This window comes from Bacillus sp. IT-79MI2 (genome assembly GCF_949768135.1).
In the GTDB taxonomy this organism is placed as follows: domain Bacteria; phylum Bacillota; class Bacilli; order Bacillales; family Bacillaceae_G; genus Bacillus_A; species Bacillus_A pseudomycoides.
Genome location: NZ_CATKPV010000062.1, coordinates 461,371 through 515,970 on the forward strand (window position 1 = coordinate 461,371; position 54,600 = coordinate 515,970).

62 protein-coding genes, 1 pseudogene, 1 riboswitch and 1 other annotated feature (1 of these 65 only partly in view) are annotated in these 54,600 nt (G+C 37.2%); of the genes and pseudogenes, 49 read left to right on the top strand and 14 right to left on the bottom strand.

Annotated elements, in window-relative coordinates:
* Positions 1-263, bottom strand: partial view of a MazG nucleotide pyrophosphohydrolase domain-containing protein gene (locus ACM6HU_RS15915; protein ID WP_016112448.1) — the 5' portion only. Its footprint begins 58 nt before the window's first position; 263 of the gene's 321 nt are visible here — the first part of the coding sequence; its start codon is at positions 261-263; its stop codon lies off the left edge, out of view.
* A gap of 73 nt (positions 264-336) precedes the next feature.
* On the opposite strand from ACM6HU_RS15915, the gene ACM6HU_RS15920 reads away from it, so the two are divergent.
* On the top strand, positions 337-915 hold the full coding sequence (locus tag ACM6HU_RS15920; protein ID WP_044880770.1) for a TIGR00730 family Rossman fold protein: 579 nt from the start codon (positions 337-339) through the stop codon (positions 913-915).
* Positions 916-942: 27 nt separating this feature from the next.
* Here ACM6HU_RS15920 and ACM6HU_RS15925 read toward each other — a convergent pair whose 3' ends face one another.
* Both ACM6HU_RS15925 and ACM6HU_RS15930 read right to left on the bottom strand, forming a co-directional pair.
* A complete protein-coding gene (locus ACM6HU_RS15925; RefSeq protein ID WP_033670863.1) occupies positions 943-1,140 on the bottom strand; it encodes a hypothetical protein in 198 nt (65 codons plus the stop codon).
* Between the two features lie 206 nt (positions 1,141-1,346).
* A complete protein-coding gene (locus ACM6HU_RS15930) occupies positions 1,347-1,787 on the bottom strand; it encodes a Dps family protein (protein WP_016112446.1) in 441 nt (146 codons plus the stop codon).
* Between the two features lie 212 nt (positions 1,788-1,999).
* On the opposite strand from ACM6HU_RS15930, the gene ACM6HU_RS15935 reads away from it, so the two are divergent.
* The 4 genes from ACM6HU_RS15935 to ACM6HU_RS15950 all read left to right on the top strand — a co-directional run bounded on the left by ACM6HU_RS15935 (position 2,000) and on the right by ACM6HU_RS15950 (position 5,510).
* A complete protein-coding gene (locus tag ACM6HU_RS15935; protein ID WP_077294557.1) occupies positions 2,000-2,434 on the top strand; it encodes a DUF3920 family protein in 435 nt (144 codons plus the stop codon).
* Positions 2,435-2,547: 113 nt separating this feature from the next.
* A complete protein-coding gene (locus ACM6HU_RS15940; RefSeq protein ID WP_016112444.1) occupies positions 2,548-2,958 on the top strand; it encodes a MarR family winged helix-turn-helix transcriptional regulator in 411 nt (136 codons plus the stop codon).
* A 49-nt stretch (positions 2,959-3,007) separates the two neighbouring features.
* Complete coding sequence (locus tag ACM6HU_RS15945; RefSeq protein ID WP_016132390.1) at positions 3,008-3,706, top strand: pirin family protein; 699 nt, start codon at positions 3,008-3,010, stop codon at positions 3,704-3,706.
* Positions 3,707-3,860: 154 nt separating this feature from the next.
* The gene (locus ACM6HU_RS15950; protein ID WP_414848254.1) at positions 3,861-5,510 is read left to right on the top strand and encodes a M4 family metallopeptidase; all 1,650 of its coding nucleotides are present in this window, start codon (positions 3,861-3,863) and stop codon (positions 5,508-5,510) included.
* Positions 5,511-5,554: 44 nt separating this feature from the next.
* On the opposite strand, the gene ACM6HU_RS15955 is transcribed toward ACM6HU_RS15950, so the two are convergent.
* On the bottom strand, positions 5,555-5,869 hold the full coding sequence (locus tag ACM6HU_RS15955; protein WP_000076465.1) for a metal-sulfur cluster assembly factor: 315 nt from the start codon (positions 5,867-5,869) through the stop codon (positions 5,555-5,557).
* A gap of 139 nt (positions 5,870-6,008) precedes the next feature.
* Here ACM6HU_RS15955 and ACM6HU_RS15960 point away from each other — a divergent pair, with 139 nt between their 5' ends.
* Positions 6,009-7,103 (top strand): TIGR04053 family radical SAM/SPASM domain-containing protein, encoded by a 1,095-nt coding sequence (locus tag ACM6HU_RS15960; protein ID WP_016131086.1) that lies wholly within the window; start codon positions 6,009-6,011, stop codon positions 7,101-7,103.
* Between the two features lie 231 nt (positions 7,104-7,334).
* Here ACM6HU_RS15960 and ACM6HU_RS15965 read toward each other — a convergent pair whose 3' ends face one another.
* Complete coding sequence (locus tag ACM6HU_RS15965) at positions 7,335-8,156, bottom strand: class I SAM-dependent methyltransferase (RefSeq protein WP_016131085.1); 822 nt, start codon at positions 8,154-8,156, stop codon at positions 7,335-7,337.
* Between the two features lie 116 nt (positions 8,157-8,272).
* Positions 8,273-8,546, top strand: a binding site (T-box leader).
* A gap of 51 nt (positions 8,547-8,597) precedes the next feature.
* Between ACM6HU_RS15965 and metG the strand changes: the two genes are divergently transcribed.
* Complete coding sequence (gene metG / locus ACM6HU_RS15970) at positions 8,598-10,226, top strand: methionine--tRNA ligase (protein WP_016132388.1); 1,629 nt, start codon at positions 8,598-8,600, stop codon at positions 10,224-10,226.
* Positions 10,227-10,257: 31 nt separating this feature from the next.
* Here metG and ACM6HU_RS15975 read toward each other — a convergent pair whose 3' ends face one another.
* A complete protein-coding gene (locus ACM6HU_RS15975; protein WP_016131083.1) occupies positions 10,258-11,160 on the bottom strand; it encodes an EamA family transporter in 903 nt (300 codons plus the stop codon).
* 538 nt (positions 11,161-11,698) lie between these two features.
* Between ACM6HU_RS15975 and ACM6HU_RS15980 the strand changes: the two genes are divergently transcribed.
* From ACM6HU_RS15980 to ACM6HU_RS16005, 6 genes are all read left to right on the top strand, one after another.
* Positions 11,699-12,313: a DedA family protein gene (locus ACM6HU_RS15980; RefSeq protein WP_016112437.1), complete on the top strand. Its 615-nt coding sequence runs from the start codon at positions 11,699-11,701 to the stop codon at positions 12,311-12,313.
* 404 nt (positions 12,314-12,717) lie between these two features.
* Positions 12,718-13,446, top strand: a complete 729-nt coding sequence (locus tag ACM6HU_RS15985; protein ID WP_016112435.1) for an ABC transporter ATP-binding protein — start codon at positions 12,718-12,720, stop codon at positions 13,444-13,446.
* The gene (locus tag ACM6HU_RS15990; protein WP_414848255.1) at positions 13,446-14,264 is read left to right on the top strand and encodes an ABC transporter permease; all 819 of its coding nucleotides are present in this window, start codon (positions 13,446-13,448) and stop codon (positions 14,262-14,264) included. The genes ACM6HU_RS15985 and ACM6HU_RS15990 overlap by 1 nt, the downstream gene beginning before the upstream one ends.
* Positions 14,265-14,274: 10 nt before the next feature.
* Positions 14,275-15,045 (top strand): ABC transporter permease, encoded by a 771-nt coding sequence (locus tag ACM6HU_RS15995; RefSeq protein ID WP_077294554.1) that lies wholly within the window; start codon positions 14,275-14,277, stop codon positions 15,043-15,045.
* Positions 15,046-15,059: 14 nt separating this feature from the next.
* On the top strand, positions 15,060-15,752 hold the full coding sequence (locus ACM6HU_RS16000) for a response regulator transcription factor (RefSeq protein WP_016112432.1): 693 nt from the start codon (positions 15,060-15,062) through the stop codon (positions 15,750-15,752).
* Positions 15,746-17,182: a sensor histidine kinase gene (locus tag ACM6HU_RS16005; protein WP_016112431.1), complete on the top strand. Its 1,437-nt coding sequence runs from the start codon at positions 15,746-15,748 to the stop codon at positions 17,180-17,182. The genes ACM6HU_RS16000 and ACM6HU_RS16005 overlap by 7 nt, the downstream gene beginning before the upstream one ends.
* A 66-nt stretch (positions 17,183-17,248) precedes the next feature.
* Here ACM6HU_RS16005 and ACM6HU_RS16010 read toward each other — a convergent pair whose 3' ends face one another.
* Complete coding sequence (locus ACM6HU_RS16010) at positions 17,249-17,635, bottom strand: DUF3938 domain-containing protein (protein WP_016112430.1); 387 nt, start codon at positions 17,633-17,635, stop codon at positions 17,249-17,251.
* A gap of 419 nt (positions 17,636-18,054) precedes the next feature.
* On the opposite strand from ACM6HU_RS16010, the gene ACM6HU_RS16015 reads away from it, so the two are divergent.
* Positions 18,055-18,324, top strand: a complete 270-nt coding sequence (locus ACM6HU_RS16015; protein WP_016112429.1) for a hypothetical protein — start codon at positions 18,055-18,057, stop codon at positions 18,322-18,324.
* A gap of 247 nt (positions 18,325-18,571) precedes the next feature.
* On the opposite strand, the gene ACM6HU_RS16020 is transcribed toward ACM6HU_RS16015, so the two are convergent.
* Positions 18,572-19,465 (bottom strand): YitT family protein, encoded by an 894-nt coding sequence (locus tag ACM6HU_RS16020; protein ID WP_016112428.1) that lies wholly within the window; start codon positions 19,463-19,465, stop codon positions 18,572-18,574.
* Positions 19,466-19,740: 275 nt separating this feature from the next.
* Between ACM6HU_RS16020 and ACM6HU_RS16025 the strand changes: the two genes are divergently transcribed.
* The 6 genes from ACM6HU_RS16025 (at position 19,741) to ACM6HU_RS16050 (ending at position 25,533) form a co-directional block, all read left to right on the top strand.
* Positions 19,741-20,025 (top strand): hypothetical protein, encoded by a 285-nt coding sequence (locus ACM6HU_RS16025; RefSeq protein WP_016112427.1) that lies wholly within the window; start codon positions 19,741-19,743, stop codon positions 20,023-20,025.
* Between the two features lie 28 nt (positions 20,026-20,053).
* On the top strand, positions 20,054-20,836 hold the full coding sequence (locus ACM6HU_RS16030) for a membrane protein insertase YidC (protein WP_016112426.1): 783 nt from the start codon (positions 20,054-20,056) through the stop codon (positions 20,834-20,836).
* 309 nt (positions 20,837-21,145) lie between these two features.
* The gene (locus ACM6HU_RS16035) at positions 21,146-21,952 is read left to right on the top strand and encodes a hypothetical protein (protein WP_016112425.1); all 807 of its coding nucleotides are present in this window, start codon (positions 21,146-21,148) and stop codon (positions 21,950-21,952) included.
* Between the two features lie 686 nt (positions 21,953-22,638).
* A complete protein-coding gene (locus ACM6HU_RS16040) occupies positions 22,639-23,952 on the top strand; it encodes an APC family permease (RefSeq protein WP_016112424.1) in 1,314 nt (437 codons plus the stop codon).
* Positions 23,953-24,116: 164 nt separating this feature from the next.
* On the top strand, positions 24,117-25,289 hold the full coding sequence (locus tag ACM6HU_RS16045; protein WP_033670897.1) for an MFS transporter: 1,173 nt from the start codon (positions 24,117-24,119) through the stop codon (positions 25,287-25,289).
* Positions 25,290-25,368: 79 nt separating this feature from the next.
* Complete coding sequence (locus ACM6HU_RS16050) at positions 25,369-25,533, top strand: hypothetical protein (RefSeq protein WP_016112422.1); 165 nt, start codon at positions 25,369-25,371, stop codon at positions 25,531-25,533.
* A gap of 29 nt (positions 25,534-25,562) precedes the next feature.
* On the opposite strand, the gene ACM6HU_RS16055 is transcribed toward ACM6HU_RS16050, so the two are convergent.
* Together ACM6HU_RS16055 and ACM6HU_RS16060 are read right to left on the bottom strand one after the other, a co-directional pair.
* On the bottom strand, positions 25,563-26,321 hold the full coding sequence (locus tag ACM6HU_RS16055; protein WP_016112421.1) for a TrmB family transcriptional regulator: 759 nt from the start codon (positions 26,319-26,321) through the stop codon (positions 25,563-25,565).
* Positions 26,322-26,450: 129 nt separating this feature from the next.
* On the bottom strand, positions 26,451-27,098 hold the full coding sequence (locus ACM6HU_RS16060) for an adhesin (RefSeq protein WP_414848256.1): 648 nt from the start codon (positions 27,096-27,098) through the stop codon (positions 26,451-26,453).
* A gap of 168 nt (positions 27,099-27,266) precedes the next feature.
* Between ACM6HU_RS16060 and ACM6HU_RS16065 the strand changes: the two genes are divergently transcribed.
* Positions 27,267-27,569 (top strand): MTH1187 family thiamine-binding protein, encoded by a 303-nt coding sequence (locus ACM6HU_RS16065; RefSeq protein ID WP_001018864.1) that lies wholly within the window; start codon positions 27,267-27,269, stop codon positions 27,567-27,569.
* Positions 27,570-27,679: 110 nt separating this feature from the next.
* Positions 27,680-27,925: a YusU family protein gene (locus ACM6HU_RS16070; protein ID WP_006096491.1), complete on the top strand. Its 246-nt coding sequence runs from the start codon at positions 27,680-27,682 to the stop codon at positions 27,923-27,925.
* 68 nt (positions 27,926-27,993) lie between these two features.
* Here the strand turns inward: ACM6HU_RS16070 and ACM6HU_RS16075 are convergent, their stop codons facing one another.
* Positions 27,994-28,539 (bottom strand): GNAT family N-acetyltransferase, encoded by a 546-nt coding sequence (locus tag ACM6HU_RS16075; RefSeq protein WP_016112419.1) that lies wholly within the window; start codon positions 28,537-28,539, stop codon positions 27,994-27,996.
* Between the two features lie 482 nt (positions 28,540-29,021).
* Here ACM6HU_RS16075 and ACM6HU_RS16080 point away from each other — a divergent pair, with 482 nt between their 5' ends.
* Positions 29,022-29,939: a proline dehydrogenase family protein gene (locus tag ACM6HU_RS16080; RefSeq protein WP_003201679.1), complete on the top strand. Its 918-nt coding sequence runs from the start codon at positions 29,022-29,024 to the stop codon at positions 29,937-29,939.
* Between the two features lie 23 nt (positions 29,940-29,962).
* Here the strand turns inward: ACM6HU_RS16080 and ACM6HU_RS16085 are convergent, their stop codons facing one another.
* The gene (locus ACM6HU_RS16085; protein ID WP_016131080.1) at positions 29,963-30,802 is read right to left on the bottom strand and encodes a D-alanyl-D-alanine carboxypeptidase family protein; all 840 of its coding nucleotides are present in this window, start codon (positions 30,800-30,802) and stop codon (positions 29,963-29,965) included.
* Positions 30,803-31,060: 258 nt separating this feature from the next.
* Positions 31,061-31,207: a YuzL family protein gene (locus tag ACM6HU_RS16090; RefSeq protein ID WP_016112417.1), complete on the bottom strand. Its 147-nt coding sequence runs from the start codon at positions 31,205-31,207 to the stop codon at positions 31,061-31,063.
* Between the two features lie 237 nt (positions 31,208-31,444).
* On the opposite strand from ACM6HU_RS16090, the gene ACM6HU_RS16095 reads away from it, so the two are divergent.
* From ACM6HU_RS16095 to ACM6HU_RS16145, 11 genes are all read left to right on the top strand, one after another.
* Entirely contained in the window at positions 31,445-33,826 is a 2,382-nt protein-coding gene (locus ACM6HU_RS16095; RefSeq protein ID WP_077294548.1) for a 3-hydroxyacyl-CoA dehydrogenase/enoyl-CoA hydratase family protein, read from the top strand.
* Positions 33,827-33,847: 21 nt separating this feature from the next.
* Positions 33,848-35,023 carry an acetyl-CoA C-acetyltransferase gene (locus ACM6HU_RS16100; RefSeq protein ID WP_016131078.1) on the top strand — a complete coding sequence of 392 codons (1,176 nt, stop codon included), beginning with the start codon at positions 33,848-33,850 and terminating at the stop codon, positions 35,021-35,023.
* A 5-nt stretch (positions 35,024-35,028) separates the two neighbouring features.
* Positions 35,029-35,184 (top strand): hypothetical protein, encoded by a 156-nt coding sequence (locus ACM6HU_RS16105; RefSeq protein WP_195743261.1) that lies wholly within the window; start codon positions 35,029-35,031, stop codon positions 35,182-35,184.
* Between the two features lie 65 nt (positions 35,185-35,249).
* The gene (locus ACM6HU_RS16110) at positions 35,250-37,034 is read left to right on the top strand and encodes an acyl-CoA dehydrogenase family protein (protein WP_016131077.1); all 1,785 of its coding nucleotides are present in this window, start codon (positions 35,250-35,252) and stop codon (positions 37,032-37,034) included.
* Between the two features lie 261 nt (positions 37,035-37,295).
* Positions 37,296-37,523, top strand: coding sequence for a helix-turn-helix transcriptional regulator (locus ACM6HU_RS16115; protein WP_016112413.1), 228 nt, complete (start codon positions 37,296-37,298; stop codon positions 37,521-37,523).
* Positions 37,520-37,807 (top strand): DUF2178 domain-containing protein, encoded by a 288-nt coding sequence (locus ACM6HU_RS16120; RefSeq protein ID WP_016131075.1) that lies wholly within the window; start codon positions 37,520-37,522, stop codon positions 37,805-37,807. Before ACM6HU_RS16115 ends, ACM6HU_RS16120 begins: the two co-directional genes overlap by 4 nt.
* A gap of 75 nt (positions 37,808-37,882) precedes the next feature.
* Complete coding sequence (locus ACM6HU_RS16125; protein ID WP_033670858.1) at positions 37,883-38,599, top strand: MBL fold metallo-hydrolase; 717 nt, start codon at positions 37,883-37,885, stop codon at positions 38,597-38,599.
* A 196-nt stretch (positions 38,600-38,795) separates the two neighbouring features.
* On the top strand, positions 38,796-38,981 hold the full coding sequence (locus ACM6HU_RS16130; protein WP_016112410.1) for a hypothetical protein: 186 nt from the start codon (positions 38,796-38,798) through the stop codon (positions 38,979-38,981).
* A gap of 13 nt (positions 38,982-38,994) precedes the next feature.
* On the top strand, positions 38,995-39,243 hold the full coding sequence (locus tag ACM6HU_RS16135; protein WP_016112409.1) for a spore coat protein: 249 nt from the start codon (positions 38,995-38,997) through the stop codon (positions 39,241-39,243).
* A 256-nt stretch (positions 39,244-39,499) separates the two neighbouring features.
* Positions 39,500-40,450, top strand: coding sequence for an L-lactate dehydrogenase (locus ACM6HU_RS16140; RefSeq protein WP_016112408.1), 951 nt, complete (start codon positions 39,500-39,502; stop codon positions 40,448-40,450).
* A 20-nt stretch (positions 40,451-40,470) separates the two neighbouring features.
* Positions 40,471-41,484, top strand: coding sequence for a PTS transporter subunit IIC (locus tag ACM6HU_RS16145; RefSeq protein WP_016112407.1), 1,014 nt, complete (start codon positions 40,471-40,473; stop codon positions 41,482-41,484).
* A gap of 66 nt (positions 41,485-41,550) precedes the next feature.
* Here ACM6HU_RS16145 and ACM6HU_RS16150 read toward each other — a convergent pair whose 3' ends face one another.
* A complete protein-coding gene (locus ACM6HU_RS16150) occupies positions 41,551-42,204 on the bottom strand; it encodes a phosphatase PAP2 family protein (protein ID WP_016112406.1) in 654 nt (217 codons plus the stop codon).
* Positions 42,205-42,345: 141 nt separating this feature from the next.
* Between ACM6HU_RS16150 and ACM6HU_RS16155 the strand changes: the two genes are divergently transcribed.
* The 15 genes and pseudogenes from ACM6HU_RS16155 to sufB all read left to right on the top strand — a co-directional run bounded on the left by ACM6HU_RS16155 (position 42,346) and on the right by sufB (position 54,174).
* On the top strand, positions 42,346-42,879 hold the full coding sequence (locus ACM6HU_RS16155) for a hypothetical protein (RefSeq protein WP_016112405.1): 534 nt from the start codon (positions 42,346-42,348) through the stop codon (positions 42,877-42,879).
* A 280-nt stretch (positions 42,880-43,159) separates the two neighbouring features.
* Positions 43,160-43,525, top strand: a complete 366-nt coding sequence (locus tag ACM6HU_RS16160) for an arsenate reductase family protein (protein ID WP_016112404.1) — start codon at positions 43,160-43,162, stop codon at positions 43,523-43,525.
* A gap of 41 nt (positions 43,526-43,566) precedes the next feature.
* Positions 43,567-43,950 (top strand): glycine cleavage system protein GcvH, encoded by a 384-nt coding sequence (gcvH, locus tag ACM6HU_RS16165; protein ID WP_006096504.1) that lies wholly within the window; start codon positions 43,567-43,569, stop codon positions 43,948-43,950.
* A 295-nt stretch (positions 43,951-44,245) separates the two neighbouring features.
* Positions 44,246-44,590: a toprim domain-containing protein gene (locus ACM6HU_RS16170; protein ID WP_000263236.1), complete on the top strand. Its 345-nt coding sequence runs from the start codon at positions 44,246-44,248 to the stop codon at positions 44,588-44,590.
* Positions 44,591-44,593: 3 nt separating this feature from the next.
* Positions 44,594-44,902, top strand: a complete 309-nt coding sequence (locus ACM6HU_RS16175) for a thioredoxin family protein (RefSeq protein ID WP_077294545.1) — start codon at positions 44,594-44,596, stop codon at positions 44,900-44,902.
* A 151-nt stretch (positions 44,903-45,053) separates the two neighbouring features.
* Positions 45,054-45,398 carry a hypothetical protein gene (locus tag ACM6HU_RS16180; RefSeq protein ID WP_033670895.1) on the top strand — a complete coding sequence of 115 codons (345 nt, stop codon included), beginning with the start codon at positions 45,054-45,056 and terminating at the stop codon, positions 45,396-45,398.
* Between the two features lie 125 nt (positions 45,399-45,523).
* Positions 45,524-45,633: riboswitch (SAM riboswitch) on the top strand.
* Between the two features lie 154 nt (positions 45,634-45,787).
* Entirely contained in the window at positions 45,788-46,813 is a 1,026-nt protein-coding gene (locus tag ACM6HU_RS16185; RefSeq protein ID WP_016112401.1) for a methionine ABC transporter ATP-binding protein, read from the top strand.
* Complete coding sequence (locus ACM6HU_RS16190) at positions 46,806-47,471, top strand: methionine ABC transporter permease (RefSeq protein WP_016112400.1); 666 nt, start codon at positions 46,806-46,808, stop codon at positions 47,469-47,471. Before ACM6HU_RS16185 ends, ACM6HU_RS16190 begins: the two co-directional genes overlap by 8 nt.
* Before the next feature lie 26 nt (positions 47,472-47,497).
* Positions 47,498-48,304 carry a methionine ABC transporter substrate-binding lipoprotein MetQ gene (gene metQ, locus ACM6HU_RS16195; protein ID WP_016112399.1) on the top strand — a complete coding sequence of 269 codons (807 nt, stop codon included), beginning with the start codon at positions 47,498-47,500 and terminating at the stop codon, positions 48,302-48,304.
* A 224-nt stretch (positions 48,305-48,528) separates the two neighbouring features.
* Positions 48,529-48,756 (top strand): annotated as a pseudogene (metQ, locus tag ACM6HU_RS16200) (methionine ABC transporter substrate-binding lipoprotein MetQ); the annotation flags it as partial.
* Between the two features lie 237 nt (positions 48,757-48,993).
* Positions 48,994-49,779, top strand: a complete 786-nt coding sequence (sufC, locus tag ACM6HU_RS16205) for a Fe-S cluster assembly ATPase SufC (protein WP_016112396.1) — start codon at positions 48,994-48,996, stop codon at positions 49,777-49,779.
* A gap of 15 nt (positions 49,780-49,794) precedes the next feature.
* The gene (gene sufD / locus ACM6HU_RS16210) at positions 49,795-51,087 is read left to right on the top strand and encodes a Fe-S cluster assembly protein SufD (RefSeq protein WP_077294539.1); all 1,293 of its coding nucleotides are present in this window, start codon (positions 49,795-49,797) and stop codon (positions 51,085-51,087) included.
* Positions 51,087-52,307, top strand: a complete 1,221-nt coding sequence (gene sufS, locus ACM6HU_RS16215; RefSeq protein ID WP_016112394.1) for a cysteine desulfurase SufS — start codon at positions 51,087-51,089, stop codon at positions 52,305-52,307. Before sufD ends, sufS begins: the two co-directional genes overlap by 1 nt.
* Positions 52,297-52,728: a Fe-S cluster assembly sulfur transfer protein SufU gene (sufU, locus tag ACM6HU_RS16220; RefSeq protein ID WP_016112393.1), complete on the top strand. Its 432-nt coding sequence runs from the start codon at positions 52,297-52,299 to the stop codon at positions 52,726-52,728. Before sufS ends, sufU begins: the two co-directional genes overlap by 11 nt.
* 48 nt (positions 52,729-52,776) lie before the next feature.
* Positions 52,777-54,174, top strand: a complete 1,398-nt coding sequence (gene sufB / locus ACM6HU_RS16225) for a Fe-S cluster assembly protein SufB (protein WP_016112392.1) — start codon at positions 52,777-52,779, stop codon at positions 54,172-54,174.
* Positions 54,175-54,600: the final 426 nt, after the last annotated feature.

Below are 54,600 nucleotides of genomic sequence, written 5' to 3' on the forward strand. Positions count from 1 at the left end.
AAGTCTAAATCATATTTTTGAGAAAGGATAATGAGGTTTGCAAGTACATCTCCAAGTTCTTCTTTTAATTCAATTTTCAATTCTTCCACTTGTTTTACTTGTTCATCTGGGCGATCGCGTCCAATTTCAATGGCGCGTACAACTCGTGAAACTTCTCCTACTTCTTCTGTTAAGAAATTCAAGCGAATAAAAGAGTTATATTGTGACCAGCTTCGTTTTTCGTAAAATTCCTCAACCCATCTCTGAAATTCGGCAATATTCAATTCTTTCTCATCCCTTCAATATGTTGTACAATATTCATTGTATCATAACAATATATAGTTTCGGGGTGTAGGTATGAGAAAGATTTGTGTGTTTGCAGGTTCTAATTTAGGAGAAAGACCTGAATTTAAAGAGCAAGCAATTAAGCTTGGAGAAGTGCTTGTCCAAAATAATTGTGAACTAGTATACGGCGGTTCATGTGTTGGTTTAATGGGGGAAGTAGCCAATGAAGTGTTGCGCTTAGGCGGACGTGTCACTGGTGTTATGCCTCGCGGTTTATTTCGCGGAGAGATTGTTCATAAAGGATTAACAGAACTAATTGAAGTAGAAACAATGCATGAGCGCAAAGCAAAAATGGGAGAGCTTGCGGATGCATTTATTGCGTTACCAGGTGGCTACGGAACATTTGAAGAGTTATTTGAGGTTGTATGTTGGTCACAAATTGGGATTCATGACAAGCCAGTTGGATTATTAAATAGTAAAGATTTTTATAGTCCAATTTTGCAAATGATCGATCGCGCAGCAGAAGAAGGGTTTATGAATCCATCGAATAAAGAGTTAATTGTTTCGGCGGATAATGCAGAAGAATTATTGCTCCACATGAAAAACTATAAGAGACCTGTTATGGGGAATAAGTGGAAGCAGTTATCATAATAAGATGAATAAAAAGAGGCATTCCGTTCATTTCGGAATGCCTCTAGATTTGTTTTTCAAAGCTTTTTTATATAAATACCAGCCGCTCCAACCACCAACGATTGCAATGCAGATGAAGAAAGGATAGCTTCTGGTGTCCACGGTCAGATTGAAAATATTTGCTATACCTAAAGCAATTCCAGCAGTTAATAAGGCGGAAAATGCTCGAATCAAATAGTCTTTCAACTGAACCACTCCCGTCATTTGATGGTAATACTAGAATGTTCTATATACCATGAATAAAAGAGTTACTTAAATAAAAATATCAGACTTTTCTATATTTTAACATAAAACTACTTAAAATATATAGATATAATAATAATACCCCCTCAAGTTAAATTGAGAGGGTTTTATTGAGTGTCTAGCTCCAGCCGCTTCCGCTTTTAATATTATTATTGATTCAAGAACGCACGTAGCATCCAAGCGTGTTTTTCTAGTTCTGTGTAGATGCCAAGTAGTAAGTCAGATGTCGTTTCGTCGTCAGCATCCTGCGCGATTTCCATACCTTTTTTCAGTTCGCCTAGCATCATTTGGTAGTCTTTCATAATTGCTTCGACCATCCCTTCTGCAGTCTCTCCGTAAGCTGCTTCTTGAATAGAAGATCGTTCTAAGTATTCTTTCATTGTTGCTACTGGTTTGCCACCAATTGCTAAAATGCGTTCTGCAATTTCATCGATGTGTCCAGCTGCTTCTGTGTAAAATTGTTCGAATTTCTCATGTAGTGTAAAGAAATGAGGTCCTTTTACATACCAATGGAAGTTGTGTAGTTTTGTAAATAATACGTTCCAGTCTGCTACCTGTTTGTTTAATACTTCGATTACTTGTGTGTTCATATGATCAATCTCCTTTTGAGTTATTATATTATATCTGTTACTAATTTATAATTATTATAATCTAGTAATTGGTATAAATCAAGCTTTTCACAAACATTAATTTTGAACATTTTTTGAACTAGATGTAATGTTGTATTGCAATATGTGTTTATTTTTCCTATATGGTGGCATACATATAGAAAAAGGGAATATAGAAAGGAGAACGGAGGGCAATGGAACTCCAGTTTCAAAACGTATATCAGCAAGCTGGGAATTGGTACGTGCTGGATTCAGAATTTCCTTGGGATATTCAGCAAGTGAAAGACGATGTATTTTCACTTATTGAGAAACGCGAAATTCCAGTTGTTTTTTGCGATACGTGTGATACAAATAATGTGCTTGTAAACTTAGGAGAAGAGGAAGAAGAGTTTTTATTTCCTTTAAGCGGTTTTTATCATAAAGAAAGACAATTGATTTTTGTTTGCATGTGGGGACAGTATGAACAAGTGCTCAAAACTTTACTACATGAATTCAGGCATTCAATGCAACATGAGAAAAATGTATTATACATTGGAAAAGAAGCGTATGAAGCACGGTGGATTGAAAAGGATGCCCGAGCATTTGCAGAACGTAAAATGAATGAATATATAAGAAGAAACTTAAACTAAGGCATAGTGGGAGAAACTTACTATGCTTTTGTTTATTGCTCACTATAATAAAGTAATTGACATTTTTAAAGTTTAGTTCTAAACTAAAGACATCAAGTAAGCGAGGTGATGGAATGAAAACAGAAGAAAGATTAGGATTATTGTTATGGTTTCGTTTATCACGCTTTTATAACAGAAGCATTCGTGAGACAAATCAACATTTGAAAGAATGGAGTTTATCTGCTGCCCAGTTTGATGTTCTAGCCCAAATTGGTGGGCACGATCGATTAACACAGCAAGAACTCGGGCGAAAGCTATTTGTTACAAAAGGGAACATCACGCAGCTTTTAAATAAAATGGAGCAGCTTGATTGGATTAAGCGAGAACAGGAAGGTACTACGAAATACCTTTCGCTAACTGAAAAGGGCAGAGTTTTGTATGAAGAGGTTGTTCCACCGCAAGAGACGTTTCAAGCAGAACAATTTGATAAGTTAAATCGTAATGAACAAAAACAACTACTAGAATTACTTCGAAAGTTACAATAAAAAATTTTAAATAAATATCTCGAATTCGAGATAATATGAGGTGAAGGATATGTTTAAAAAAGTTGATCATAAAAATATGGGAAGAGCAAATCACGGTTGGTTAAATACACATTTTCATTTTTCATTCGCAGATTATTATAATCCAGATAATATGAGATTTGGGGCGCTTCGCGTTATTAATGATGATTTAGTAGCAGCGCAAACAGGATTTGATATGCATCCGCACCGTGATATGGAGATTATTTCTTATGTTGTAGATGGTGCATTAACACACCAAGATAGCATGGGGAACCGCGGTACAATTGAGCGTGGACATGTACAATATATGAGCGCTGGTACAGGTGTTTTTCATAGTGAACATAATTTAGGGAATGAGACATTACGCCTATTACAAATTTGGATTTTACCAGACCGCGCAGGGCACACACCAAACTACGGTGAGTTCAAGTTTGATTGGAATAAACGTGAAAACAATTGGTTCCATATGGTATCTCCAATTGATGGTGGTGCACCAATTGAAATTCATCAAGACGCAAATTTATATTCACTATCTTTAGAAGCAGGAAAAGAAATCACTTTCCCTGTTATCGAAGATCGTCAAGTTTATCTTGTGCAAATTGAAGGAAGCGGTGTTGTAAATGGTGAGACACTTGTAATGCGCGATGCAGCAGAAGTAGTTGAAGAAGATATTCGTATTCAAGCAAAAGAGCACTCACATTATTTAGCGATTGAGATGAAAAAGCAATAAGGAATGAAGGAAAAGGGAGTGTCTAACAAGGCGCTCCCTTTTTGGATGAAATTGTAAGAGAAAAGTTTCTCAATATTTTTTGGTAGGAGATATTTTCCTTTTCTCGAAATGTATTAAGAGTGTCAAAAATTTTTGGGGAATGGGGAGTGTTAGATTGAAAAAGCAAGTCGTTTCATCAGCATTAGCTTTATCCGTTATCGTTGGAGGTTTTGGGGCATTCGGAGCAACAAAAACACAAGCGGCAGAGCAACAAATTCAGTATCACCAAGAATTTAAAACACCGGCTTACATAGGTGAGGAATGGAAAGCACCGCAAGGATTAGATAAAAAAGAAACAGTATTTCAGTATTTAGAGAGTAAGAAGGATATGTTTAAATTAGCAGGAAATATTGACAAACATTTTAATATTGTAGGGGAAGAAAAGGACGCTGAATCGGGTACAACACATGTGAAGTTAGTTGAGAAACATAATAATGTTCCTGTATATGGATCAGATCAAACAGTTACGATTGATAAAGACAATAACGTAAAGGCGTTCTTCGGGCAAGTTATCCCGAATTTAGAAGATAAAAATATTCCAGCTGCAGCTAGCATTACTGATGAGAAGGCGGTAGAAGTTGCAAAGGCTGATATTGAGAAAGAAATTGGCAAAGTAGATAAATATGATGGTGTGAAAAAAGATTTATATGTGTATGAAAAAGATGGACAATACTATCTTGCATACCTTGTTAAAGCGTCTATTTCAAAACCAGCACCAGGATACTGGCATTACTTTGTTGATGCAACAAATGGAAATATCATTGAGAAATATAATGCAATCGATCATATTACTGGTTTTGGCTATGGCGTTCTAGGAAACAAGCAATCATTTGAAATTGCTCAAGATGAAAAAACAGGAGCATTTAACTTGTTTGATGGAAAACGTGGAAATGGTGTTCACACGTTTGATGCACAAAATATGGATGAGAACTGGTTTAATCTCTTCTCACAATGGCTTGGATATACAGGTGAAGAGGTAGAAAGTAAGTCGAAATTCTTCGAGGACAAAGCTGCTGTCGATGCACACGTAAATGCAGGAAAAGTATATGATTATTATAAAAAGACATTTAACCGTAATTCTTTCGATAATAAAGGTGCGAGGCTGATTTCTACTGTTCACGTAGGTGAAGGTTGGAATAACGCAGCTTGGAACGGTGTACAAATGATGTATGGAGATGGGGATGGAACAACATTCATTCCATTATCTGCAGGTCTAGATGTTATTGGACATGAATTAACGCATGCTGTAACAGAGCATACAGCAAATCTTGTATATAAAGATGAGTCTGGTGCATTGAACGAATCGCTATCGGATATTTTCGGTGCGATGGTAGACCGTGATGATTGGGAGCTTGGGGAAGATATTTATACACCGGGTAAACCAGGAGATGCGCTACGCTCCTTAAGTAACCCTGCTTCTATTAAAAACCCATTAAAACCAACTGAAGGTTATCCAGATCATTACGTCAAACGTTATAAAGGAACAGCTGATAATGGCGGCGTGCATATTAACAGTAGTATCAATAACAAAGCAGCATATTTAGTGTCTGAAGGTGGCACGCATTATGGTGTGAAAGTAACTGGCGTAGGCCGTGAAGCAACAGAAAAAATTTACTACCGTGCGCTTTCAAAATATTTAACTGCAAACTCTAACTTTAAAATGATGCGCCAAGCGGCACTTCAAGCTGCGACAGACTTATATGGTCAAAACTCTAAAGAAGTACAAGCTGTAACGAAAGCTTATGACGCAGTTGGTGTGAAATAAGATGAAAAAAGACCTGACTTGGTTGTCAGGTCTTTCTTTGTCAGTTAATCACGAATGCCTAGCGCGATTTTTGCCATACGTGACATACGCTCTTTGGACCAAGGTGGATTCCAAACGACATTGACCTCGATTTCATTTACTTCAGGTACATTTGTTGATAATACTTTTTTGACATCGGATACGATCTGTCCAGCCATTGGACAACCGATAGAAGTCATTGTCATTGTAATAACAGCATTATTATTTTCATCTGCTGTTACGTCATATACTAATCCAAGATTGATAATATCAACGCCTAATTCAGGATCGATAACAGCCTCTAAATTGGCATATAATTTCTCTTCGAATTCTTGCGACATGCACAACACCCCTAATATTAATGATATCCATTCTCATTATAAAGGAAATAAGATAAAGATGCAGTGAAATAGCTCACAGTGTTTTTTTTGAATCTTCCCTATACTGATTATAAGTATGTAGGGAGGAGCGAGATTGAAAATGAATTATGATGAAAATCCTTTTATTGTGATATGGGAAGTTACACGAGCTTGTGAATTAAAATGTTTGCATTGCCGAGCTGAAGCGCAGTATAGGAGAGACCCAAGAGAATTGACTTTTCTTGAAGGGAAGAGATTAATTGATGAAATATATGAAATGGATAAGCCAATGCTAGTTTTTTCTGGTGGGGATCCGCTTATGAGAGCGGATATTTATGAGCTAGCAGATTATGCAGTGCGAAAAGGATTACGAGTTTCGATGACGCCTAGTGCGACTCCAAATGTGACCAAAGAGGCGATTCAAAAAGCAAAAGAGGTTGGACTTGCACGCTGGGCTTTTAGTGTGGATGGTGCTACAGCTGAGACACATGATCGTTTTCGCGGCGTGGCGGGGTCTTTTCAGCTTACGATGGATGCGATTCAATACTTAAATGAGTTACAGATTCCTGTTCAAATTAATACAACCATTTCTAAGTATAATATTCATGAAGTAGAGGAGATGGCAGCGCTTGTTGAACAATTGGGTGGTGTGCTATGGAGCGTATTTTTTCTTGTTCCAACTGGAAGAGGAAATATAGATGATATGATTTCGCCAGTGGAACATGAACTTGTATTTCGAAAGTTATATGAAATAGGTAAAACCGCATCGTTTGATGTAAAAACAACAGCGGCTCAGCATTACCGAAGAGTTGTTATGCAGCAAAAAAATAAGGGAGGAACAAGTAAGCAAAGAATGTGTTATGAAGATGCACTCCAAAATGTTTTAACCGGAAAAATTGATGGTTTAGGACGAGCACCGAAGGGAGTCAATGACGGTAACGGTTTTGTTTTCATTTCGCATATTGGTGATGTATATCCAAGTGGATTATTACCTATTGGAGCTGGGAATGTGAGAGAAACACGTTTACGAGACATTTACCGTCACTCACCAATTTTTCAAGCGTTACGTAATCCAGATGGCTATAAAGGAAAATGCGGGAAGTGTGAATACCGCTATATATGTGGTGGTTCTCGTTCTAGGGCATATGCGATAACCGGTGATTATTTAGAGAGCGAACCATATTGTGTATATGTACCGAAAGTTTTAAGAAGCTAGCTAATAAAAAATGTGAGATTCCTATTGTCTTTTTAGGATACATCATGTATACTTCTAATTAGTTGATAACGATTATCAATATCAACTAAAACATTGCTCTTCGTTATGTTGGTCATACCCCTTTTGACTGCGTAAGTCAGAGACAAAATGTTGAAATACCTTGTGTCCTATTCTACAGAATTATGGTAATCTCCAACCTCAACTTATATGCGTTAAGCATGCAAAAGGATCCTATCCGTGAAGGGATCCTTTTTTGCATGCTGTTGTCGCAATTAACGTGTAAAGTCCTGGGATACGCTCTTCAATTTCTTTTGGAGCAGAAGAAGGAAAGACCCAGCGTTGGTGTGGGCCATGTTCTTCAATCAGCTTTTCAATGTGTAAGTTTGCCCCCGCAATTTCTGTAATAATTTCTCCTAACGTCCAGCGACGAATCATCGTTTTTTGTAGTAGGTCTTGCTGCGTTTTATCCAGTAGAATGCCATAAGCAACGTTATCTTCAATTACTTCTTCAGAGAAATAATCCCCGTTTGCCTTGAATTTTTGATCATCTGTCGCTAATAACTTTGTATAAAGGGGATGATAGTCACGAAGTATAAAAGTACCACCGTCTTTTAGAAGCTCTGAGATTAATTTAAAAAGCGGTTTGAGATCTAAAAAGTAATGAAGTACACCGAGTTCTAACAAAACAACATCAAATGATTGAGAAGGTGTTATTTCTAGTACATCTGAAACGATGTATTCAATAGACACCTCTGCAGCATTCGCTAGCTCATTTGCATATTTGGCATTGCTTTCAGAAATATCTACAACTGTTACGTCAGCACCTAATAATGCGAATGCCACAGCTTTATTTCCTTTCGAACCAAGTAAATTTATGATGCGTTTTTCCTGTATATTCTCTATGTAAGGTAAGTAATAGGATACTTCATGGGCTGGATCTTGTAATAATTTCTTTGCATATTCCTTGGGGGTACCATGCCGATTGGTCCACGCCTCATAGGCAGCAGCGTTCCAACTTTGCTTATTAATTGTGCTTAATTGTTTTTGATTCAATGAGATCGCTCCTTTCTTTAAACATGTATATATTCGGAAGGAATTATTTATTTCCTGTTTTCTTTTATAAAAAGTTTGATTTTTCTGTATTTTAGTCGTAAAATACGTGTTATATATGAAAAGCATTGAAAAGGAAAAGTAGAATGAAACCATTCTTTCCAGAGAGCTTCGGGAGCTGAGAAGAAGCAAGAATGTTCATTTGAACAATGGCCTTTGAGCTGCGTCCTGAACTTATCAGATGATAATAGTAGGCGGCGACGAGAGTTGGTTCTCGTTATCAAAATCACAGTATAAGAGCGTAATATTGCTCCGTACTTGACGAGGTCAGTTGTGTGAATAGCTGACGAAATAAGGTGGTACCGCGACTGTTTATACAGCCCCGCCCTTATCTTTTTAGAAGATAGGGGTGGGGCTTTTTATATTTAAAAGGAGGAATAGATGATGAGTACTTTTATTGGTGGAGCTTGGCCGTATGCGAATGGCTCTTTACATCTTGGGCATGTTGCGGGTTTATTACCTGGGGATATTTTAGCTCGCTATTATAGAACGAAAGGTGAAAATGTTCTTTACGTATCAGGAAGCGATTGTAATGGAACTCCGATTGCTATTCGGGCCAAACAAGAAGGGGTTACTGCAAAAGAAATTGCAGACTATTATCATGAGGAATTTGAGCGATGTTTTAAGGAGCTTGGTTTTACGTATGATTGTTATACACGTACAGATGCACAGCATCATCATGAAACGGTACAGAAGATTTTCTTACGTTTGTTAGAAGAAGGATTTATTTATAAAAAGACAGTTGAGCAAGCATATTGCGAAACGTGTACACAATTTTTACCGGATCGCTATGTGGAGGGTGTCTGTCCACATTGCCATGAACCAGCACGCGGTGATCAATGTGATGCATGCTCAGCTATTTTAGATCCACTCGATTTATTAGAAAAGAAATGTAAGCTGTGTGGAAATACGCCAGCAGTTAAGGAAACAGAGCATTTCTATTTTGCATTGCATAAATTTCAGCAGCAGATTAATGATGCGATAGCGGTTGCAAAACGAGAAGGAGCATGGCGTGATAATGCAATCCAATTAACAGAGCGTTACTTAGAAGAAGGATTACAGGACCGGGCTGTATCACGTGATTTACCAATTGGAGTGCCAATTCCAGTTAAGGGATATGAGGATAAGAAAATTTACGTGTGGATTGAAGCTGTTGCTGGTTATTATTCAGCGAGTAAACGATGGGCTGAAGAAATGGGCGAAGATGATGGGGAGTTCTGGAGTAGCAGCGCGAAGACATACTATGTTCATGGGAAGGATAATATCCCGTTCCATTCTATTATTTGGCCAGCTGTATTACTTGGGATAGGAGAAAAGGCAATTCCGCGGCATATCGTTTCCAATGAATATTTAACTGTTGAGAAACGAAAGTTATCGACAAGCAAAAACTGGGCAGTATGGGTACCAGATATATTAGAGCGGTATGATCCAGATTCGATTCGTTATTTCTTAACGATTAATGCACCAGAAAATCGCGATACCGATTTTTCTTGGCGCGAATTTATCTATAGCCATAACAGTGAGTTGCTAGGCGCATATGGGAATTTTGTAAATCGTACATTAAAGTTTATTGAGAAATATTATGACGGTGCGGTACCAAAGGGGCATATAAATCCAGAGCTAAAAGAAAGAATAGAGGAATTATATCGCAGTGTAGGAAATGCGATTGAGCAGGCTCATTTTAAAGTAGCGTTGGAAATGATTTTTGAAACGGTACGATTTACGAACAAATATTTTGATGAGCAGGCGCCCTGGAAGCAAAGGGAGGAAGAGCCTGTTGCTTGCGAAGAGACGATTTACACCTGTGTATATTTTATTGTGAATTTTGCGCAGTTACTGGAGCCGTTTTTACCGTTTTCAAGTGAAAGGGTGCGGAATATGCTAGCGATTACGAATACGGGCTGGAAATGTGAAAATATATTGCCAGAGCGGATAAGTCATGTACAGCCTTTATTTGAAAGAATTGATATAAAACAAATTGAAAAAGAGGTAGAAAGGTTATATGGAGCATGAAAGTAAAAAGAGCACATGATGTGCTCTTTTTTTAGGCGCTATGTTCTATGCTCTTTTTCTTCTCTTTCCGTGCAGTCAAAATTTGTGGTGTGAAAATACCAAGCAATATGCAAACAATGCCGAGCCATTGCATCGGTGATACGACTTCATGAACAAGAGTGATAGAAGCAATGATTGCTGTTGGTAGTTCTGCAGCACCTAAAATGGTTCCCAATCCTATGCCGACTTTTGGTACACCGATGGAGAAGCAAATTACCGGTATAACAACACCGAAGAATCCAAGGAAGAAAGCGTACTTCCATAATCCAGCTTGCAAGGCACCATCCATTAAAAAGGTTGGTGGAAAGAATAAACACACAATAAGTGTAGCACTTGTTGTCATAAGGAAGCTTTTTGTATAGGGTGATACATTTGTAGCAACGCGGCCACTTGCAAAGACATAAAAGGAAAAAGAGATAGCGGCTAACAGTCCAAAGATAATACCCTTTGTGGAGAAGTTTTGACCAAGCCCTTCAAACACACCGCCTGCAAATAATGTTCCGGCAAATAAAATAATAATAGATATTACTTTTTCGCGGCTTGGTAATGTCTTGTTAGCGACTGCGTCAATGACTACTCCAATCCAGGTAAATTGAAAGAGTAGAACAACAGCGATGGAAGCAGGTAATTCTTCTACAGAAATCGCGTAGAAAATCCCGGTCATGCTCATTGTTGTTCCGACAGCTAATAAGGTCAATGCTTGTTTTTTCGAGACTTTATGACGCGAGAAGAAAAGAACGAGCAATAAAAGTCCCACCCAACCAAATACATATTGTCCACCTAGTAACTCATGTGCAGAAAACCCGTTCATAAAGCCAAGTTTGAAAATTGTAGAAAGTACGCCGTAGCTGCAGGCGCCAAATAAAACTAATAATGAAAACTTAAATTTCTCCATAAAAAATCCTCCTTCGACAAATAAAAAACGCCCGCTGTCCAATTAAGGACAGCGGGCGAACGAAACAGAGTGAAAACTCTACAAAATTCCGCCACTCACAATCGTGTGTGAGTTTGGGTATAAAACATTTGATAATGACTATGACTCTAGTTTATAGCAATCTCTTTTACATTTTCAATATAAAGTAGATGTAATTCTTCTCGCAAGTTTTTGTGTGTTTTTTAGAAATCACATGTGAGAAGAGTTGCGCGTATCTTCTAAAATAAGGATAAGTGAATTTCTAAAAGTTAACTATGCGAAAATGAGAGAAAAGTGCAATTTTTTTGTATATAATAAAGGAGAAATGAAAAAATTTGAAAATATATAATAGATATTAGGAGAATTTGCATGAATATGGGGTATTTTAGTATTTCCCTTACAAAAATGTAATCTAAATGTAAGCTATTGTGATAGTTATTTCGACAATTTTTTTATACAATAATAGTAACAGTTTGAACGTGATGGATGCTGTAGATAAGAGAGAAAAGGAGAGATCGACATGGAATGGATTCATGAATTATTTCAGCAATACGGTTACTATGTAGTACTTGTAGGATTGCTGTTAGAGTATATTGCGCTTCCGTTTCCGGGAGAGCCAACACTAGCATACGCGGGTTTTTTGGCGCATCAAGGGGATTTACAATTACCCCTTTTAATTATCTTATCATGTATTGGAACGAGTGTTGGGATGACAATTCAGTACTTTTTAGGTAATAAACTTGGTATGCCGTTTGTACAGAAGTATGGGAAGTATGTGTTTTTAACGCAAAGAAAAATTGATTTAACGAGAATGTGGTTTGATAAATATGGATACTTCCTTATTTTTATCGGATTCTTTATTCCAGGTGTACGCCATTTTACTGGATACTTTGCAGGCATTATTAATTTACCATTCCGTCGCTTTGCTATAACGATTTACTCTGGTGCTCTATTCTGGGTATCTTTCTTCTTAATCGGTGGCTATTGGTTAGGTGGAAACTTACATGATATATTTGGAGTACTTGGACAACACATTGGGAAAATTATCTTTGGAGTGATTGTTATTGTAGCAATTACGTTAGGAGTTCGTTTCCGCAAACAATTAAAACGTGTTTTTGTACAAGGTGCAAATTAATATGGAATCCATTCTATGTCGAAATTTGGAAAGAGCAGTGCTAATAGGCACTGCTCTTTTTTATTGAAATCCATCCCCCTCACATTCTGAGCGAGCCGCTTACGCTTTTTAGTGTATTTTCCATTTTGCTTTTATTTTACCTGTAAGGTTGTCACCAGTAACTACAATATAATATGTTCCTGTTTTAGTTGCTGAAAGTTTGATGAGAAGATAAGGAAAAATCGATTTTCCCTCCATATTTCACCTCGTATATTATGTATTTTAAATATATTATATAGTACTTCTTAATATGAATACATCATTACTAGGGAAAGAGGAAGCTGCAAAAAAAATGCAGCTTCCTCTTATTTGTTTATAAATTGTTTATTTTTACCTCCTATTCTAGAAGCAAGGAGGCGATTAAGATGAAAAAAGCGGTGCTAGAAGTAAAAAATGTAACGAAACGGGTGAAAGGGAGAAGTTTATTAAATCATCTATCTTTTTCTGTTTATAAAAATGAGATTTGTGGCTTTGTTGGCCCAAATGGTTCAGGGAAAACGACATTGATTCGGACAATTATGGGTTTGATTAAACCAAATGAAGGAGAGGTCCTAATTAACGGTGTTAGTGTACAAAAAAATCGTGAAGAAGCACTTCAGTATGTTGGCGCGATTGTAGAATCTCCAATTTTCTTTCCTTATATGTCTGGGCGGAAAAATTTACGAAACTTGGGTAGAATCACAATGAACTCTGGGGGAGAAAACTTAGAGCGAAAAGTTGAACAAGTGTTAAAAATTGTTGGGTTAGAAAATCGTGCCGATGATAAGGTAGGCACTTATTCATTAGGAATGAAACAACGATTAGGAATTGCACAGGCACTTCTTGGGGATCCAGATTTTATTATTTTGGATGAACCTTCCAACGGATTAGATCCAGTTGGGATTAAACAACTTCGAAAGATTGTGCTCGATTTACAGCGTGATAAAGGAATTACCTTTTTTATTTCAAGCCATCTCATTCGTGAACTTGAGCTTATGTGCGATTCATGGGTGATGATTCGAGAAGGAGCGCTCATTTGGCGGGGGACGACGGAAGAACTAAAAGGGAATAGTAAGGATCTAGAAGATATCTTTGTGGAGATGATGAGCTCATGATGAGGCTAGTGCGCTCTGAATGGGAGCGACTTTGGGCGAAGAAGGTGACGTGGCTTTGTTTTGCGGGAATACCGGTGATGTTATTTGCTTCAGCAAAGTATTATATCGGACATAATCAAGCTATTGCAAAAACAGCTGTAGATTATACGTATTCCAATACATTTCCCGTTATGGGTTTAGCAGAAATGCTAATTAGTGCATTTAATCTTATTTTGCTTGTTACAATGGCTCTTATGATTTCTCATGAATATCATAGCGGGCAAATGAGAATGGTATTGCAGCGTGCCTATACGTATCGGCAAATTTTACTTGGGAAAATGATTACTATGTTTCTTATGATGGCTTTGTTTTTTCTTGTGTATTTCACTTGTAGCTATGTAATTGGTTATTTATGTTTTAATTTTAATCCAAACATTTTTCTTTTTTATTATGAACAGCCAACTAGTAGCGGGATGGAAGTTTTTCTTTATACACTGAAATATTACGGTGTGGCCTATGTAATGATGGTTTGTGTAATTAGTATCTTTATGATGCTTACAGTACTTAGTAAATCTACAACGAGTGCAATTGCATTTGGTATCGGTTTTATTATTCTTTCTTTAGGGGTTCCAGAAATTATGCAGCATTTTGTGCCGACTAGGCAGGTAGTATTTGTACGTTATTCATCAATTGTAAATTTACAGTATGAGGGAATTGCATTATCGCTTATAGGAAAAGGAAATTTTATTTATCTTTGTTTAGGAGTATTAAGCGTTTATATCGCTATTTCTAATTTTATTACGTTTTACGTCGTAGGGAAGAAAGATCATTTTGTGTGAGGTGATTGGAATGAAGCAGTTAATGATAAGTGAATTTGAAAGGTTTTTTTCTCGGAAAAAGACAGTGGTAATATGTGGTGTTTTTTTTGTTTTGTTACTTATAGATTGTCTCTCTATACAACATTGGGGAGTCGCAATTTACAATCCAGATGGTGCCTCGGCACCAATAAGTCAATTGAATTTTCAAGTTGCTTTAGGGAAAGAACTATATATCATTTTATCATTATTAATCTTTCCCATTTTATTTATTGATAGTTTTAATGGAGAGCGGTCATCTGGTTCCTATCGTCTCGTTTGTATAAGACCCATTAAGAGAGGGAAATTGTTAGTGGCTAAATGGCTTACTCAAATTGTTGTTGTATTTTTACTTTTATTTCTTATGTTTGTCGTAAGTTATATATACGGTAAATTATTTGTTTCGTCAGCCGAGTATACAACATTTTTACATCAAGATATCAAATATAATGCAGCAGAAGCTCTTTTATATACATTAAAATTCTACGGGATTTTAGTATTCATTACCGCTACGAGTTTAATGCTAGCGAGTTTCGTAAGTTTATGGATGCCAAATGTAGTACTTTCTTTCTTTATGACAATTGGAATCATGTTTGGGACGCTCTATATTCATGACAGTTTTTCTTATTTTATAGCGGCGGGTCAAGAAGTAATTCGTATTTTAAGTGATAGAGATTCCATATTCTACCTTGTGAATGGTACAATTTTAGTAGTTTGTATGCTTTTAAGTTTTATAACGTGGCGGACAAAAGATTTGTATGAGTAAAGGGGAGAATGACCATGGCAGGTACAATTTTAGTTGTTGATGATGAAGAAGATATTTTAACGTTTATTGCAGATAGTCTTGCTATGGAAGGGTATCACGTGCGAACAGCTTTAGAGGGGAAGGAAGCATTAAGCCAACTAGATGATGAGGTAAGTTTAGTTTTGCTCGATGTCATGCTCCCTGATATGAATGGATTTGAAGTGTGCATGAAGATTCGAGAGCAGCAAACTTGCCCGATTCTATTTGTAAGTGCTGATAGCAGAGAGCAATCCCGTATTGAGGGATTGATGATTGGTGGGGATGATTATATTAGTAAGCCATTTAGTTTAAAGGAACTAAAAGCGCGAATCATTGCTAATTTACGCCGTGCTACAGATTTACAAGAGCCGTCTGAGAAACATGCTCTTCGTTATGGAAACATCTTAATTGATTTGCAGAGTTATGAAGTCTCAGTAGAAAATCAAACGATTCATTTTACAAAGAAGGAATTCGAGGTCGTAAAGATGCTGGCACTTCATTCTGGACAAGTGTTAACGAAGGAGCAGCTCTTTGAGAAAATTTGGGGTTACGATAATGAAAGTGATGTGTCTACTGTTGTTGAGCATATGAAGAAGATACGGACGAAACTTAGTATGTATGACCGGGAGCGTACGTATATTCAGACGGTGTGGGGAATTGGGTATAAGTGGAGTGTAAAGTTATGCTAGAAAAGCTCTCAATAAAAAAACAGTTAATTGTTGGATTCATTACTATAATAGCGGGTAGCATCCTTTTATCCATCGCAACGCTTGGGGCATTTGTATATTGGTGGCAGAAGAGTGGAGAGCAATTGATGCACCCGGCTAATTACTACGAAAAAAAGATCCCAATGATTCAAGAGTATGCAGGCAAAAAAGGAGAGCGTTTATTAGATAAAGAAGAGCAACAAGAATTGGAGAAGTTAATTCCAAGAGAAGGGATTACATATCAAGTAATTGACGTAAAAGGAAATAAGCAGTATGGAACATATACAAGACGGGTAATAAGTCAAAATAATCCACTAGCTAATAATCTAAATATAAGTTTACATGTAGAAGGCATAGATAAAAATACGACTTATTATACGCCACTTCTGAATGCTGATGGAGAGTTGAAAGGTGCATTAGGGCTTAACTATACGTTAGATGTTTCTTATGCGAATGGTTGGATTGCCTTATTTGTTATATTTGTACTTGGGTCTCCTTTTGTATATGTTAGTTTGTTATCTTATATTGTTTCTCATCGAATTGGAAAAAGATTATCCAGACCAATGAAAGAGCTAGTAGACGCTTCAAAAAGAATTGAAGCGCGTGATCTAGATTTCCGCTTGGAATATAGAGCGAAAAACGAGATAGGTGAGTTAGTTATGTCGTTTGAAAATATGCGTGCAGCATTAGCCGATAGCCTATCTCGCCAATGGGAACTAGAAGAAGAACGGAGAGAATATGTAAGAGCAATTTCTCATGATTTGAAAACACCATTAACAATTGTACAAGGGCACACAGAAGGACTGCAGAGTGGCCTATGGAAAAATGAAGAATTACTGGAGCGCTATTTACATACGATTGAGCGGAATACAAATCGGATGGCGAAGCTTCTTGGGGAGTTCAATACAGTAAATCAGCTAGAGAGTTTTTCATTTCAATTGTTATTAAATGAAGTAAACTTACAGAGTTTTTTCAGCAAGAAGATTGAAGAATATGAGTATATTGCTAAGAAGAAAGAAATAGAATGGGACGTTATGTTTGAGAATGATGATGCTATATATTCACTTGTGTTTGATCAAGAGAGAATCAGTCAAGTGATGGATAATATCGTGATGAATGGTGTGCGTTTTACGCCAGAGGAAGGCAAGATACTAGTAAAAGTAAGTGTGCAGCATGACGGATTCCAGTTTCATGTGTACGATTCAGGAACTGGTTTTCAACCTGGAGACGTACAAAAAGTATTCCGGCGCTTTTATCAGGAGGACAAATCACGATCAAGTAGTAAAGAACATTCTGGGCTGGGATTATATATTGCGAAGTCGATTGTAGAGAAGCATGGCGGAAATATATTTGCGGAAAATAGTTCAGTATGTGGGGGAGCACATGTATGGTTTCGGATTCCGAGTGCTTGAGATATTTCGAAGCGCCGATATATTGAAAAAAGAGGATAGAAGATTAATCTTCTATCCTCTTTTCTATTAAGAGTTGCTCTCGACTCCGCGTCCAGTCTCTTCTTCTGGATCTTGTAATAGGTTAAATACATCTGCTAAGCAAAATGCGATAAACCAAGTCCAAAGACCGTGGAAGAAAGCTGAGCTTAATTGTAATGGTAATGTGTAATTCGTCATTGAGAAGGAAATACATCCTCCAACGATTCCGATCATTGTTAATAACATTGTTTTTTGAGCATTTTCTTCTGGATTAAAGAGGAAGAAAATGTATCCGCCTAATATTGAAGCGCTTACAAGTGATTCGATTCCATTAAAAATGATATGTTCTCCAAGCTGAATGTTTGTCCAGAAGCAAATCATGCCACCGATAAGAGCAAACAGGACAGCTACCATGTACCGTATACGTTGATTCATATGTTCATCTCCTTATGTAATAAGAGGATTTGGAAGTCAAAAAGGTAGGTATAGTAATAGAAGTGAATTTTAGTTGTACGCATCTTTTTTAGAGTAATGAAGAATGACTAAGATAATCGGCCTTTTTCAACCGTTTCTTGTGTGATGTGAAAATGATTCGTTATTACGTAAACTTGCCTGAGATATACCCGACTTCTCGTTTCTTTTTGCTTATAAAGTAAGAGAAACTCCCAAGGCTATACATTCTTTTTTGTGAGTCTTATTGTATTATAACATATTTAGCTTAATAATAATAGAATTATCTGATTTTGTAATAAGTGTAAAATAATTTTAAAAAATATATTACATGGATTAATATTCCATTTTATTGTACAATTAATTTAATTGAATTTTTAGTTAATTTAAAAGGAGGACATTAGATGGGGTCACAAAAGCAGCATATCATAGTTACACCTACGAAAAGTATAGGGGTTTCTTTAGTATTAACGTTTTTGTTCGGTTCTTTTGGAATGTTGTATTCAACAATTATTGGTGCAATTATTATGATTATTATTGAGTTAATTGTTGGTATTGTAACATTTGGTATAGGGCTTTTTGTTACCCATTTTATTTGTATGGTTTGGGGAGCAATTGCTGCTCATAATTACAATCAAAGACTATTGAATGGAACGAATACTTATACATCGTAATTTAGCTGGCATAAGTAATTTATCCCGCATTAACGGACAGTAACACTCCCACCTCAGAATTCAGCGAAAGCAAAGAAGTTAGGTGGGAGATGAACTGTCCGTAAAAGCCCGATTGGTGAGGGCTAATAATCAGTGGGGGATGAAGAAAACCCCCACTGATTAAAGTTTCACTTTATATGAACTAACATTCCTGTCATTGGTAATTAGATAAATAAAGACGCAAGGAATTGTAATTCCTTGCGTCTTCTTATATTCGTTTGAAACGTCCAACGATTTCAACGGTTTCTGTAATATTCATAAACGCATGATTGTCTACATGACGAATGATACGCTTGATTTCTCCTAATTCGTAACGAGTTACGACAGTGTAAATCATTTTTTTCTTATGGTTGGTATAGCCGCCGACAGCGTCTATCATCGTTACACCACGTATGCCGTGATGCAGTAGTGCGCTTTTCATTTCCTCGCCTTTTTCTGTAATTGTCATTATCGTTAATTTAATGTGTTTTGTATGCACAGCATCGATTACCTTACTAACAACAAAACGGCTAATTAACGTGTACAGTGTAATATCCCATCCGAAAATAAAGCCAGCGACAACAAGTAAGAGTAAGTTGAAGCCAAAAATAATAGCACCAATCGAAATGTCTTTATATTTCGCTACAATCAATCCAACAACATCAAAACCACCTGTTGAAGAAGCAAATCGGAATATAATCCCTGAGGCTGCACCACAGATGACTCCACCAAATACAGAAGAAAGTAAAATGTCCTCTGAAACTTGATGTACGGGAATAATGTTCATGGCTACAGATGATACTGCCACGAAGTAAGCTGTTAAGAAAGTAGTTTTCTTTCCTAAGTAAAAATGACTTAGAACAAGTAGTGGGATGTTTAATAAAAAGATAAGTGCACCGATATTATAGTGCATTAAATAACCGATAATCATCCCTACACCAGCGAAACCACCGCTAATCATATTATGCGGGATAAAAAACATATTCATTGAAATAGCATACAAAGTGGAAGCTATAAAAATAACAATCAACTGTATCATAAATTCCAAATGAAATGTTCTAGCTGCTGGGAAGGATAAAAAGGCGGTGTCGGGAACGTAATCGGCGTCTCCTAATTGACCCATAGTATGTTTCATCTCCATATTCATTTTTGATTACAAGAAGAGAATAATGCTTTTTTCAAAAACTGGCAACCGTTTTATTATAATACAAAAATTTTATAAATTTCTAAAAAATTAAACCTATTCAGTTATATGTGTGAATATACTAAAGAAAGCGAATACAATGGTTTTCTGTATCATTTTTGTGAGAAAATATGCAAAACATTTATTTGAAAATAAAAGGAAATAGAGAACGTTTGGAGAATGTGCTAAAATGAGCTTATTAAGGATGTGAAGCGATGGAATTTTTATTGCAAGATGCAATTCTATATATAACTTTTGTAACGACAGCATTCTGTTTATTAGAAGTCTATTTTCTCGCTAATGTTTCTCGCTTTGTACGCCAACAAGCATCAAGCGGTAGACAAAAAGCTTTCGCAATAGTTGATACATGTGAAGCGCGTATAGGGAATATCCTGCTTTTCTCTATCTTCTATAAATATGGAATGGTTCGTTCGGTTCGCAGACAAGAATCGAGTGGAGAGAGTGACGAGGTCGGTCCGTATACACCAATGTTTCGCTAACTAATTACGAAACATTGGAGGAATAAGCATGTTAAAATCATACCGAGCTGTGCTCGTTAGTTTATCATTATTATTTGTTTTTGTTTTATCTGGTTGTAGCAGTACGGCACCAATTGATGCACATAGTACGGGGGTTTGGGATCACTATTTTGTTTATCCAATCTCGCTTATGCTTCAATTTGTTGCTCATCATGTACCTGGCGGAAGCTTCGGTATTGCAATTATTATCATTACGCTTGTGATTCGCTCAGCGATGATTCCATTAGCTGTTGCGCAATATCGTAGTCAAATGAAAATGAAAAAAATGCAGCCACAGATACAGAAGTTGAAAGAAAAGCATGGTAATGTAAGCAAAGATATTGAAAAGCAAAAACAATATCAAAAAGAAATGTCAGAACTAATGAAAACAGGCGGTTGGAATCCACTTGCTGGGTGCTGGCCAATCTTTATACAAATGCCGATTTTCTCAGCATTGTATTATGCGATTAGTCGTACTGAAGAGATTCGTACATCTTCATTTTTATGGGTAAACTTAGGACATGCAGATCCGTATCATATTTTACCGATTATTGCAGCGCTAACCACGTTTATTCAAATGAAAATTATGCAGTCGAATGCACAGGCTGGGGAGCAGGTTCCAATGCTCAAAATGCAGCAATTTATGATGCCGGCGATGATTTTATTTATGGGATTTGCCGCACCATCAGGACTTGTCGTGTATTGGATTACAGGTAACATATTTACAATGCTACAAATGATTGTGCTTAGAAAAGTGATGGAACGCGAAGAAGGACAATTACAAAATGCATAGAAGAAAGCCGCTCAATTGAGCGGCTTTTATTGATTTGTTGAAGTTTGTCCCGCATTAACGGGCAGTAAGATCCCCACCTCAAGATTCAGAGAGAAACGAGGAAGATAGGTGAGGGATCAACTGTCCGTAAAAGCCCGATTGGTGAGGGCTGATAATCAGTGGGGATGAAGAAAACCCCCACTGATTAAAGTTTCACTTTATCTAATGGTTAAGGAAAAATTAAGAAAACCAATTTACTATGTGAATTGTATACGAAGGTGTACAAGTTTTAGAACGTTATTTGATATGAAATGAAGGAGGAATTTTCATATGAAGAAGAAAACAATTGGGTATGTAGTAGCTGCAGGAGCTTTATCACTAGGAATTATGGGAGGGGCAGGTATCCCTGCTTTTGCTGCAACTAGCACAGACAATTCTACACAAGCCACAGAACAAACTAAGAAAGGGACTTCGTATCAAAACTTGGATGAAGCAACGAAACAAAAAGTGCAAACGATCATGCAGGAATCGAAAAAGCAATTAGCAGAACTAGGTGTGAAACTTCCTGAAAAAGGGAAACGAGGAGAAATGTTTGCTAACCTGGATGATCAGGCAAAAGAAAAGGTAAAAGCAATCATGGAGCAGAAAAAGTCTGGTACATTAACACATGAACAAGTAAAAGAGAAATTGGCTGAGCTAGGTGTGAAGCTTCCTAAAAAAGGGAAACGAGAAGAGATGTTTGCTAACTTGGATGATCAGGCGAAAGAAAAAGCGAAAGCGATTATGGAGAAAGAAAAAGCAGGAACATTAACTCATGAACAAGCAAAAGAGCAATTAGCAGAATTAGGTGTAAATCTTCCTGAAAAGGGTAAGCGAGGAGAAATGTTTGCTAACCTTGATCAGGCGACGAAAGAAAAAGCGAAAGCGATTATGAAGCAGAAAAAAGCAGGAACATTAACTCATGAACAAGCAAAAGAGAAATTGGCAGAACTAGGTGTGAAGCTTCCTGAAAAAGGGAAACGAGAAGAAATGTTTGCAAACCTTGATGGTGCGACAAAGGAAAAAGCGAAAGCTATTATGAAAAAGGCAAAAGAGCAATTAGCAGAGCTTAACGTTAAATTTCCAATCAAGGATTAATGGGAGCAAGCGAATAATTGATTAAAATACAGAAGATACGAAGACTTTTAATAGAACGGTCTTTCGGATGGTGAAATGAAAGAGACTGTGTATAGGATTTATTTGAGGCCAAACTTCTCCCACTGGAGAAGTTTGGCCTTTTTCATTATGTAAATGATTTCTATACCAGAAAGAATTTATTCCGCATTGGGCAGTAGGGCACCATACGAGGAATATAGATGGGGATTATTATATTAGGATTAAAAAAGTTTTAAAATAATTATGGAATGAGCGTTTATGAAGCTTGTAGAAAATTTTAAGAAGAAAAATTGTTCATATGATAAAAAACATTCTTGATTTTTTTGAAAAATTCAATATAATGAACATTAACTACAAAATTCGACATCAAGAAGTGATGATGAGGACACGATCGATTTTTTACGATTCTCAGAGAGGGAAGTCTTTGGCTGTGAGCTTCCTAATACGGAAAAATAGATTACCACCTCTGAACTGCAGCAGTGAACGAACAATTAGTAATTGCTTGCCGGCAAACACCGTTATCTAGACTTGAGAAATTGGTGAAGTATGTTATTTTACTGATGAAACAAGGGTGGAACCACGAATACAACACTCGTCCCTTTTTTAGGGAGGAGTGTTTTTTTATTTTATTTTTGCATCACACTAGAATTGGAAGGAGGATACGCAGCATGCATCATGATGAGAAAAACAAAATTGGTTTAACTGTAGCACTATCTATCGTTGTAGGGACTATTATTGGGTCTGGTGTATTTATGAAGCCAGGAAGCGTATTAGATTACTCAGGGAGTTCGAATATGGCAATTCTCGCTTGGGTAGTAGGTGGCTTGTTAACGTTAGCTAGTGGTTTAACTGTAGCTGAAATTGGAGCGCAAATTCCGAAAAATGGTGGATTGTACACGTATTTAGAGGAGATTTATGGGAGCTTTTGGGGGTATTTATCCGGCTGGATGCAAACAATTGTATACGGCCCAGCTATTATTGGAACATTAGGTTTGTATTTTAGCTCTTTAATGATTAACTTTTTCTATTTAGATAAATTATGGAATTTACCAATTGCAATTGGAACAGTTGTGTTCCTTGGTGTTGTTAATAGTATGGGAACGAAGTATGGGGGGATTGTCCAAACAATTACGACATTCGGAAAGATGATTCCAATTATATTAATTGTTGTGTTAGGTTTTTGGAAAGGGAATAGCGATATCTTTAATGTAGTTGTACCATTATCAGAAAACCAAAGTATTGGAATGGCAATTTTAGCAACGTTATTTGCTTACGATGGCTGGATTTTACTTGCTTCTATCGGCGGTGAAATGAAGAATCCAACAAAGTTGTTACCAAAGGCGATGACAGTGGGGATTTTAATTGTAACAGCTGCTTACGTATTAATTAACTTAGCTCTACTGAAAGTATTACCAGCGGCGAAAATCGTAGATCTTGGTGAAAACGCGACAGCGACAGCAGCAAGTATGTTGCTTGGAGAATATGGTGGGAAAATCATTAGTATCGGTATTATCATTTCTATTTTTGGATGCTTAAACGGAAAGATTTTAACATTCCCGCGTATTCCAATGTCGATGGCAGAACGTGGGCAACTTCCATTTTCTAAGTTTATTGCCAAGGCGCATGAGAAATTTAAAACGCCAGCAAATGCAATCACATTTGAAATTATATTAGGGATTATTTTAATGATTATTAGCGATCCAAATAAGCTATCTGAGATTTCCGTATTTATTATTTACATTTTCTATGTGATGACATTTATTGGTGTCTTCATTTTACGGAAACGTAATAGCGGGAAAGAGCGTGCATACAGTGTACCACTGTTTCCAATCGTACCAATCATTGCAATTTTAGGATCACTATTTGTAATTGGAAGTGCGATTATTAATGATTGGAAAAGCTGTTTCTTATCAATCGGAATGGTATTTACAGGACTACCAGTGTACTGGTATTTAAATAAGAAAAAAGAAACACAGTCTTAAAGAATAGGGATAGTGAAAAGAGTGGGCATATGATATGTCTGCTTTTTTTGCTTGTGGAAAATTTCCAGGTGTATGCGGGAGAATTTATACTTGATTGCAAGTGTTATTTTGGTTACTATAGTTGTAGTAACCAAAAGCGGACGAGGGAAAGTGTGGGGAAAAACTTGAATTTTCGTGTATATATTTTAGCGATTGCGGCATTCGTAGTCGGGACGGTTGAACTAATTATCGGAGGAACGCTCGATTTAGTGGCCAATGATTTAGGTGTATCTATCAGTGCAGCGGGTCAACTTATTACAATATTCTCAGTTGTATTTGCTCTTTCAGGGCCAATTTTATTAGCGGTAACAGGAAAAGTTGAGCGTAAAACATTATATATTGAGGCATTATCTATTTTCTTAATTGGTAATATCATTTCAGCATTTAGTTTGAATTACGGGATGCTCATGTTCTCAAGGGTCATTTGTGCAGCAAGTGGCTCGCTTATTATTGCATTGTCGGTAACGTTAGCTTCTAGTGTGGTAGAGCCGCATTTTCGTGCGCGTGCAATCGGAATTATTTTTATGGGGATTAGTGGCTCGCTTGTACTAGGTGTACCACTTGGGCTTGTGCTTGGGAATGCATACGGATGGCGTGCACCGTTTGTTTTAATTTCGGTATTAACAGTTATAGCAATTGCTAGTATTTCTTTATTTTTAACAAAAGTTCCACCAGTAGCTGTATTGTCTGTCAGAGAACAAATTGCTACTTTGAAAAATAAAAAGATTGTGAGTGCGCAGTTAACATCATTCTTATTTTTAACAGGACATTTAACACTATACGCATATTTAACACCGTTTTTAAAAGATGTGATGCATGTTGAAGCAAACTGGATTAGCGTATTTTACTTTATTTTCGGAATCGCAGCAGTAATCGGCGGCGGATTTGGTGGTTGGCTTGCAGATAAGTGGGGATCGAAGAAAAGTATTATCTCCATTATTATCGTCTTTGCATGTGCCATCTTTATCTTACCGATGATGACATTCTCATTCCCGTTATTTATTATCATGATGGGACTTTGGAGTATGTTAAGCTGGGCAATTTCACCAGCGCAGCAAAATTATTTAATTGAAATTGCACCGGAATCAGCTGGTATTCAGCAAAGCTTAAATAATTCAGCACTTCATTTAGGTATTGCACTTGGTTCAACGGTAGGCGGAGTTGTTATTGAACAATCGTCGGTTATATATAATGCATGGATAGGCGGGGGCTTTGTGATTTTAGCACTGCTTTGTGCGACTTTCTCGATTACGAGAGGACAATCTACTCATGTGGCAAAGAAGGAATCTATCGTTTGATAGATTCTTTTTTGTTTGAAGTGAATTGAAGGATTTACCATTTTGATATAGAAGGGTACAGGGAGAGGAGTGATGGTATATGGATTTCGAATCGGCGATTGGCTTTTTTGCGATGGTGTTACCAGTTTTTCTGATTGCTTTTGTACTACGATGGATTCGCTTCCTCTACCATAATTCTGAGAAACAGGTTCAGCAAAATGAGAAGATTATTGAGTTATTAACTGAAATAAAAAAGCAAAATTAAAAATAGCAAAGAGAGCGCCTTTGCTATTTTTAATATCGTAACTTCATTAAAATGCTGCGTATTTCCTCATCATTCATAAAGAGATCGTGATGTTTCTGTGTAATTTTAGCAAGTGCAACATCATGATAGAAGAACTCCGTAAAGAATTTTACGAATGGCGGAGACATTGTTTTCATCGCTTGCCACGATTCTTGCTCTACCCCAGCAAATAAAATTTCACGATCATCAATAATAAGAAGTAAGTAACGTTCTAATGCGTTAGGTTCTTCAGTTGGAATGAGAAAATGAACATTTGACAGTTCTGTTTTCACATCTCCAACTACAAGTGCTTCAATATCAATGCCTTGTTTTGCTTTTTTCTCAAGTAAGGGAAGATATTCTAAAAAGGTATCATTCCAAGCGGAAATACGGATAGATTGTTTCGCTTCTTCTACTAACTGCTTACTTTGTACTTGAATAGAAGACTGTATTTTTAAGCTCCAAACACGGTCATCTGTAAAGGATCGTTTTGAAATATTTGTTTGAAGTTCTTTAATATTCGATTGAAATTCTGTCGTTAATTTTTGAATGGCAAGATCCAGTGGCAGGGCGGTATATAGCTTTTTCTTTTCTGAGACGGAATCCATAACCATTCCTTTATCGATGAGGCGTGCTAATACTTCATATATTTTTGCTTTTGGAACACCCGAATGTTTTACAATCGTTGTTGCATCTAGTGGTTCATCGCTTGAGACTACGACTTCATATGCCTGGCTTTCGTATTGTGAGAAACCGAATTTTTGTAACATAGTACCTCCCGGACAAGTTAGATTCTATACTAAGAATAAAGAAGTATGTACATTTATACAAGTGCCTCATGTTTAAAGAGGTAAATAGAAAGAATAGAGCCAGCATCGACCCTATTCTTTTTTGTATGTTTAATTATGAACCGCCTTGAACATAAGTGCGCCATTGTTTTCAGTAACAGTTAATGTACCATTAATTGCTCGAGTTGAGAATTGCTTTGTTTGAAAATAATCTTTCGAACCGAGTTGTTCTAGAATAGTGTTCATGTCTTGCTCACTTAGAGCTGAGTCAATAGAACGAATGACAGTCTTTATTGTGGAATAAAAGGCGTCAATTTGTTCTTTAGATGTACCGGATCCAGCGATAGCAACAGCAGCGATACCGCCAGTTGCTTTATAAATGGAAACGCCTAATCCAAATTTAGTATTAAAGATTCCGTTATATGTTGCGATTTGTGCTGTTTCAGTAAAGAGTTTAATGCTGCTTACGTTAATGCCATTTGAGTTTCCAACTGAGTTAATTGAATTTACCAGTTTTTGCATGACTTGAGCCGTATCTACTGAAGCTGGTGGAGGAGTTGGATTAGGTGTTGGAGGCGGAGTTGGATTAGGTGGCGGAGTCGGAGTTGGAGTTGGAGTTGGAGTCGGAGTCGGTGCTGGATCGGGTTTCGGCTTTGGATCAGGCTTTTCTACTGGTTTTGGATCCTTCTGCCATAAGTCACAAGCTGTTGTTCCAAATAAGAGGGGAATGGCTAATAAAATGAGAAGTAACTTTTTCAATTGTCCACTTCCTTTCAAAAGGATAACACCAATATATGCACAACCAGTAGAAAAGGATTACAGAGGATAAGTATATTATGAAAAATAAATTAAAAGTATAGTTATGGTTAGTAAAGTAGGGGAGAGTTTTGTACAATAGAAATGAAACAAACATAGGAGGGAACTACCATGGCAATTGTTGATGTATCGATTATTCCAGTTGGAACAGGTAATCCAAGCGTAAGTGAATATGTAGCAGAAGTACAAAAAGTGTTAGAGAAAAACGCGGATCGCGTGAAGTACCAATTAACACCGATGAATACAGTAATTGAAGGAGATCTCCCTGTATTACTTGAAGTAATTCAACAAATGCATGAAGTGCCATATACAAAAGGTGCAAAGCGTGTAGCGACAACAATTCGTATTGATGATCGCCGAGATAAAGAAAGCACAATGGAGAAAAAATTAAATTCTGTTCGTTCGAAATTATAGGAGAAAGCAGCGATTTTCGCTGCTTTTTTGTATGGGTAAATTAGGTAAGATAAGTGTATCCATGGTACACTTTTTTATTATTGTGGTACCTAGGGAAGGAGGAAAGGGAAATGAGTGACAAATTTAATGAGCAGTTTGATGGCTTACTTGAAAAGTATACAGAATTGTTACTAGGGGAAGGCAGTGAAGAGAGAAAAGAACAAGTGCAAAAGTGGGCACTGTACTCTTACATTGCTAAAACAATGCCAGCTTTAGTCAAGCATTGGAATGAGACATATCCAGAGGCAAAAGAAGAGATGGTAAAGTTAATCTCTGATATTAAAAGGTTAAATGAGGAACATCGTAATCAGAAATAAGAATGAGAAACCATTTTGTGATTTTTTACAAAAAAAGCTTGGGGATCAATAGACCTCAAGCTTTTAATTCATATAGAGGAATTGTTTGATGGTTTCGTAGTTATCTCTAAACACCAATTATTGCATCGCATGACACTCCCTGGCGGATATTCGAAGTCACACTCACTAATAAATAAGAAGTCGAGCTTTTGGCAAATAGCGTTTGAAGCAGGATTATTGATGGCGGGAAAAGCATGAATGAATCTGTACTTTTGTTCCATTTTAGCATGAGCGATAGCTTTTTCGACGGCTTTTGTTGCTATTCCTCTCCCTTGAAATGGTGGTAGGACGCTCCAGCCAATTTCGTATACGTTCTCTTCTTTCCAGTAGCTGTCCCAATATCCTACACTACCAATAATTTCGAGTTGCGGAAGAAGGACGATGCTAAACATATGTCCAGTTCCCAGCTCACTAATCTTAAGGTACCGCTCGTGACGAGCAAGGAGTTGTTCTTCAGTCTCAGGCCCTCCTAAGTATTCTAGCATCTCAGGTACATTCATAAGACGAAGTAAAGTAAGATTAGCATTGTTCCAAGGCTCAATTCGAATTTGTTGTACATTCATTCTTTCTGGCATTTTTCACACTCCAATACGTGTTTTCCATCCGGGTAAAATTTTATATACTATGCAAGGATAGTACCTTTCAATGAAACCGGGATTCTATGTTTTTACACTTTCTATACTTATTTCAACAGAAATCCCCCCTACCTTTTGCACTTGATTTTCTATGGGAGAGAACTAAGTACCTCAGGATTTTATATTTGTATTCATTTTTAGTCGTATTAATATCTTTGTATAATTTATAAAGAGAAGTAAGAGGTATGACGAGTATTGTCGAATTTTTATTTTAGGCTAGTTGTTCACCTGTTTTTCTAGTTTTATTTTAAATGTCGAAAAATTTTTATGGATATTTAAAAGCGAGAATATGGGCTTTTGAATATTTTTATAGTATTTTATAAATTATCTAAATAATTATTTGTATCAAATAATTTTAAAGAATGATATAATTTTGAAGAGGGGAAAAAAACAGACAAAGTACAGTCATAGGGGTGAATTACATGGAACAATTAATGCGAAATTCGTTTCTTTTCTTGTCAAAAAATAAAGCGCTAACAAAACTGGCTAAGAAGTACGGTTTACGCTTTGGTGCAGGGCGCTTTGTCGCAGGGGAGACAATTGATTTAGCTGCTGCAGCTATTAAACAATTAAATCAACAAGGACTTTGTGTGACAATCGATTATTTAGGTGAGTTCGTTGATAATGAAGCAGAAGCAAATGAAATGGCAAGCCAATCGATTGAAGCAATCCGTGCAATTGGACGCGAAAAACTTGATTCACAGCTTTCTTTAAAAATGACTTCTATGGGGTTAGACATCTCAGATGAAATCGTAATGAATAATATGCGCCGCATTTTAGAGGCTGCAAAAGAAAACGGTGTGTTTGTTACGATTGATATGGAAGACTATACACGCTGTGGAAAAACAATTGAGATCTTTAAGCAATTAAAATCTGAATACGATAATATCGGTACTGTTATTCAAGCTTACCTATATCGTACAGAAAAAGACATCGAAGATTTAAATGCATATAGTCCTAATTTACGTCTTGTAAAAGGGGCTTATAAAGAACCAGAAGAAGTGGCGTTCCCGGACAAAAAAGATGTAGATGAAAATTATAAAAAAATTATTAAAATGCACTTATTAAATGGAAATTATACTGCTATTGCTTCACACGATGAGGCAATTATTGAATATACGAAGAAACTTGCCGAAGAATATAATATTTCACGTGATCAATTTGAATTCCAAATGTTATATGGTATTCGTACGGAACGTCAACTTGAACTTGTTAAAGAAGGCTACAAAATGCGTGTTTATGTACCATATGGAAATGACTGGTATGGTTATTTCATGCGCCGCTTAGCTGAACGTCCAGCAAACGTTGCGTTCGTTTTAAAAGGAATGGTAAAAAAATAACCAAGGAGAAAAATACTCCTTGGTTATTTTAATTGCTGAAACGCGTAATTTGCCATCTTTTTCGCATCAGGATATAGCTGAGTACGACTAGAAGAAAACACAACGTTAATAACGCGTTTACCATCCTTTTCATCAACAGTTACAACTGTGTATTGTCCTAAAGCAGATAAACCGCTTTTGCTTCCAATTGCATAGGGATCAGCGTAAAGTTCTTCGCGGCCATAGTTTGCGATTTTTGGAGCGCGCTGCGAAGTATGTAGTGTTGTACGTATTGTGTTCATATATTCTAGTACAATCGGATATTTTAATGCTTCTTTTGTAATGATTGCGATGTCATAAGGGGAAACCCTATTGCCGAGTGCGTCAGCCCCGCTCGCATTTTTGAAAGTTGCATGTTTTGTTCCGAGTTCTTTCGCTCTTGCATTCATCATTTTTACAAACTTCTCTTTTGATCCTGCAATATGTTCTGCGATAGACTCAGCAATTGGATCGGCACTGATGATAAGCATCAGTTTTAATGCCTCGTCTCTTTTTAATTTTTCACCAGCACGAAGCTTAATTTTCGCACTCTGACTTTCCGTTTTTATCGCATTTTCTGTGATAGTAATTTCCTCATCTTCTTTTACATTCTCTAGTAACAGAATGGTTGTCATCATTTTGGCTACACTTGCTGGATAAGAACGTTCTTCTTCCCGTTTTCCGTACAAAACTTCCCCCGTATTTGCATCGATTGTAACACCATATTTTCCTGTGATATCAGGCTGATTACTTCTTACGTCTTTTTGCCTTTTTGTGTAAGAAAAGAAAATCATACTTGTAAATAGTGTAGCAATCATCACAATCATGATTATTGTTCGTTTCATTATGCAGTCCCTCTTTTGTCTTTCCTTATGTACAAATAAATTGGGCAGAAAAGCAGCCCAATCCTCATTATGCCACGTTTTCTGCCCAAAAATATAGAGGAAGTTCAAAAAGTCCAGTAAAGATAGCTGTCGCATTTCTTCGTTACGTCGCCAGTCCGATACTCATGTAGTTCCACCTACACTCCGTATCCTCCCGGCTTCCGCGCCTCGAACTGCTCGGCTCTCTTTATCCTCCTTTTTGAACAAGCACATATAGTGTTATTTTTCACCCATGTTGTGCTTTTTGTATTGTTGGTTATTACCTTGGCGTCCTTTTTCAATCCCGCGATCTATTGGACCTGCATTTCCTGTTACACTTGCTGCACTTACGCCTGCTTTTGAAGGGTCTTTCTTAAGTCTAGCCATATATATTCCTCCATTTTTGTCAAATTCTAAAAAGGGAAAAGCGTATTTTATCAAGAAAATACACAATTATAGAGTACCCAAATAAAAGAAAAGTATTTATTTCAGAAAATTTTATCAATAAATATATTGCGAAAATTTAAACAGTATCATATATTTATTAGTAGAGGCTCACTCATTGATTGCGACGTATGTCGAAAAATTGAATGAGCATTCATTCAAGAATAGGGGGAGAAATGAATGTTCCAAATTAAAAAGGCTGCTGTTCTCGGTTCTGGCGTAATGGGCTCAGGGATTGCTGCACATTTAGCCAATATCGGTATACCAACATTATTGCTTGATATTGTACCACAGGCGCTTACGAAAGAAGAGGAAGCGAAGGGGCTTACATTAGAACATAAAAGTGTGAGAAATCGTTTTAGTAACGGGGCACTGCAAAAATTAGTAAAGCAAAAGCCAGCTCCTCTTACGGTGAAAGGTAATCTGGCATTGATTGAGGCAGGCAACTTAGAGGATGACATTGAGCGCCTTGCTGATGTAGATTGGATTATCGAAGTTGTTGTTGAAAACTTAGATGTTAAAAAGAAACTATTTGAAAAAGTAGATGCTGTTCGTAAAGTTGGCTCTATTGTGAGCTCAAATACATCAGGTATTTCCGTTGAGAAAATGGCAGAAGGGCGTTCAGATGACTTTCAAAAACATTTCCTAGGAACACATTTCTTTAACCCACCACGATATTTAAAACTTCTAGAGATTATACCGACAAAAGAAACAGATCCACAAGTGTTAAACTTCATGAAATTATTTGGCGAAGACGTTCTTGGAAAAGGCGTTGTTATTGCGAAAGATACACCAAACTTTATCGGGAACCGCATCGGTACGTACGGTTTACTTGTAACGCTGCAAGAAATGATCAAGCGCGGCTATAGCGTTGGGGAAGTTGATTCTGTAACAGGCCCATTAATCGGTCGTCCAAAGAGTGCAACGTTCCGTACGTTAGATGTTGTTGGGTTAGATACATTTGTTCATGTTGCGAACAATGTATATGAAAATGTACAAGAAGAAGAACGCGATGTATTTAAAGTACCAGCTTTTATGCATGACATGCTAGATAAAAAATGGCTTGGAAGTAAAACAGGTCAAGGTTTCTTCTTAAAACAAGGAAAAGAAATTTTAGAGTTAAATCCTGAAACGATGGAATATGAAGCGCGTAAGAAATTAAAAGCTGCATCCGTAGAGTTAAGTAAACAAGAAAAAGGATTAGCGAACAAATTGAAAGCGCTTGTATATGCGAAGGATCGTGCAGGAGAGCTATTATGGAATATTATCACGCCAACTCTTTTATATTCTGCGAAGCTTCATAAAGAAATCGCAGATGATATTGTCGCAATTGACCAAGCGATGAAATGGGGATTTGGCTGGGAGCAAGGACCATTTGAGATTTGGGATGCAATTGGCGTAGAAAAATCCGTTCAGAAAATGGAAGAGAACGGCCAAGTAGTTCCAGCATGGGTGAAAGACATGTTAGGGAAAGGATTTAGCTCTTTCTATAAACATGATAATGGTGAAAGCTATTACTACGATAACGGTGAATACAAGCTTATCGAACGCAATAAAAAAGCAATTTCTCTTAAACAATTAAAAGAGAAAAATGGCGTGTTAAAGAAAAATAGCGGAGCGAGCTTAATCGATTTAGGTGATGGCATCCTTTGTTTAGAATTCCATTCGAAGAGCAATGCAATCGGTATGGATATTACGCAAATGATTAATTACGCTGTTGATGAAGTTGAGAAGAGCTATAAAGGTCTTGTTATTGGGAATCAATCGAAGAACTTCTGCGTTGGGGCGAACTTAGCAATGATCTTAATGGAAGCACAAGATGACAACTACTTTGAAATTGAGTGGGTTGTGAAGAGCTTCCAAGATGCAATGATGAAAATTAAGTATTGTTCGAAACCAGTCGTTGCAGCTCCATATGGCATGACGCTTGGCGGCGGTACAGAAGTTTGTTTACCAGCAGCTAGCATTCAAGCTTCTAGCGAAACGTACATGGGATTAGTAGAAGTCGGCGTGGGTTTAATCCCTGGCGGTGGCGGTAACAAAGAACTATATATTAAACATTTAAACAAAATGGCAAACGGTGTAGAGTTTGACCTGCAAAAGGTTGCGAATAAAGTGTTCGAATCAGTTGCGATGGCAAAAGTATCTACATCAGCGCAAGAGGCTGTTTCTCGTAACTTCTTAGGCGATAAAGATGGTATTAGTGTGAATGGTGATCACTTACTATATGATGCAAAGCAAAAGGCACTGGCTTTATATGAAGCGGGTTACAAAGCACCGATTCGTAAAAAGATACCGGTTGTTGGTGAGACAGGATATGCAACGCTTTTACTTGGAGCTGAAGCAATGCACTTATCTGGTTATATTTCCGAGTATGATTTACACATTGCGAAAAAGCTCGCATATGTCATTGCCGGCGGGAAAGTACCATACGGAACAGAAGTTGATGAGCAGTATTTATTAGATGTGGAACGTGAAGCATTTATCAGTTTAGTAAGTGAGATGAAATCACAAGCAAGAATGCAGCACATGCTTGTAAAAGGAAAGCCATTACGTAACTAATAACGAGGGGAGATATCGTTCATGAGAGAAGCTGTCATTGTTGCGGGAGCAAGAACACCAATTGGTAAGGCAAAGAGAGGTTCATTAAAAACAGTTCGACCTGATGATTTAGGGGCATTAGTAGTAAAAGAAACGTTAAAACGTGCGAATAATTATGAAGGGCCAATTGATGATTTAATTTTCGGTTGTGCGATGCCAGAAGCAGAGCAAGGCTTAAATATGGCTCGTAATATCGGCGGATTAGCAGGGCTTTCTTATGATGTTCCAGCTATTACAATTAACCGTTACTGTTCTTCAGGATTACAAAGTATCGCTTACGGTGCAGAGCGTATTATGCTTGGTCACTCTGAAGCAGTATTATCTGGCGGAGCAGAGTCTATGAGTTTAGTTCCAATGATGGGGCACGTCGTTCGTCCGAATAGCCGCCTTGTAGAAGCGGCTCCAGAATATTATATGGGCATGGGACACACAGCGGAGCAAGTTGCTGTGAAATATGGAATTTCCCGCGAAGAGCAAGATGCATTTGCGGTAAGAAGCCATCAGCGTGCAGCAAAAGCATTAGCTGATGGGAACTTTGCTGATGAAACAGTAGCTGTAGATGTAATGCTACGTACTGTTGGAGCGAATAACAAAATTCAAGAAGAAAAAATTATCTTCTCACAAGATGAAGGAGTAAGAGCAGAAACAACATTAGATATCCTTGGGAAATTACGTCCAGCATTTAATGTTCGCGGTTCTGTAACGGCTGGTAATTCTTCACAAATGAGTGATGGAGCGGCATCAGTCCTTCTGATGGATCGTGAAAAAGCAGTGAGCGATGGTATGAAGCCGCTTGCGAAATTCCGTTCCTTTGCAGTAGCTGGTGTACCACCAGAAGTAATGGGAATTGGACCAATTGCAGCGATTCCGAAAGCGTTAAAATTAGCAGGATTAGAACTATCTGATATCGGCTTATTTGAACTAAATGAAGCATTTGCTTCTCAATCAATTCAAGTTATTCGTGAGCTTGGTTTAGACGAAGAAAAAGTCAATGTAAACGGCGGTGCAATTGCACTTGGTCATCCACTTGGCTGTACAGGAGCAAAATTAACATTATCTCTTATTCATGAAATGAAACGCCGCAACGAGCAATTCGGTATTGTAACAATGTGTATCGGCGGCGGTATGGGAGCTGCTGGGGTGTTTGAATTACTATAAAAAAAGTGCAGGCGGCTCGCTCAGAACAAGAGGACGTTGGAGGCCCTGACGAAGAGGCGTTTTTTGCCTCACAGGAAGGGGCGAAATGGCCGATTGTTCTAGCCGCTGGAACTGGATTATATAACGAAAAGTGGAAGCAACAAAGGAATATAAAAAAATAAAGGAAGAGCCAGCTTCTCTCAAAATGAGAGAAGCGGCTTATGAAAATATGAAGGAGGAAATTTTCATGGAAAAAACAGTAGGAAGCGCAGTAAAAGGTGGTAGCTTTTTAGTTGATGATATTACAATTGATCAAGTATTTACACCGGAAGATTATAGCGATGAGCATAAAATGATAGCGAAAACGACAGAGGACTTTATCGTAAATGAAGTTCTACCAGAGCTTGAATATTTAGAGCAACATGAGTTTGATCGCTCTGTTCGTTTATTAAAAGAAGCTGGCGAGCTTGGATTATTAGGTGCTGATGTGCCAGAAGAGTACGGCGGTATTGGCCTTGATAAAGTTAGCTCTGCATTAATCGCAGAGAAATTTTCTCGCGCTGGTGGCTTTGCAATTACACACGGTGCTCACGTTGGTATCGGATCATTACCGATCGTTTTATTCGGTAATGAAGAGCAAAAGAAACAATATTTACCGCTACTTGCAACAGGTGAAAAATTAGCTGCATACGCATTAACTGAGCCAGGATCTGGATCTGATGCGTTAGGTGCGAAAACAACAGCACGCTTAAATGCAGAAGGAACGCATTACGTGTTAAATGGTGAAAAACAATGGATTACAAACTCTGCTTTCGCTGATGTATTCGTTGTATACGCAAAAGTTGATGGTGAGCACTTCACAGCGTTTATCGTAGAGAAAGAATATCCAGGCGTATCTACAAGCCCTGAAGAAAAGAAAATGGGTATCAAATGTTCTTCTACTCGTACATTAATTTTAGAAGATGCATTGGTACCAAAAGAAAATGTACTTGGTGAAATTGGTAAAGGTCATATTATCGCTTTCAACATTTTAAATATTGGCCGCTATAAATTAGGTGTTGGTACAGTTGGTTCTTCAAAACGTGCGTTAGAAATTTCAGCACAATATGCAAATCAGCGTCAACAGTTCAAACAACCAATCGCTCGCTTCCCATTAATTCAAGAAAAACTTGCAAATATGGCAGCGAAAATTTATGCAGCAGAAAGCTCTGTATATCGTACAGTTGGTTTATTCGAAAGCCATATGAGCACATTAACAGAAGAGCAAGTAAAAGACGGTAAAGCTGTAGCAGCTTCTATTGCTGAATATGCAATTGAGTGCTCTTTAAATAAAGTATTCGGTTCTGAAGTACTAGATTACGTAGTAGATGAAGGTGTTCAAATCCACGGTGGTTACGGATTTATGGCAGAGTACGAGATTGAAAGAATGTACCGTGATTCTCGTATTAACCGTATTTTCGAAGGAACGAACGAAATTAACCGTTTAATCGTACCAGGTACGTTCTTACGTAAAGCAATGAAAGGCGAATTACCACTTCTTCAAAAAGCACAAAAATTACAAGAAGAGTTAATGATGATGATGCCAGAAGAAGTAGGCGATGAGCCATTAGCACTTCAAAAATATTTAGTAGGTAACGCGAAGAAAATCGGCTTAATGGTAGCTGGATTAGCTGCTCAAAAATACGGTAAAGCATTAGATAAAGAACAAGAAGTTCTTGTGAACATTGCGGATATCGTAAATAACTTATACGCAATGGAATCAGCTCTTCTTCGTACAGAAAAAGCAATTAAAGCAACTGGTCTTGAAAAGAATAAACAAAAAGTGTTATACACTGAAGTATTCTGCCAAGAAGCGTTCAATCAAATTGAAGCAGATGCGAAAGAAACACTTATCGCAGTTGAAAATGGCGACATGCTGCGCATGATGTTATCATCACTTCGCAAACTAACTCGCCACACACCGCTTAACGTAATTCCGAAGAAACGTGAAATTGCTGCGAAAATTTTAGAAGATGAGCGTTATACAGTTTAATGAGTAAGGAAAAACAGTAGTCACATTTGTGGCTACTGTTTTTCTTAGTTTTGTTAAACTAATCTCCATTAATTACTCCGTATCGCATTTTATCCCCCATCCACGAGCTAACATCTCTCCACTTTACACTTTTCGCAGCAATCCAACTTACTTCATATGGTGTAACCTCGTTAGGCTTCCAGCCAATATCATCTGCCCAATAAAATAAATTGTTTTGTAATAGAAGAGATGCACCGAAAAATGTAAAAAATGGAGGTGGCTATGAATCAAAGAGGAAGTTTAGTAAATAATCTGATTGTACTTCGAGCGGAGAAACGTTGGTCACAAACGGAATTAGCAAATCGAGTGGGCGTTAGTAGACAAACAATAGCTTCTATTGAAGCAAATCGATACAATCCATCTCTTATTTTAGCTTTTGAAATTGCTCATGTTCTTGGTAAGGAGTTTCATGAAGTCTTTCAATATACGATAGAGGGGGAAGTGGAATGATAGTTGTAATTGGCATGATCATATCAATTGCAGGGTTAATCGGAGTGTTTTATTCTACACGTTTTGAAAGAAAAGAAGGAGAAGATGAGAGAGGGGAGCAAATTACGGGGAATGCCGCAAAAGTTTCATTGTTTGTATTTTTATTTTTGTATTTAGTCATTTTTCTAATCGGGAACCTATATTCATTGACGAGTGAACAGTATAAATTAGCAAATGCATGTTTATTGGCAGGAGTATTATGCTCCTATTCACTATCTATTTTAGTTTTGAGAAAAAGATATTAGATGAGAAAGAGCTGTTTTACATATTAATTTGTAAACAGCTCTTTTTGTTATGTTTGATTAGAAAGGGTGAATGAGATGCGAATGGTACATAAAAGTACAATTTATCAATTAACATTTTTTCCAAATCTATTTCCAATCAATTGCTATTTTGTTGAAGAAGAGGAAGGGTTAACTTTAATTGATGCCGCTTTGCCCTTTAGTGCAAAGAAGATTTTAGAATCAGCTCGAACAATCGGAAAACCAATTACGAACATTGTTATAACACATGCACATGATGATCATGTAGGTGCAATTGATGCGTTGAAGCAGGTACTTCCTAATATTCCTGTTTATATTTCGAAAAGAGATGCCCGCTTGCTTGAAGGAGACATGTCATTGCAGCAAGGGGAAGCGAACGTTCCAATAAAAGTTGGAGTATCTAAAAAAATACAGACGATCCCAGATGTGCTTCTGCAGGAGGGAGATCAAGTTGGATCTCTTTTCGCAATTGCAGCTCCAGGTCATACACCAGGTTCGATGGCGTTTTTGGATACAAGAAATAATACATTGATTGCTGGAGACGCATTTCAAACAAGAGGAGGAGTGGCGGTGGCAGGACAGATTAAGTGGCTCTTTCCGTTTCCTGTGTTTGGAACTTGGGATGCAGAAACAGCATTAAAGAGTGCTCAGAAACTGTTACGATATAAACCGTCTGTATTGGCGACAGGGCATGGAAAGATGATTGAGGATCCGATGTTACGTATGCAACGAGCGATTGAAGAAGCGGAGCGAAATTTAGTGAGAAAGGTGTAAAGAAATGGGAAGATGAAGTGATGTGGGGGGGAGTTTTAATTGAAAAGGTCCCTCAATAATGTAGAGGATTCTTTGCTAAGAATGGACCTTTTATTTTTTAGTGGATCATCATCTTATACTCTCACTTTACATGTATACAATCCAAAAACAAATAAATACTAAATGATGAATGAACAAAGAAAGGAAGGTCTTTATTATGCCAAATTTAACAGAGCTTGAGCTTGAAAATTTACGTCATATTATCGGAGGACATGCGACAGTTGCGAATAAATTAGATCAGTATGCGCAGCAGTGTACAGATCCTCAATTGAAACAAATGTTACAGCAAGATGCACAAGCAGCAAGAAATACAAGACAACAACTAATGTCCTTTTTAGGTTAGGAGTGTATAGGTTATGAATGAAAAAGATATGGTTAACGATTATTTAGCGGAATTAAATGCTAGTTTGACTGGTTATGCGAATTACATAGCGCAATCGGATAACGCACAGTTACATCAAACGTTGATTCAAATTCGAAATCAAGATGAATTAAGGCAACGTAAGGTATATGAATATGCGAAGCAAAAAAATTATTATCAACCAGCTGCTCCTGCAAATCCGATGGTTGTTCAGCAAATGAAAAGTCAGTTAAGCGCACAGTAATGCATAAAAAAGCGAGTGAATCTTGGATGATGATTCACTCGCTTTTTTTATGCATTTATATATGTCAATAAACACGTATGAAATATTTTTCCAGTTGTAACAAATATGACGAAAAGTTTGCAGGGGATGTCACAAAAAGTACAAAATGTTTGTTCAATGTTTCACAAAGTATCTATAGTTTCTACAGTGAGAATCTCTATAATAAAAAGTGTAAAGAACAAATAAAACATTACATAATTACTTAGGAGAGGTTCTTATGAATAGAAACACAAGAAAAATCGCAATTATTGGGACTGGATTAGTTGGATCAAGCTGTGCATATTCAATTGTGAATCAAGGCATCTGTGAAGAATTAGTATTAATTGATATAAATCATGAACGTGCAGTTGGCGAAGCGATGGATTTATCACACTGCGTTAACTTTACAAATACAAGAACAAAAGTATATGCAGGTACTTATGAAGACTGCAAAGATATGGACATTGTGATTATTACAGCAGGTCCAGCTCCAAAACCAGGACAAAGTCGTTTGGATACTTTAGGAGAAAGCGCGAAGATTATGGAAAGTGTTGTAGCAGGTGTAATGGAAAGTGGATTTGACGGTATCTTCTTAATTGCATCGAATCCAGTTGATATTATTACTTATCAAGTTTGGAAATTATCTGGTTTACCAAGAAATCGTGTGCTTGGTACAGGTACATCATTAGACTCTTCACGCTTAAGAACAATTTTATCTGAAATGCTTGAAGTAGACCCTCGTAGCATTCATGGTTACTCATTAGGTGAGCATGGTGATTCACAAATGGTTGCTTGGTCTCACGTAACAGTTGGCGGAAAACCAATCTTGCAAATTTTAGAAGAGCAAAAAGAACGTTTCGGTGAAATCGATTTAGATGAAATTGTGGAGAAAACTGCTAAAGCTGGTTGGGAAATTTATAAACGTAAGGGTACTACTTATTATGGAATTGGTAACTCACTCGCTTATATTACAAGTTCTATCTTTAATGATGATCACCGCGTGATCGCTGTTTCAGCAATTTTAGATGGTGAATATGGCGAATATAATATTTGCACAGGTGTACCAGCAATTATTACAAGAGATGGTGTAAAAGAAGTTGTAGAACTAAACTTAACAGAAGCTGAAGAAGGCCGACTTGCACAATCAAATGATGTTTTACGTGACTATATGAAAACAATCGGTTACTAAACTAGGAGAAGGTGAAACAGATGAAGGAATATATAATGTCTCGTGTATTTAAAGGTTCTGCCGGAATTGCACAAGGTATTTTCGTATCCCTTGGAATTGGTTTACTTATCGAAAATATAGGGAGAATTGTTGATATTCCGATGTTAATTGCAATTGGGGTTGTTGCGAAATCACTGATGGCACCAGCAATTGGAGCAGGGATTGCTTTCATGCTTGGGGCAAACGGACTTGTCATTTTCTCAGCGATGGTTGCCGGAGCGATTGGAGCAGGGGCGATTTCGATGACTGAAGCCGGCTTAATTATTAAAACTGGGGAACCAATTGGTGCGTTATTAACAGCAACTCTAGCGGTTTATATCGGTAAAAGATTAAGCGGAAAAACTGCTTTAGATATGATGCTCGTTCCATTTGCAGCAATATTAGGGTCTGGTATAGTTGGTATTTGGTTATCTCAAAATATTAGTCCTGTATTAAATACAGTTGGCGCATTTATTAAAGACAGCTCAGCTGGTAGCCCATTTATTGCTTCAATCGTGCTTGCGGTTGTTTGGGGACTATTACTTATCTCTCCAGCTTCATCAGCAGCTCTAGCAATTGCACTTAGCCTAGACGGTGTTGCAGGCGGCGCAGCACTTGCAGGATGTGTCGCTCAATTTATCGGATTCTCTGTTATCTCTGCAAAAGAAAACAACTTAGGCGGTATTTTAGCACAGGCACTTTGTACTCCGAAAGTACAGTTGCCGAACATTACTAAAAATCCAATGATTCTCGTCCCAACTGTCGTTGCCAGCGCCATTGTGGGCCCTGTATCTGCACTGATTTTTCACTTGGAAGCAGGTAAAGAAATTGCAGGTCTTGGATTAAGTTCTCTTATTGCACCAATTAATTTAATTTCTAGCCAAGGATTTGGTGTTGTACCAGCAATGGTCATCACTTATATCATAATCCCAGTAGCTGTTTCTTATATACTTTACATCGCGTTACGAAAAGCAGGTCGCATTCATTCTGGCGACATGACTGTGCCACAATCTTAAGTTACAATTGAAAATCTTCTTTATATAGTAAAAGCAGACTGAAGAAGCCACAGTCTGCTTTTTTGTTTACATTTTAGAGGTTTGTCTCGCAGGAATTGTAATCGTGTCTTTTCGGTTTACTAGTAAAAGCTGCACACCGAAGTATAGCGTACTTGCAACTGCCATACCGGAAACGGCATCTAAGAAGGCATGTTGCTTTGTAAATAACGTCGATAAAATAATAAGTGAGCCAAAGAAAGTAAGAATGTAATATTCCCATCTGTGCTGTTCTCTTCGCTTATAAGCCGCTAACATAATCACAAATGTTGTGAGAACGTGGATGCTAGGAAAACAGTTTACAGGTTGATCAATACTATAAATATAGCGAACTAAGTCAGAAAATATATCTGTCCCTACTACTGTTGGACGTGGTACGGTTGTTTGCCAAAAGTAGTAAATCGAAAAGCACGTAAGCTTTCCTAGGATAACGCTGCTTAATGTTACATAATATTGTTTTCGATCTTTAAAGCAATAATAAATGAGTGCGCCGTATAAGTATGGGAACCAAATTAAATACGGAATAATAAATGCCTTCACAAATGGAATCCAATCATCAACTACTGTTGTAACATCAACAGCATGAACGCCAGATTTATTCAGTACATCGTAAAGGGGACTTACGAGTACGAGTAGAAGTATATAACTTAATGGAAGAAAAGATGAAAGTTTATATTTTTTCATGACTATCTCCTAGTGTTTAGTAATGTAAGTAAATCCAGTTGATTATAATATAGAAAATCAAAATGGGCTATCAATTTTACTTACATTTTTTTGCATTAACCTTACATTTTTGTCACTTGACTTTTAATGGGAGGATGAGATATGAAACGTTTGCTTATTTTGTTGGTTCTTATATTGTTATGTCTCGTGGGAGCTGGATGTGCAAAGAATAAGGATGTGCCATCTGCTTTAGAGTATAGCGGAAGAGCGCTTGTAATTGGAGTTATCGGTGAGGCGCCAAAGGATACGTTTAGAAACATAAAGTTTGTGAAGGTGAATTTAGATCAGATAAAAGAGAAATCAGAGAAAGTCGACGGATTTCTCGTTATGAAAGAATATTTTCAAGAAGCATCAGAAGAAAAATATACAGAGCTATTTTTAGGGTTAAAAAAGCCAGTGTTTTTTATCGGTTTAAAGGATAAGCCATATTTGATTTTTATAGAAAAAGATTTGGATTATAACAATGCACCAACAGATAAAGCAATGATGTATACACAAGGATTTGTAAATCTAGGAAGTGGTGAAGGGCAGTATTGGGGCACTGGTTTATACAATGAGACGATTTCGGAGCAAAGTATTCATAATATGTATATATACGTATTTCAAACGATTGCAGATTATTTGAGCAGGCATTGAGAAGCTCCGGACTAGGGGCTTTTTATTTTTTAGTTATTTAAATAAACGTTTGTTTAAGATGTATGTTCGGTCTAAATGATACATAATGAATGAAGAGGGGGGAATTTTTATATTTATTTTTTTATATATTATTTTTCTTTAAATGGCGGAAAATAAGGAAAATTTGCAGGATAAAAGAAAATTGTCGCGAAATAAGTTAAAGTTTGGAGAAGAATCGTTTGAAATAATAAAACGTTTTCTATATGATAAAGGTAAAGGTTAGTAAAAAGTAGGTGAATTTATGGCAGTAACATTTTATTCATATCCAAAGTGTGGCACATGTCAAAAAGCAAAAAAATGGTTTGAGGCAAACGATGTAGCATATGAAATGATTCATATTGTTGAAAATCCACCGTCAAAAGAAGATTTGCGTAATTTACATGTGAAAAGTGAATTGCCATTAAAAAAATTCTTTAATACAAGTGGAATGCGTTACCGTGAACTTGGCTTAAAAGATAAGTTAAAAGATGCAAGTGAGGACGAAATGTTTGAGCTATTAGCATCTGATGGCATGTTGATTAAACGTCCAATCGTAACAGATGGCACGAATGTAACACTTGGTTTTAACGAAGAGCAGTTTGAAAGTGTGTGGAAAAAGTACCAATAAGGTATTTTTACATAATTAATACATTCACTGGAGGTACAGTCATGAGCATTCCAAATCATTTACGTTACTCTGAAGAACACGAATGGGTAAAAACTGAAGGCAACGAAGTTGTTATCGGTATAACTCATTTTGCACAAAGTGAGTTAGGCGATATCGTATTCGTTGAACTTCCTGAAGTAGGTGCAACAATTGAAGCTGACGAGCCATTCGGAAGCGTAGAATCTGTTAAAACAGTTTCTGAATTATACGCACCTGTAAGTGGTAAAGTTGTGGCAGTAAACGAAGAATTAAGCGACCAACCAGAACTTGTTAACGAATCTCCGTACGAAGGTGCATGGATGGTTAAGATTGAACTTTCTGATGCAAGTGAAGTAGAGAAGTTATTATCTGCAGAACAATACGCAGAAATGACAAACCAAGACTAATTTTAGTCGAGATAAAAAGGACAGCCTATGTGCTGTCCTTTTTATTTTGCATTGTGTGAACGAGCCGCCTGCGCTTTTCTTTGTCTAGCTCCGCCTCCTAGCCCCTCATGTCTAAGAACCTTCCGCACAAGAAGACAAAAAGCGTCTTCTGTGCGAAAGAACCTTAGCCAACGGGGCTAAACAGTCGACTCCGCTTTTCTTTGCAAAAATAAACAGGAAACAACATGAAAAGAACGAATATACTATATACTAAAGTAAGGTTGTTTTATAGTATATGGTGATCGGGTGATGACATATGGTCTATGTAGAGAAAGTCATTATTGTCGAAGGAAAATCAGATAGAAGAAAGATTGAATCTATTATTCGCGAACCAGTGGAAATTGTTTGTACAAATGGTACAATTGGTTTGTCGAAAATGGATGAACTCATTGATCAGTTTTTTGATAAAGAAGTATATGTGCTAGTGGATGCTGATGCTGCAGGTGAAAAGCTCAGAAAACAATTTCGTAAAGAATTTCCGCAAGCTGAGCATATTTACATTGATCGTTCGTATCGTGAAGTGGCAACTGCTCCTTCTAATCATTTAGCGAACGTATTATGGGGAGCTGACATTGACGTTTATACAGAATATTTACGGTAAGGAATGATAGAAGTGATTGACTGGACAGGTGCTGAAGCTACAGCTTTAATAGCAGACCAAGAAAAAACAGTGTTATATGTATATACACCGATGTGTGGAACATGCCAATTAGCAAAGAAGATGTTAACAGTTGTAGAAGCTACTATATCTGATTTGGAAATAGGAATGCTAGATTTAAATTACGCTCCGCATTTAGCGCGAGAATATGAGGTAGAAAGTGTACCTTGTTTACTCGTATTTGAGCGGGGAACACTTATGAAGAAAATATATGCATTTCATTCAGTTGAATATTTATATACAGAATTACAGTAGGCGGCAATGTTTTTGCCGCCTCGACATATTTCTTGGGAAATATGTCTGAAAGATAGAAGTGATACGTTATTTGTCGAGAGAAAGTAACAGGATTGCTCTTTAAGAAGATGGAATGGTATTAGTAGAAAGTGATATGAAGGATGTGATTAGAGTGGGATTATATTCGTTGCTTCAATCATTTGTAACGTATGCCAATAGCCAATATCATTTAGAGCCACTTCTACGGCAAGGAGAAAAAATAATTAATATCCGTTTGGGAGCTGAGTGTTATTCACTTCAAATCTCAAGAGAGTATATACAAATTTTGAAAGGAACCAAGGGAACAGAACAAATTGTTTGTTTTGGGGAGGAAGACCTACAGCGATTAGTTACTGGGAATATTAGGTTACAAACTTTAATTAATAATGGGCGTGTACACTATTCTGGAACGTATCGCACGATGCTATTATTTGAATCAGTGTTTCATATATGTAAACCAATGCCAGTAGGTGCTTAATATTCTGAAGTTTCGTTTTTTGTGAAAATTTCTGTTGACATAGTGGGTGTATATTGATAAAATTCAATTCATAAAATATAGACAATTTCATAAATTTCAAATCAGACGAAAATTGAATCTGATTTCTCTTATCAAGAGAGGTGGAGGGACTGAGCCCTATGAAACCCGGCAACCGTCAACTTTTATGTTGAAATGGTGCCAATTCCTGCAAAGCAAATGCTTTGAGAGATGAGAGGAAGGGATAATGTTGATATACGCATATAAACCTTTCTGCTCATTCTAGAGGCAGAAAGGTTTTTTTGTTGTTTGAATGAGGAGGACGTTCGAATAACAAAATTTTAAGTGAGCAAGCCGCTTGCGCTTTTTAAATCAAAAAGGGGTGATACACCATGATTCTATTAGAGAATGTAAAGAAGATATATAAGTCAAAAAGCGGTGATGTCACTGCTGTGGATAACGCCAATTTAAAAATAGAGAAAGGTGAGATATTTGGTGTTATCGGATATAGTGGTGCTGGAAAAAGTTCTTTAATTCGATTGTTTAATCAATTAGAGAAACCAACTTCCGGACAGATTACGATAGCTAATCGTGTTATTTCAGCAATTACTGGAAATGAACTGCGCAAGGCAAGACAAGAAATTGGGATGATTTTTCAGCATTTTAACTTACTTTGGTCACGAACTGTACGTGAAAATATCGCTTTTCCACTTGAGATTGCAGGGGTGGATAAAGTGCAGCGAAGAAAGCGCGTGGATGAGTTAATTCGCCTTGTTGGATTAGAAGGAAGGGGCGATGCATATCCATCTCAATTAAGCGGAGGACAAAAGCAGCGCGTTGGGATTGCAAGAGCATTAGCGAATAATCCGAAAGTACTCTTGTGTGACGAAGCAACATCGGCACTTGATCCGGAAACGACAGATCAAATTTTAGATTTACTATTAGATATTAATAAGCGCCTTGGCTTAACAATTGTATTGATTACACATGAAATGCATGTGATTCGTAAAATTTGTAATCGCGTTGCGGTAATGGAAAAAGGAAAAATTGTAGAAAGTGGTCCTGTACTAGATGTATTCCGTAATCCACAGCAAGAGATTACAAAGCGATTTGTACAACAGATAACAGATTCTGAAGATACAAATGAAACAATTGAGAGCTTATTAGAAAAATATCCAGATGGAAAAGTGATTCGTTTGCAGTTTATTGGTGATTCCGTAGAGCGTCCAGTACTCCAGAGATTAATGCGGCGGGATGATATAGAAGTAAGTGTACTGCAAGGGAATATTGCTCAAACAAACAATGGATCGTATGGAAGCTTAGTGGTTCACCTAAATGGTGAGGAAGTAGCAATCCAGCAAGCGATAGAAGGAATCAATCAAGAGCAAGTAGAGCTGGAGGTGATTGCACATGGATAAGTTACTCGCAAACGTTGATTGGAATCAAATGCTAGAAGCAACAGGTGAAACATTATATATGACGGCAATCGCAGCACTTGTGACATTTGCTCTAGGTCTCATTTTAGGATTATTACTTTTTATGACGGCAAAGGATAATTTGTGGGAAAACAAAGCGATCCACACAGTGATTGGAGCATTTGTAAATATCTTTCGTTCCATTCCATTTATCATTTTAATTATTTTATTAATTCCATTTACGAAGATTCTTCTTGGAACAATTCTTGGGGCAAGCGCAGCACTACCAGCTTTAATTATTGGAGCAGCACCATTTTATGCAAGGATGGTTGAAATTGCACTTCGTGAGATTGATAAAGGAGTAATTGAAGCTTCAAAAGCAATGGGGGCAAAAACGAGCACGATTATTTGGAAGGTATTAATACCAGAATCACTGCCAGCACTTGTTTCTGGCATTACAGTAACAACAATTGCGCTTGTTGGTTACACAGCAATGGCTGGTATTGTCGGAGCTGGTGGTCTTGGTACCCTTGCTTATTTAGAAGGATTTCAGCGCGGAAATAACGATGTGACGATCGTTGCAACAATTTGTGTACTATTAGTTGTTTTCTTACTTCAATGGATTGGTGATTTTGTTACAACTCGAATTGATAAACGATAGATATAAAAAGGAAGGGTGTTTACAGCATGAAAAAATTATTACTTTCAGCACTTATTACAACTTCAATTTTTGGGTTAGCTGCTTGTGGCGGGAAAAGTGAAGATAAGCTTGTTGTTGGTGCTTCTAACGTACCGCACGCTGAAATTTTAGAGAAGGCAAAACCGTTACTTGAGAAAAAAGGTATAAAATTAGAAATTAAACCATTCCAAGATTACGTACTGCCAAATAAATCATTAGCGGATAAAGAGTTAGATGCAAACTACTTCCAACATATTCCGTACTTAGAAAAAGAGATTAAAGACAAAGGATATAAATTTGAAATAGCAGGAAAAATACATCTAGAACCAATCGGTGTGTATTCTCAAAAGTATAAAAATTTAAAAGACCTTCCAGATGGAGCAACAATTATTATGAGTAACTCTATTACTGACCATGGACGTGGTTTGGCAATTTTACAAAAAGAAGGTATTTTGAAAATTAAAGATGGTATAGAACCTGTAAAAGCAACTGTAAAAGATATTGTGGAAAATCCGAAAAACTTGAAGTTCAAAACAGATATTGAGCCTGGTTTATTACCACAAGTGTATAACAATAAAGAAGGCGATGCAGTTTTAATCAATTCAAACTATGCAATTGATGCAAAATTAAATCCGGAAAAAGATGCGATTGCGATTGAAGGCAATGATTCTCCATATGCAAACGTAGTTGTTGTTCGTAAAGGTGATAAAGATAAAAAAGAAATTACAGCACTTGTAGAAGTGTTACATTCGAAAGAAATTGAAGACTTTATTAATAAGGAATATAAAGGTGCGGTTATTCCTATTAAAGAATAATTTGAAAAAAATAAGAGCTGACGTTTGCCAGCTCTTATTTTTTACTGGGGTAAGAATAACTATGAATGAAGAATCTGTATGCAAAAAGTTCTAGAAATTACAAAAAAGGCGTCATCATATGAAGAAAATCACACTATCAATTTTTATAGAAGTCTTTGTATTTGCATTAGCTGGTTGCGGCGGAAAAGATAAAAATACGCTTGTTGTTGGTGCTCGAATGTGCCGCATTATTCATTAACTCAAACTATGCAATTGATGCAAAATTAAACCCAACAAAAGATGCAATTGCAATTGAAGGATCAGATTCTCCGTACACAAATATTATTGCGATTCGCAAAGGTGACGAAAATAGAAAAGAAATTAAAGAGCTTGTAGAAGTATTACATTCAAAAGAAATTCAAGATTTTATTAAGAAAGAATATAAGGGCGCTGTACTTCCAGTAAGTGAATAGGCGTAGGAAAGGGCTAGGGAATTTCTAGCCCTTTTTTCTTTATATATATAAGAAGAAAAGTGTATCATAATAGGATGTGAGGGAAGTACTTATATACATTTGTGAAAAAATTGTTACATTTTCTCAGTGTTTGCGATAACATTTTATTTGATATAAAATGAGAATGAGAATAAAATGAGAATGTGAATGTTTTAGGAATTTTTAAAATGTATATAGAGGATTAATGGAGGTATTGAGATGGCTGGTTCTACATTAACGGTTAAAGACTTACATGTATCAATCGATGGTAAAGAAATCTTAAAAGGTGTAAACCTTGAAGTAAAAGGTGGAGAAATCCACGCAATTATGGGACCTAACGGAACAGGTAAATCAACTTTATCTTCTGCAATTATGGGTCACCCAAAATATGAAGTAACAGAAGGTAGCATCATCATCGACGGTGAAGATGTATTAGAAATGGAAGTAGATGAGCGCGCACAAGCAGGTCTATTCCTAGCAATGCAATATCCAAGTGAAATTAGCGGAGTAACAAACGCTGACTTCTTACGTTCTGCAATTAATGCACGTCGTGAGGAAGGCGAAGAAATTTCTCTTATGAAATTTATCCGTACATTAGATAAAAACATGGAATTCCTAGAAATGGATCCAGAAATGGCACAACGTTACTTAAACGAAGGTTTCTCTGGCGGTGAGAAAAAACGTAACGAAATTCTTCAATTAATGATGATTGAGCCAAAAATTGCAATCTTAGATGAAATCGACTCTGGTCTTGATATCGATGCATTAAAAGTTGTATCTAAAGGTATTAACCAAATGCGTGGCGAAGAGTTCGGTTGCCTAATGATTACGCATTACCAACGTTTATTAAACTACATTACTCCAGACTTCGTTCACGTTATGATGAACGGTCGCATCGTTAAATCTGGTGGCCCTGAGCTTGCACAACGTCTAGAAGCTGAAGGTTACGACTGGATCAAAAAAGAATTAGGTATTGAAGACGAAACAGCAGAGCAAGAAGCGTAAGAGAGGAGCATAAATATGACAATCGGTACATTACCTTTCGATCAAGAAACAATCCGTCAGCGCGCAAGCGAAGTAAACGAAGCTGCTTGGTTGACTGAGTTCCGCTTACAAGCTCTTGCACAAGCAACTGAACTTTCAATGCCAACGCCTGATAAAACAAAAATCGATAAATGGGACTTTATCGGAAAAGGCCACACTGCTAAGCAAGAGCCTGTAAGTTCTTTAGAGGAACTTCCAGAAGCAGTGCAAAAGTTAATTGATACAAATAATAGCGTACTTGTAGGACGAAGTGGTACAACAGCATTCGTTTCTTTAGCAGACGAAGCAAAAGAGAAAGGCGTTATTTTCACAGATATCGTTACAGCTGCAACTGAGCATGCTGAACTCTTACAAAAGTATTTAATGAAAGATGGCGTGAAAGTAAATGAGCATCGCTTAACAGCACTTCATGCTGCATTAATCAACGGCGGTGCATTTGTATATGTTCCGAAAAACGTTGTTCTTGAAACACCACTTCAAGCTGTATTCTTGGTAGACGGCGAAGAAGCAAACGTATATAACCACGTATTATTCGTAGCTGATGCCAACAGTTCTGCAACATACGTAGAAAATTACGTAGCAAACGAAACTGTTACAGGTATTGCAAACATCGTGGCAGAAGTAATCGTAGAACAAGGTGCACAAGTGAAATTTGGTGCGGTTGATCTATTAGCAAAAGATGTAACATCTTACGTGAACCGCCGCGGCGTTGTAGGACGGGATGGACGTCTTGAGTGGGCATTAGGCCTTATGAATGACGGAAATACAATTTCAGAGAACGTAACGAACTTAATGGGAGACGGATCATTTGCTGATACAAAAACAGTAACAATTGGCCGTGGTAACCAAACACAAAACTTTACAACAAAAGTTGTTCACTTCGGTAAACACTCTGAAGGATTCATTTTAAAACACGGTGTACAAAAAGATAGCGCAACATCTATCTTTAACGGAATTGGTAAGATTGAACACGGTGCATCTAAATCAAATGCACAACAATCTTCTCGCGTTCTTATGTTAAATGAAAAAGCACGCGGTGATGCAAACCCAATTCTTTTAATTGACGAAGACGATGTAATGGCAGGGCACGCAGCTTCTGTAGGCCGCGTAGATCCACTGCAACTATACTACTTAATGAGCCGTGGTATTCCGAAGCAAGAAGCAGAACGTTTAGTCATCCATGGATTCTTAGCACCTGTAGTAAATGAGCTTCCAATTGAAGGAGTAAAAGCGCAGCTTGTTGAGGTAATTGAAAGGAAAGTTCGCTAATGAATATTCATGAAATACGCAAACAGTTTCCAATTCTTGATCAAAAGGTGAACGGCAAACAACTTGTATATTTCGATAGTGCAGCAACTTCTCAAAAACCAATTCAAGTCATTGAAACGTTAGAACGTTACTATAAAGAATACAATTCTAACGTGCATCGCGGTGTTCATACGCTCGGTACGAAAGCTACCGATGCGTATGAAGGTGCACGTGAGAAGGTTCGCAAGTTTATTAACGCGAAATCAATGGAAGAAATTATTTTCACGCGCGGAACAACAACTGCATTAAATACAGTAGCTGCAAGCTATGGCCTGGAAAATGTAAAAGAAGGCGATGAAATCGTCATCTCATACATGGAGCATCATAGTAATATTATTCCGTGGCAACAAGTTGCGAAGAAAACGGGCGCAACTTTAAAATACCTTCCGCTTCAGCAAGACGGAACAATCTCATTAGAGGATGCTCGTCAAACAATTACACCGAATACAAAAATCGTTTCTATTATGTATGTGTCTAACGTACTTGGAACGATTAATCCTGTAAAAGAGATTGCAGAAATCGCTCATCAAAATGGTGCAATCATGGTCGTTGACGGTGCACAAAGTACACCTCATATGAAAGTGGATGTACAAAATTTAAACTGTGATTTCTACGCATTATCCGCTCATAAAATGTGCGGGCCTACAGGTGTCGGCGTATTATATGGTAAGAAAGAATTGCTAGACAATATGGAGCCAATTGAATTTGGCGGCGAAATGATTGATTTCGTAGACTTACAAGATTCTACGTGGAAAGAGCTTCCGTGGAAGTTTGAAGCAGGTACACCGATTATCGGTAATGCGATTGGACTTGGAGCGGCAATTGATTTCCTAGAAGAAATCGGTCTTGATAATATTGAAAAGCATGAACATGAATTAGCGCAGTACGCTTTAGAAAGACTATCAGAAGTAGATGGCGTTACAATTTATGGACCAAAGCATCGTGCTGGTCTTGTTACATTTAATATTGATGAAGTACATCCGCATGATGTGGCAACAGTATTAGATGTAGAAGGCATTGCGGTTCGCGCAGGACACCACTGTGCACAGCCGCTTATGAAGTGGTTAAAAGCTTCTTCTACAGCACGTGCAAGCTTCTATTTATATAATACAAAAGAAGAAATTGATACATTTGTTGAAGCGCTAACGAAAACAAAGGAGTATTTCACAAATGTCTTTTAATAATTTAGATACGTTATATCGTCAAGTTATTATGGATCATTATAAGAATCCTCGTAACCATGGCGTGTTAGAAGATAGTGTTACAGTTAACTTAAACAATCCAACTTGCGGCGATCGTATTCAACTTACGATGAAAGTAGAAGAGGGAATTGTGAAAGAGGCGAAGTTTGAAGGAGAAGGTTGTTCCATCTCCATGTCTTCAGCTTCGATGATGACGCAAGCAGTAAAAGGAAAGAAAATTGAAGAGGCAATTAAGCTTTCTAAAATTTTCTCTGACATGATGCTAGGAAAAGAGTATGATGACAGCGTAGATTTAGGAGATATTGAAGCATTACAAGGCGTATGCAAGTTTCCAGCACGTATTAAATGTGCAACATTAGCTTGGAAAGCGTTAGAAAAAGGCTTAAACGAAGATAAGTAATGTTACAGGTTCCTAAACACGAGGTTATCTAAGGAGGGACATACCAACATGGCGAAGAAACTGCCAGATATCGGCGATTATAAATATGGTTTCAAGGATAAAGATGTTTCGATTTTCCGTGCTGGACGCGGTTTAACAAAAGAAATCGTTGAAGAGATTTCACGTATGAAAGAAGAACCACAGTGGATGTTAGACTTCCGTTTAAAATCACTGGATAAGTTCTATGAAATGCCAATGCCACAATGGGGCGGCGATTTAAATGACCTAGATTTCGATGAAATTACGTACTACGTAAAACCATCTGAGAAATCTGAGAAGTCTTGGGATGAAGTACCTGACGAAATTAAAGCGACATTTGATAAATTAGGTATTCCAGAAGCTGAGCAAAAATATTTAGCTGGTGTATCTGCACAGTACGAATCTGAAGTTGTATACCACAACATGAAAGAGGACCTAGAAGATCTAGGAATCGTCTTCAAAGATACAGATAGCGCATTAAAAGAGAACGAAGATATTTTCCGTGAGCATTTCGGAAAAGTAATCCCACCAACTGACAACAAATTCGCAGCATTAAACTCTGCAGTTTGGTCTGGTGGATCATTCATCTACGTTCCAAAAGGTATCAAAGTTGATACACCACTTCAAGCGTATTTCCGTATTAACTCTGAGAATATGGGACAATTCGAGCGTACGCTTATTATTGTAGACGAAGGCGCACACGTACACTACGTAGAAGGTTGTACAGCTCCTGTTTACACAACAAACTCACTGCATAGTGCAGTAGTAGAAATCATCATTAAGAAAGATGCATATTGCCGTTATACAACAATCCAAAACTGGGCGAACAACGTATACAACCTAGTTACAAAACGTGCTGTTTGTGAAGCGAACGCAACGATGGAATGGATTGACGGTAACATCGGATCTAAATTAACGATGAAATACCCAGCAGTTATCTTAAAAGGCGAAGGCGCTCGTGGTTTAACATTATCTATCGCGATTGCTGGTAAAGGCCAACACCAAGATGCTGGTGCGAAAATGATTCACTTAGCACCAAACACATCTTCAACAATCGTTTCTAAATCGATTGCGAAACATGGTGGTAAAGTAACGTACCGTGGTATCGTACAATTCGGACCAAAAGCGACAAACTCTCGCTCTAACATCGAATGTGATACGTTAATCATGGATAACCAATCTACATCTGATACAATTCCTTACAACGAGATCAAAAACGATCACGTTTCACTTGAGCACGAAGCGAAAGTATCAAAAGTATCAGAAGAACAATTATTCTACCTAATGAGCCGCGGTATCTCTGAGCAAGAAGCTACAGAAATGATCGTAATGGGCTTCATTGAGCCATTCACTCGCGAACTTCCAATGGAATACGCAGTTGAAATGAACCGTCTAATCAAGTTTGAGATGGAAGGTAGTATCGGTTAATTTAAAAGTAGAAGCGCCCTGTTTACAGGGCGCTTTTTTAATTGGATGCAAATATATCAATCGTTGCTCCCGATATATCGGTGTTATTTTTGAAATACCGGTGCTTCGACACGATATAAAGACCTTGCGACGATGTTGGACATGTGAAAAGCCGCTGAAAAACTATCTAGTTTGAGTAAGGGGAAAAATTTTATCAATATACAAAAATTGAGATTACATGATATAATTTTTAAAAAAAGGAGGTGAGTATTTTAAAAGTTCTAAACCATGTTGAAGGAATAAAATTACTAGTATGTTTATTAGTTGGTTTATGTACTATTAATTATTCGTTTATTTCCTTCGCTGAAACATAAACAAGTAATTTAGCTGATGCAACAAAATTATTCTAAAAAAGGAGTTGAGTTTTTTGAAAATTACAAAAAATAT

Excerpts from the sequence above, each read along its gene's own strand:
- ACM6HU_RS15920 (WP_044880770.1), top strand. The coding sequence starts at position 337 with ATGAGAAAGATTTGTGTGTTTGCAGGTTCTAATTTAGGAGAAAGACCT.
- ACM6HU_RS15930 (WP_016112446.1), bottom strand. The coding sequence starts at position 1,787 with ATGAACACACAAGTAATCGAAGTATTAAACAAACAGGTAGCAGACTGG.
- ACM6HU_RS15935 (WP_077294557.1), top strand. The coding sequence starts at position 2,000 with ATGGAACTCCAGTTTCAAAACGTATATCAGCAAGCTGGGAATTGGTAC.
- ACM6HU_RS15940 (WP_016112444.1), top strand. The coding sequence starts at position 2,548 with ATGAAAACAGAAGAAAGATTAGGATTATTGTTATGGTTTCGTTTATCA.
- ACM6HU_RS15945 (WP_016132390.1), top strand. The coding sequence starts at position 3,008 with ATGTTTAAAAAAGTTGATCATAAAAATATGGGAAGAGCAAATCACGGT.
- ACM6HU_RS15955 (WP_000076465.1), bottom strand. The coding sequence starts at position 5,869 with ATGTCGCAAGAATTCGAAGAGAAATTATATGCCAATTTAGAGGCTGTT.
- ACM6HU_RS15960 (WP_016131086.1), top strand. The coding sequence starts at position 6,009 with ATGAATTATGATGAAAATCCTTTTATTGTGATATGGGAAGTTACACGA.
- metG (WP_016132388.1), top strand. The coding sequence starts at position 8,598 with ATGAGTACTTTTATTGGTGGAGCTTGGCCGTATGCGAATGGCTCTTTA.
- ACM6HU_RS15975 (WP_016131083.1), bottom strand. The coding sequence starts at position 11,160 with ATGGAGAAATTTAAGTTTTCATTATTAGTTTTATTTGGCGCCTGCAGC.
- ACM6HU_RS15980 (WP_016112437.1), top strand. The coding sequence starts at position 11,699 with ATGGAATGGATTCATGAATTATTTCAGCAATACGGTTACTATGTAGTA.
- ACM6HU_RS15985 (WP_016112435.1), top strand. The coding sequence starts at position 12,718 with ATGAAAAAAGCGGTGCTAGAAGTAAAAAATGTAACGAAACGGGTGAAA.
- ACM6HU_RS15990 (WP_414848255.1), top strand. The coding sequence starts at position 13,446 with ATGAGGCTAGTGCGCTCTGAATGGGAGCGACTTTGGGCGAAGAAGGTG.
- ACM6HU_RS15995 (WP_077294554.1), top strand. The coding sequence starts at position 14,275 with ATGAAGCAGTTAATGATAAGTGAATTTGAAAGGTTTTTTTCTCGGAAA.
- ACM6HU_RS16000 (WP_016112432.1), top strand. The coding sequence starts at position 15,060 with ATGGCAGGTACAATTTTAGTTGTTGATGATGAAGAAGATATTTTAACG.
- ACM6HU_RS16005 (WP_016112431.1), top strand. The coding sequence starts at position 15,746 with ATGCTAGAAAAGCTCTCAATAAAAAAACAGTTAATTGTTGGATTCATT.
- ACM6HU_RS16010 (WP_016112430.1), bottom strand. The coding sequence starts at position 17,635 with ATGAATCAACGTATACGGTACATGGTAGCTGTCCTGTTTGCTCTTATC.
- ACM6HU_RS16015 (WP_016112429.1), top strand. The coding sequence starts at position 18,055 with ATGGGGTCACAAAAGCAGCATATCATAGTTACACCTACGAAAAGTATA.
- ACM6HU_RS16020 (WP_016112428.1), bottom strand. The coding sequence starts at position 19,465 with ATGGGTCAATTAGGAGACGCCGATTACGTTCCCGACACCGCCTTTTTA.
- ACM6HU_RS16025 (WP_016112427.1), top strand. The coding sequence starts at position 19,741 with ATGGAATTTTTATTGCAAGATGCAATTCTATATATAACTTTTGTAACG.
- ACM6HU_RS16030 (WP_016112426.1), top strand. The coding sequence starts at position 20,054 with ATGTTAAAATCATACCGAGCTGTGCTCGTTAGTTTATCATTATTATTT.
- ACM6HU_RS16035 (WP_016112425.1), top strand. The coding sequence starts at position 21,146 with ATGAAGAAGAAAACAATTGGGTATGTAGTAGCTGCAGGAGCTTTATCA.
- ACM6HU_RS16040 (WP_016112424.1), top strand. The coding sequence starts at position 22,639 with ATGCATCATGATGAGAAAAACAAAATTGGTTTAACTGTAGCACTATCT.
- ACM6HU_RS16050 (WP_016112422.1), top strand. The coding sequence starts at position 25,369 with ATGGATTTCGAATCGGCGATTGGCTTTTTTGCGATGGTGTTACCAGTT.
- ACM6HU_RS16055 (WP_016112421.1), bottom strand. The coding sequence starts at position 26,321 with ATGTTACAAAAATTCGGTTTCTCACAATACGAAAGCCAGGCATATGAA.
- ACM6HU_RS16065 (WP_001018864.1), top strand. The coding sequence starts at position 27,267 with ATGGCAATTGTTGATGTATCGATTATTCCAGTTGGAACAGGTAATCCA.
- ACM6HU_RS16070 (WP_006096491.1), top strand. The coding sequence starts at position 27,680 with ATGAGTGACAAATTTAATGAGCAGTTTGATGGCTTACTTGAAAAGTAT.
- ACM6HU_RS16075 (WP_016112419.1), bottom strand. The coding sequence starts at position 28,539 with ATGCCAGAAAGAATGAATGTACAACAAATTCGAATTGAGCCTTGGAAC.
- ACM6HU_RS16080 (WP_003201679.1), top strand. The coding sequence starts at position 29,022 with ATGGAACAATTAATGCGAAATTCGTTTCTTTTCTTGTCAAAAAATAAA.
- ACM6HU_RS16085 (WP_016131080.1), bottom strand. The coding sequence starts at position 30,802 with ATGAAACGAACAATAATCATGATTGTGATGATTGCTACACTATTTACA.
- ACM6HU_RS16090 (WP_016112417.1), bottom strand. The coding sequence starts at position 31,207 with ATGGCTAGACTTAAGAAAGACCCTTCAAAAGCAGGCGTAAGTGCAGCA.
- ACM6HU_RS16095 (WP_077294548.1), top strand. The coding sequence starts at position 31,445 with ATGTTCCAAATTAAAAAGGCTGCTGTTCTCGGTTCTGGCGTAATGGGC.
- ACM6HU_RS16100 (WP_016131078.1), top strand. The coding sequence starts at position 33,848 with ATGAGAGAAGCTGTCATTGTTGCGGGAGCAAGAACACCAATTGGTAAG.
- ACM6HU_RS16110 (WP_016131077.1), top strand. The coding sequence starts at position 35,250 with ATGGAAAAAACAGTAGGAAGCGCAGTAAAAGGTGGTAGCTTTTTAGTT.
- ACM6HU_RS16115 (WP_016112413.1), top strand. The coding sequence starts at position 37,296 with ATGAATCAAAGAGGAAGTTTAGTAAATAATCTGATTGTACTTCGAGCG.
- ACM6HU_RS16120 (WP_016131075.1), top strand. The coding sequence starts at position 37,520 with ATGATAGTTGTAATTGGCATGATCATATCAATTGCAGGGTTAATCGGA.
- ACM6HU_RS16125 (WP_033670858.1), top strand. The coding sequence starts at position 37,883 with ATGCGAATGGTACATAAAAGTACAATTTATCAATTAACATTTTTTCCA.
- ACM6HU_RS16130 (WP_016112410.1), top strand. The coding sequence starts at position 38,796 with ATGCCAAATTTAACAGAGCTTGAGCTTGAAAATTTACGTCATATTATC.
- ACM6HU_RS16135 (WP_016112409.1), top strand. The coding sequence starts at position 38,995 with ATGAATGAAAAAGATATGGTTAACGATTATTTAGCGGAATTAAATGCT.
- ACM6HU_RS16140 (WP_016112408.1), top strand. The coding sequence starts at position 39,500 with ATGAATAGAAACACAAGAAAAATCGCAATTATTGGGACTGGATTAGTT.
- ACM6HU_RS16145 (WP_016112407.1), top strand. The coding sequence starts at position 40,471 with ATGAAGGAATATATAATGTCTCGTGTATTTAAAGGTTCTGCCGGAATT.
- ACM6HU_RS16150 (WP_016112406.1), bottom strand. The coding sequence starts at position 42,204 with ATGAAAAAATATAAACTTTCATCTTTTCTTCCATTAAGTTATATACTT.
- ACM6HU_RS16155 (WP_016112405.1), top strand. The coding sequence starts at position 42,346 with ATGAAACGTTTGCTTATTTTGTTGGTTCTTATATTGTTATGTCTCGTG.
- ACM6HU_RS16160 (WP_016112404.1), top strand. The coding sequence starts at position 43,160 with ATGGCAGTAACATTTTATTCATATCCAAAGTGTGGCACATGTCAAAAA.
- gcvH (WP_006096504.1), top strand. The coding sequence starts at position 43,567 with ATGAGCATTCCAAATCATTTACGTTACTCTGAAGAACACGAATGGGTA.
- ACM6HU_RS16170 (WP_000263236.1), top strand. The coding sequence starts at position 44,246 with ATGGTCTATGTAGAGAAAGTCATTATTGTCGAAGGAAAATCAGATAGA.
- ACM6HU_RS16175 (WP_077294545.1), top strand. The coding sequence starts at position 44,594 with ATGATAGAAGTGATTGACTGGACAGGTGCTGAAGCTACAGCTTTAATA.
- ACM6HU_RS16185 (WP_016112401.1), top strand. The coding sequence starts at position 45,788 with ATGATTCTATTAGAGAATGTAAAGAAGATATATAAGTCAAAAAGCGGT.
- ACM6HU_RS16190 (WP_016112400.1), top strand. The coding sequence starts at position 46,806 with ATGGATAAGTTACTCGCAAACGTTGATTGGAATCAAATGCTAGAAGCA.
- metQ (WP_016112399.1), top strand. The coding sequence starts at position 47,498 with ATGAAAAAATTATTACTTTCAGCACTTATTACAACTTCAATTTTTGGG.
- sufC (WP_016112396.1), top strand. The coding sequence starts at position 48,994 with ATGGCTGGTTCTACATTAACGGTTAAAGACTTACATGTATCAATCGAT.
- sufD (WP_077294539.1), top strand. The coding sequence starts at position 49,795 with ATGACAATCGGTACATTACCTTTCGATCAAGAAACAATCCGTCAGCGC.
- sufS (WP_016112394.1), top strand. The coding sequence starts at position 51,087 with ATGAATATTCATGAAATACGCAAACAGTTTCCAATTCTTGATCAAAAG.
- sufU (WP_016112393.1), top strand. The coding sequence starts at position 52,297 with ATGTCTTTTAATAATTTAGATACGTTATATCGTCAAGTTATTATGGAT.
- sufB (WP_016112392.1), top strand. The coding sequence starts at position 52,777 with ATGGCGAAGAAACTGCCAGATATCGGCGATTATAAATATGGTTTCAAG.